Below are 57,206 nucleotides of genomic sequence, written 5' to 3'. Positions count from 1 at the left end.
CGAAAGTCCGCTTACTGCTAATTTTATCACAAAAACTGTACTGAAAGTTGCCAACTTACCCAGTATAGAATTGCCAGTTGCACTGTCTTCGCTCCCAATGCCCGACATCCTTCGCCAGCAATATCTGGTCGATCGGGCTTTCTTCTATGCCAGTTGGCAAAGTGGCTCAATTTAGCCTCTCTAGCGACTTGACTCAAAGCGGTCTCAAGTCATACAGCAGAGGCATTTGAGCGCTTTGGGTGTCAAGGTTTTTGGAGGTGGGAACTGTGGAGGTTAGGATAGTGGCATTCTGCTGTCACTAATGTAGAGGATTTTTTTATAAATTAATAACATAACATTCAGGTACAGCTTATGAAATCCACACTTTGTTTCCCCGAAACTTCTATTGAATATAACACCCTTGCTGTTAACAATAATACTATTGACTCTTGTATCCTTGCAGCTTGGATTGATTTAGTAGGAGGAGATTTTGATAATTTGGGAGGAGATGATTGGCTTCCCTTGTGCGGCGACATTGATGACGGCGAAATTTACCGGGAATGGTTTTTGTGGCAAGACAGCGAAGTGACTCAAGAGTGGGAAGCTTACGATCCCATTACTAATTATCGAGTTGTGGCACCTAGCCGAGAAATGATGATTGCTAAAATCGACCAAATAGAAGATTCCAGAACAATTTAGTTGAACTGGAGAAGGTTAAATCTTGATTTTCAACTTTAATAAAACTTCTGTAAACAAACCCGGTTTCTCACAACCACAAAGAAACCGGGTTTTTCAGACCACAACTCTAGGTTTGGGTTGAGTTCCACTGACCGAACATAATAATTTATGTCGCTACTGCTTTTTGTTTTTCTCGTTCTAATTTGCGCTGCTTCAAGGCGGCCAGATTTTGCTTAATTGTGTCGATCGCAAATCCAGCTTCCTGCTGTTGGTATAATTCGCTGGCACGGATCAAATCTGCAACAGCCTCGTCATCCGATCGCAAATTTGCAAAAGCCAAGGCGCGATTGTGGTAAGCTTCTGCCAAAGTTGAAACTTGTTCTACAGCGCTGGTAAATTTATCTTTGGCTTTGCGGTACTTTCCCGACTGATAAGCCTCAATTCCTTGTTGAAAATAAACGGAAGCTTTACTGCCGCTGTCGGTATCGGGAAATTCTGGGTAAGTTAAAATTGGTTCTTTAAAGAGTACAGAAATGCTGCCCTTGCCGAAGTAAGCCCAAGTCATTGTTCCAAACCCAATCCCCAGCACCAGGGCAATAATGACAGACAGAGCAATAAAATTGGTGAGTTCCATAGAGCAATATTTGTTGTATTATAATATGATAAGTTAATTCCTAACTTCTGCAACAATGGCTGCACGGATTTACCTTAACTGGAAATGGTTTTTCCGGTCGCTAGCTTTAGTATTGTCGATCGGCTTAATTACTGCAACTGCAAGTTCTGACGCAGCAACCAACGCGCAAACTCAAGCAGGGTGGCAATTGTTGCAGCGGGGTGAGACGGGGTTGGTGGTAGCAATGCGACACGCGATCGCCCCAGGTACGGGAGATCCTGCTAACTTTAAGTTGGGTGACTGTTCCACCCTGCGCAATTTATCAGTACAGGGAAGAACTCAAGCCAAGCAAATTGGAGCCGAATTTCGCAGCCGCAACATCAAAGTGGCCAGAGTTTTATCGAGTCAGTGGTGTAGGTGTTTGGAAACAGCAAAACTGATAAATATAGGCAAAGTTGAACCGTTCCCAGCGCTGAACTCGTTCTTTAGCGACAGCAGCACAGAAGCCAGACAAACAGCGACAATCCGCAAATTAATTGTTGACAACCGCAACACTAAAGGCGCGGTTATTATGGTAACTCATCAAGTAAATATTACCGCTATCACTGATATTGTACCGCAAAGCGGCGAAGCTGTGATTCTCAAAAGCGATCGACAAGGTAAAATCCAAATGGTCGGACGAATTGGAGGATTTTAAAGAGATAGAAAGTTATAATATTATCAATTACCCATTCCCAATTTATATGAGTTTCCAATACAGCACCGCCCTAGTGACTTTAGCAGACCTTGATAAGGAAGTTCTTGTTAAATTTTACACAAAATTTCTCGACATAGAACCAAACCCTTACATTCCCAATACTTATGCTGAATTTCAACTCCCCGGCTTAAGACTCGGCATATTCAAACCCAAAGATTCCCACAAATCAGAATTTGCAAATCGAGCAAAAACAGGCATGAGTCTGTGTTTGGAAGTCAGCGATATCGAAAATGCGATCGCCCGAATTTGGGCTTTAGGTTATCCGCCCAGTGGAGAAATTATCAAAGCTTCTCACGGTCTAGAAATCTATGCCTTCGATCCTGCCGGCAACCGCATAATTTTACATCAATCTAATTAGAATGTAGGATGATGGCTAATGATTTGTGAACTCTCGATCTTCCTTCGCGTCTTCGCGGTTCGTTCAAAAAAACATCTAGTTCACAACCCGCTGAGGATTGCTTTAGAAGTTATGCAATTGCTTGACCGCCTTCGCAATCACATTGTCAAACCCGCCTCTACAACTCAAAACGCCTTTAACTACCTAATCAGTTCAGCAAAACTATAAAAACTGATGATTAATAACAGCAACGCTGTCAGATGAGTTAGCTGAAATTGAGGCCGTGGGCCAATGGATTCCCGCACCAAAATAGAAAAAGACGAACCAATTATATAACTCAGAGACAGGGTTAAATACTGCCACTGCAATGTTACACTCCACAGCCCGAGCAAAATCATCGCCAAAGTCAACATTACCAACTCAACAAAGCGAGGCGGATTGTGCTGAGTAGACAGAATCAAAGTGTCCAACCAATATTGCCAAGGTCTCATGTGTTAGCGATCGAGCTTTTAGATTTAGCCTTCTAGCTTAACCTACGATCGCCATTCAGTTTGTTGCTGCAAACACCTTAAAGCCTCCGCCGTCTCAACCTGCTGAAATTGCCCATAAAAGCGACTGACACTGTAAAAAGGGTGAGGAGTCTCCAGAACGATCAACTTATCGCCCATTTGGGCCAAAAATCCCATCAAATCTGCCGGGGCGACAGGCGCGCAAATCCACAAAGCCAGCGGTTGCTGCGACTCCAAAGCCTTAGCCGCCACAGCCATCGTCATCCCCGTAGCAATGCCGTCATCTACCAAAATCGCCAAAGCCCCAGCCGCGCTGATATTTGGGCGTCCAGGAGACAAATCTGCCAGCAGAGATTGAGCATTATTTTGAGCCAGGGGCAGGGCTGATTTTTGCAAGCGTAAATTGTGCTGCTTTTGCTTTTCCCAGAGGACATGACCGTCAGCAGTTGCAGCCCCGATCGCCAATTCTAAATTATCTGGGCGAGTAATTTTCTTGGCAACAACCACATCCAAAGGACAGCCCAAGCGACGCGCAATCGGCACAGCAACGGGCAAACCACCGCGCGGCAAGGCGTAAACAATCGGTTTCACCGCCTTCTGTGTCATTAAACTCAACTTGCCGAACTCGTCCACAACTGCCTCGGCCAGTTTTTCGCCTGCATCGGCGCGATCGTCAAAAAACGGGTTAGAGAACATATTTTTGCCTGTACGAGCTCAACCAAACAATTGGAGATTGTGCCAGTGTTAATTGGAGATTGTAGGCGCGAGCGTAGCTATCCGGTAGGGAATCGACAGCATCACATACAAGCTTCTAGCCAATCTCAAATCACCAAACCCGATCTAAACTATAAACTCTAGACTCGAAAATATCTCCCTAATTGTAAAATTTATGTCCAGCGACTTGCAACTGAGCCTTTTTGACAACAATCAAAGTGCCACTTTCCAAACAGACTCAATACCAGCAAATGCCAACATTCCCATTCCTCCCGGCACTTATCAAAATATGGAACAAATCGGCGATCACTGCAACCGCTGTCACCGCTGCGAATTAGGCAATACGCGCACTCACGCCGTCATCGGGCGCGGCAATCCTCAAGCCTCAATTTTGATTGTGGGAGAAGCGCCCGGACAAAACGAAGATGAAACCGGATTGCCCTTCGTCGGGCGATCGGGCAAACTGTTAGATAAGATTTTAGAATCAGTGGGATTGAGTGCAGAAACCGACGTATTCATTGCCAACGTTATCAAATGTCGCCCTCCCAACAACCGCCCTCCGACAGCCAAAGAAATCGAAGCTTGCAAACCTTACTTGCTCGAACAAATCCGAATCTTAGACCCCAAAATTATTTTATTAACTGGTGCAACCGCCCTCAAAGGTTTGCTAAGCGACAAGCGCCCCATCAGTAAAATCAGAGGTCAATGGATTGAATGGGAAAATCGTTTGTGTATGCCGATTTTTCACCCGTCGTACTTGCTGCGAAATCCCTCCCGCGAACCGGAGACTCCGAAATGGTATATGTGGCAAGATATGCAAGCTATCAAGGCTAAATTGGATGAATTAAAATAGCAATTGTAATATTTTTTTGTTTGTGCTTTGTATGGGCGGTTTTCACGAACAATAATTGCCTAAAACAGATAATCTCGTAAACCCGCCCCCACGGTAAATCCCTCAACCGAAACTTCGTGGATTTTCTGATACCTCTGTCAGGAACAGGCAAGATGCCTGTTCCACAATAATATTATTTTCTGTCAGGAACAGGCAAGATGCCTGTTCCACAATAAACAATATTTCATGTGGGGAGTAGGGGTTGGGCGTCTCGCCCGCCCGCAAGATGGGGATCGTGTCATTTTTGCGATGAGTATAAATCCTGGTGAACCGCACCATGACTTTTTTGCCCAGCATCAGTATAATAGGGAATAATTATCATCTCTTCCCACTTGATATATAATCATGAAAAACTTTATTGAAGCTATTGGTGGACTAATAGGACTCCTAGGTTTTTTGAAAGGCATTCTTGAGTTCATAGAACTCAATAGGATACGTAGATATGAGAAGTTTCATGAGATGAGCAAAAGATTCGATGAGAACGAGTCAATCCAGAAAGTCTGTGAGCTTTTACATGATAGCTCTAGCAGCATATCAGTCACAAAACAGGAAAAAGAGGTATTTATCTGCTTTTTGGAAGAGATTTACTTTATGATTATGTCTGGTATAATGAAAAAGGAAATTGCACTGTACACATTTGGCTATTATGCAAGAGAAGCAATGCAAAACCAAAGATTTTGGCACGGTCTGGATAGTGAGGAAGAGTATTACACAGTATTCCATAAATTCTATCGAATGGTCTCTATCTTTGAGCCAAGCAAACTCGGAGTCAAGGAAACGCTGAAATACTGAGCACCATGAAGATAAATTCTTAGGTCACAATGTACTTTTGACGGGTTATCCTTTGATTTAGAGTTGAGTATTTCCTAATTTAGAAGGTCAAACATCTTCGGAATTTCTAACTTATCTATTTCCACGTCGTGATTTATTAACAGCGGACATTATACTAGATATTATAAAAAAAGGTGTTATTAAAAAAATAGGTACAAGTAATGACACAGGTATAAGTCCTGCAACCATCGGCACTCCAACCCCAGGGTTAGAACTAACAAAAGACATGAAGCCGCTCCAATCCAGACTGTTAATTAGACCCCAACCAACAACCAACCGCAAGATGCCTGTTCCACAATAAAATTATTTTCTGTCAGGAATAGGCAAGATGCCTGTTCCACAATAAAAATTATTTTATGTGGGGAGTAGGGGTTGGGCGTCTCGCCCGCCCAAAAAATACAATTTAGTTGCGAGACAACTTATTTTTTGCCTGACAATCGCGCAACCACAAACGAATAGCCTCAGCAATTTCGCTTTTCTCCCCCTCTGGCCGCAACAACGGACGAACATCCGTCGCAGTACCAAACCGAGAAACAATTTTTGCCAATTCCCACCCGTTCTCCGTTTTAGTGAAAAATAACCAATGATATTGCTCAATTTCGACTGGTTTTCCCCCGCGATACTGCCGTTCCAAAGTAGTAATAAAAACTTGAGTAGCATTTTCAGGAAGTGCATCCCCAGAATTTAAAGGTAACGGTTCAAACTCCGGGCGACCGGCTAAAATTATTTGCGGCAGCGCGTAACCGGGCGGTGTGTTAGTGTTAGGAGAAAAGTGCGATCGCACAATTACCCGATTAGCATAACTCGGCAAATCTTGCAACAGGCGATAGACCAAAGTTTCTAAATCAGCGGGACAGGGCGATCGCGCTAACAAACCATACCGACTTGCATTAATACTGTTAGTATGATTGGTCATAAAATTAACTGCCAAAGTCGGAGTTGCAACCGCAAATATCAGCAGATAAACGCAGATGAACCCAGATAAAATTCCATTGGCGTTCATCGGCTTTTATCTGGGGTAAAAAACAACATTTCTATTGTTACTCCAACTCTTCACAAATACGGCTAAAAGCCGCCGCCGGATCGGGCGCAGCAGTAATCGGGCGCCCAATCACCAGATAATCGGCACCAGCTTTAAAGGCGGCCTTTGGAGTCATCGATCGTTTTTGATCGCCCCCATCGGCCCATTTCGGACGCACACCGGGACAAACTAATAGAAAATCATCCCCGCAACTCATCCGCAACTGTTCCACCTCTTGCGGAGAACAAACAGCACCAGCTAAACCCGTTTCCTTAGCCAACAATGCCATGTGCAAAGCAAATTCTGGCAACTCCAAAGGTATTTTCAACTCAAAAGCCAACTGTCGCGAATTCAAACTCGTCAAGAGAGTAATTGCAATCAACTTAGGACTCGGTTTATCCACAGCCGCCGCCCCTTCAGTCAAAGCCAACTGTGCCGCTTTCAAAGCATCTTTACCACACGTAGAATGGATCGTCAATAAATCCACATTGTACTTAGCAGCCGCACGACAAGCACCAGCCACAGTATTCGGGATATCGTGAAACTTCAAATCGAGAAAAATCCGCTTTTCCCGCTGTTTTAAAATTTCCAAAATCCCCGGCCCGGAACTCACAAACAGTTCCAAACCCACTTTCCAGAAAGATACTTGCGGGAGTTTGTCAAGAAGTGCGATCGCCTCTTCTTGACTCGAAACATCCAAAGCAACAATAATTCGATTATCAGCGTTCATCAGCGTTCATCAGCCTTCATCTGCGGTTAAAAAAGAGATTCAAGACACCAATCGCACAAACTTATTCTTCCCAACCTGCAAAACCTTACCGCATAAATCAGCCGGTGATTCAAAAGTAAGATTAACATCAGAAACTTTATCGCCCTCCAACTTTACCCCGCCGCCCTGCATCAACTTCCTGGCATCACCGCTGCTTTTACAAAGCCCGCTAGCACTCAGAATATAAAACAACTTAGCCGGAAACTGCACACTTGCCAAAGAAAACTCCGGCACTGCATCAGCTTGTCCAGCAGCACCTTTAACCAGCGCCATTGCATCTTGTTGTGCGCGATCCGCCGCTTCCGAACCGCGATACTGGCGCACCACATCCACAGCCAAAAGTTTCTGTTTTTCTCGCGGATTTTCTGGCAATTCATCAAGTGGCAAATCTGTCAATAGTTCAAAATATTGGGCGATCGAACTATCAGCAATTTTCTCCAACTTAGAATACATCGTCAGCGGGTCTTCCGACAAACCTACATAATTTCCCAAAGATTTCGACATCTTTTGTACCCCGTCAGTCCCGATCAAAATCGGCATCAGCAAACCAAACTGCGGTTTCATCCCAAAATGCCGCTGCAAATCTCTCCCCACCGCAATATTAAACTTTTGGTCGGTTCCCCCCAACTCAACATCAGCTTCCAAAGCCACCGAATCGTAACCCTGCATTAGCGGATACAGAAACTCATGCAGATAAATCGCATTTTCCTGCTGCATCCGATTATCAAATCCCTCTTTAGCAAGCATCTGCTGCACCGTCATCGTCCTCAGCAGTTCCAAAATCTTCGCCAAGTCCAATTTCGACAACCACTCGGAGTTATAGCGAATTTCCAAACGTCCGGGTGTGTCAAAATCTAGAATCGGACGCACTTGGTCTAAATAAGTCTTGGCATTTTCCGCCACTTGTTCGGCCGTCAACTGGCTTCGCATCTCCGATTTCCCTGTCGGATCGCCAATTCTTGCGGTAAAATCTCCGATCAGCAGTACGGCTGTGTGACCGGCATCTTGAAAAGCCCGCAGCTTGCGGACGCAAATGCTGTGTCCCAAGTGAATGTCACTCCCTGTCGGGTCAATTCCGAGTTTGACGCGCAAAGGTCGATCGACTTTTGCCAGCAGTTGGGCTAAATTTTCGTCAGGGTTGCTAGAATCAGGTCGATCTGGAAAAATCTCGCTGACGCCGCGGTAAAGCGCTGAAAGGTTAGGAGTTATCATCGGGGAGCGATCGTCCATCATATTTTGCCAAAGTGCAGCAGAATTAGTTACACTCACTGGTTGACGCATAAAAACATAACTATCACGCTACTATAATCCCAAAGCTGACCGGCTTTCATTAGCTGACCCCGCCCAAAAACGGATACCAGCCCCCGACAACAGTCGTGGAGATCCCCAAATTTTAGACTATTGTTCAAACTCCCAGATTCATCTGTGGAATAAATCTAAAATCTAAAATCTAAAATCTAAAATCGACTGACAGTCTCTAGGGTTCGCATCTAAAATTAAAAGTCTTAAAGCCCAAATCGAGTGAGGAAGTGAAATCCACGTGTCAACCAACGCAGTCCGCAATAACACGGAAAACTCAGCCCCCGTATTCGAGTTTGTTCAGTCAGTCAGTAAAGTGACCGCCGGAACCATACTCAGCATGACAATGCTTGCCAGTTCCGTAGTCGCTGGTGGACTGGTTGGCTTAGCGATCAGCTTCCGTAATTTGCCAGATGTTCGGATCTTGCAAACCTACTCTCCCACAGAAACTACCCACATTTACGACATCAACGGCAAGCCGCTAGCCAGCATCCACGACGAAGCCAACCGGGATGTCGTACCCCTTGACCAAATCTCCCCCAACCTAAAACGAGCTGTTCTGGCGATCGAAGATAGCAACTTCTTCACCCACAAAGGCATCAACCCCGGCGGGATAGCCCGAGCTCTGATGGTCAACCTAGAGAAAGGTAGAACCGTTGAAGGTGGCTCGACTATGACTATGCAGCTAGTCAAGAACCTGTTTCTCTCTCCCCAGTCAAAATTTAGTCGCAAGGTAGCTGAAGCGGTAATGTCTATCCGCTTGGAGCAAATTCTCAACAAAGACCAAATTCTGCAACTATACCTGAATCAAATCTACTTAGGTCACAACTTGTACGGCGTAGAGACAGCCTCTCGAAGCTATTTCAACAAGTCAGCAAGTAATTTGACTCTTTCAGAAGCAGCGATGCTGGCCGGCTTAATTTCTGCTCCCGAAGAATACAGTCCTTTCGTCAATTACAAGTTGGCAAAAGAGCGGCAAACCCTCGTTTTAAACCGCATGAAGGAGCTCAAATGGATTACGCCGGCCCAAGAGACTGCTGCCCGCCAGGAAAAAATTAAGCTAGGCAAAATTACCTCTTTTGGTGGCTCTCAAGTTCCTTACGTAACACAAGCCGTAGTCCAGGAACTGACGAGGCGTTTTGGGCGAGATGCCGTGGTTAAGGGAGGAATGCGCGTTCAAACCACCATCGACCTCAAAATGCAGCGCATAGCCGAAGAAACCGTCAAAGCGTGGCACAATCGACTTTACTACCAAGGGCTGTTTTACGATCGCCAGGAAGGTCAAATTGCCCTAGCCGCCGTCGATCCCCGCACCCACTTCGTCAAAGCAATGGTTGGCGGCGTCGATTACGAAAAGAGTCAGTTCAACCGCGCCATTCAAGCACGCCGTCAGCCCGGATCTTCTTTTAAGCCTTTTATCTACTACGCTGCCTTTGCTAGCGGCAAATACAGCCCCGATTCAGTGGTATATGACTCCCCTGTCGGCTACCGCGACGGCGACGGCTACTACTACCCTCAAAACTACGGCGGCGGCTTCTCCGGTGCCGTCAGCATCCGCAGAGCTTTGGAAGTATCTCTCAACATTCCCGCCGTCAAGCTTGGCCAAGAAGTCGGATTGAATAAAGTGATTGAGATTTGTCGCGTGCTCGGCATCAGAAGTCCGATGGAACCGGTGATTTCTTTGCCCTTGGGTGCCGTTGACCTCACTCCTTTAGAAATGGCCGGAGCTTTTGCTACCTTCGCGAACAACGGCTGGCATTCTGACACCACGTTTATCGTGCAAGTCACTGACAGCAGTGGCAACGTCTTGCTCGACAATACGCCCAAACCCAAATTAGTTCTCAATTCCTGGGCGGCGGCATCTGTCAACAGCGCCCTGCAAGGCGTAATTAGCAGCGGAACGGCAAGGGCTGCCCAACTTGGGCGACCGGCTGCTGGGAAAACTGGTACAACTTCCTCAGAACGGGATATCTGGTTTGTGGGTTACGTGCCGCAGTTGTCGGTGGCTGTTTGGATGGGCAACGACAATTACAGACCGATGAGCTACGGTGCTACTGGGGGTACTATTGTCGCCCCTGTTTGGCGCGATTTTATGAGCCAAGCTTTGCAGGGAGTTCCCGCAGAAAGTTTCAAACCTGCTTCATCTTTTGAGCGGCCTTAACTATCAGTCATTTGTCATTAATCATTAGGGATTAGGCATTGGGCATTGGGTATTGGGCATTAGGCATTGGGCATTGGGCATTGGGAATACTTTCTTTTTCTTCCTTCTTCCTTCTTCCTTCTTCCTTCTTCCTTCTTCCTTCTTCCTTCTTCCTTCTTCCTTCTTCCTTCTTCCTGACATCCGTTACATCCGTTACAGAATCCGTTGCCGAACTTCCTTCTTCCTTCTGCTCACTAGGATTGTTTTTCCAGCTCAGATTTCATCCGCTCCAGCGTTGAGTTCATTTGATCAAACATCTGCTGGGGCGTGATGCCAAATTGATTGAGCTGTGTTTTTAACTGCTCTACAGTCATCTGAGCCATGAAGTCCTCCGACAGCTCAAAGCGCTTCATAAAAATACGGTAGCGCTCCATCATTGATTCCATCTGAGCGATGAACATTTTCTTGCCTTCGCGATCAAATTTGCCGTAATTGCCACCTAGTTTGATGAGAGATTGATAGTCTTCAAACAATAGCTTGGCTTCTTGCTGAACAATTTCTGAATCAAAAAATCCCATAGCTTTCCTAATTTTTTAATATTCAACTAATTTTGATCTAGGCGAGAAATCCCGCTGCTTTTTGTACCATTTTATCAGTTGCCGGAGGAAGTCCCTACCCCTCAAGGTACAAGAATTAGTAGAAATTTCCGTACAGGAGAGGCATCGGGCATGGGGCATCGGGCTTGCGATGACAACAGTCAACAGTCAACTGTCAACAGTCAACTGACTTCAAACTTCCCCGATGCGTTCTAGAGGCCAAAACCGCACTACAGCGCGGCCGATGATGTTCTGCTTAGGTAAAAATCCCCACCTGCTAGAGTCGTTGCTGTTGTTGCGGTTGTCTCCCATCACAAAGTATTCATTTTCTGGGACGCGATAAGGCCCCCACTGGTATTTAGGAGGTTCGGCAATATATTTTTCGACCAGGGGTTTGTCGTTGAGATAAACTAAACCTTTTTTAACGGCGACGGTTTGACCCGGTAAGCCAATTACCCGCTTGATGAATGCTTGGTCTTGAGTAAAGCCTTGTTCTTGCAACTTTTCGGGCGGGGCAAATACTACGATGTCCCCAGTTTTGGGAGGTTCGAGGTAGTAGGAGATTTTTTCGACTACGACCCGATCGCCCACGTGCAAAGTGGGTACCATAGAATCTGAGGGTATGTAGCGCGGTTCGGCGACCAAGGCTCGAATCACTATTGCTAAACTCAAAGCAATAATCACTATCTGAAGATTTTCTCGCTGTGACTTCCACGCTTTCTGCCACCAGGTTTCAGGCGGATTTTCTGCTACTTCTGTACCCAATTTATTTTTTTCAGATGTCATGAAAGTCCTCGCTAAATAGTTTCCACTAATTATGTGATTAAGCTCGCTCAGCATTTAAATTGCATCTCAAGAAATAATCAAACCATGAGCGAGCTGGGCAAGCGAACTCGCCCAAAATATACAATTTAAATGCTGTCCAGCTTACCATTGAAGTATGTCGCTGTTAATTACTAGACTTGAAGAGCAGGCCTTTGTAAACTATCTTGAAAGGCATCTGCGTTGCATCTACGGTTTCCCTATCAATCAAAGATTTATGCAATAAGTCTACTCTTGATATTAACTCATAAAAAAGGCAGAGAATTTAAATTCTCTACCTTTTTTATGTGAGGATTTTGAGTTGTTTGCGATTACGAGATTGGTTATTTCCCAACTTAACTCGCGATCGCACTTACTCAAACTTACTCAGCGCCTTGGGGCAGCAATTCCCGCTTTTGACCTTGCAGCACCTTAACAATTCCGTCCTCGCCCACATCCACAACAGCGGTGTCGCCGTCTTTGATGCGGCCAGAAAGGATTTCCTCAGCCAAGCTGTCTTCCAACAAGCGCATGATGGCGCGGCGCAGGGGTCGGGCTCCGTAGCTGGGGTTGTAGCCTTCTTCTACCAGCCGTTCTTTGAATTTTTCGGTCACTTCCAGGGTGATTCCCTGTTCTGTCAAACGACCGAACACTTCTTTGAGCATGATGACCGCGATTTCCTTGACTTCTTCCTTGTTCAACTGGCGGAAGACGATAATTTCGTCGAGTCGGTTGAGGAATTCGGGGCGGAAGTAGTTTTTGAGTTCTTCGTTAACCAAAGAACGAATGCGGTTGTAATTAGCATCGGCTTGGTTGTCGCTGAACTCGAAACCGAGGCCGCCGCCGCCTTTTTCAATCACCTTAGAACCGATGTTGGAGGTCATAATCAGCAGCGTGTTTTTGAAGTCCACGGTGCGACCTTTGGCATCTGTTAAGCGACCGTCTTCCAATATTTGCAGGAGCATATTGAAGACATCGGGGTGGGCTTTTTCGATTTCGTCGAACAGCACGACGGTGTAAGGACGGCGGCGGACTGCTTCTGTGAGTTGGCCGCCTTCGTTGTAGCCGACGTAGCCCGGAGGGGAACCGATGAGTTTGGAGACGGTGTGCCGTTCCATGTACTCCGACATATCCAGCCGAATCATCGCGTCTTCGGAACCGAAGAAGTAGCCGGCTAGGGCTTTGGTAAGTTCGGTTTTGCCGACGCCGGTAGGCCCGGAGAAGATGAAACTGGCGATCGGGCGATTGGGATTTTTCAAGCCAACGCGAGCGCGACGGATGGCGCGGGAAACGGCTTTCACTGCTTCTTCCTGACCGATCAAGCGCTGGTGCAAGGTATCTTCCATGTGCAGCAGCTTTTCGGATTCGGATTCGGTCAGTTTGTTTACCGGTACCCCCGTCCAGCTTGCCACGATTTGAGCAATGTCTTCTTCGGTGACTACTGGCGATGGGTCTGTTTCGCCAGTGCGGGCCGAGTCGGTTTTTTTGGCTTGGGAAATAGCGCGAATTTCGGCTTTGATGGTCATTTCCCGATCGCGCAATTCGCCGGCTTTGTCAAAGTCTTGAGAACGCACCGCTTCGTCTTTATCTTTGAGGACTTGGCGGAGTTCTTTGTCAAGTTCTTTGGCTGCGGGGGGCAGTTGGGAGTTGATCAGGCGAACTCTGGAACCAGCTTCGTCTACCAAGTCAATTGCTTTGTCTGGGAGGAAGCGATCGGATATGTACCGATGTGAGAGTTTGGCTGCGGCTTCGAGGGCCGTGTCCAAGATTTTCAGCTTGTGGTGCTGTTCGTAGCGTTCCCGCAGACCGAAGAGAATCTCGATCGTCTCGTCCACGGTGGGTTCGCCGACCATGACGGGCTGGAAGCGCCGTTCTAGGGCTGCGTCGCGCTCGATGTGCTTGCGGTACTCGTCGAGGGTGGTAGCGCCGATACACTGGAGTTCGCCTCTTGCCAAAGCCGGCTTGAGAATGTTCGCTGCGTCGATCGCGCCTTCAGCCGCACCTGCACCGATCAAAGTGTGTACTTCGTCAATCACCAAAATCACGTTACCCGCCGTGCGGATTTCGTCCATGATTTTTTTGAGGCGTTCTTCAAATTCTCCCCGGTATTTGGTACCGGCAACGAGCAAGCCGATGTCGAGGGTAACGACCCGCTTGTCTTCAAGGATGTCTGGGATGTCGTTGTTAGCGATGCGCTGGGCGAGGCCTTCGGCGATCGCGGTTTTGCCGACTCCGGGTTCCCCGATGAGCACCGGGTTATTTTTGGTGCGGCGACCGAGGATTTGAATTACCCGTTCGATTTCTTTTTGGCGTCCGACTACTGGGTCTAGTTTCCCATCGACTGCCATTTGAGTCAGGTTGGCACCGAATTCATCCAGGGTTGGGGTTTTGGTGCGAGCGCCGCCGCCAGTGGCTGCGACTTCTGCGGTTTCTCCCAGCATCCGAATCACTTGGGTGCGGACTTTCGACAAGTCTACTCCCAGGTTTTCTAAGACTCTGGCCGCTACTCCTTCACCTTCGCGGATCAGACCGAGCAGCAGGTGTTCAGTACCTATATAGTTGTGTCCGAGTTGGCGAGCTTCTTCTAGGGATAGTTCTAGAACCCGCTTGGCGCGGGGGGTGAACGGAATTTCGACTGCTACGAAGCCGGAACCGCGCCCGATAATTTTTTCGACCTCAATCCGAGCGTCTTTCAGGTTGACGCCCATTGATTTGAGGACTTTCGCTGCAACCCCGGTTCCTTCACCGATCAGACCCAGGAGGATCTGTTCTGTCCCTACGAAGTTGTGACCCAGGCGGCGAGCTTCTTCCTGGGCCAACATGATTACTTTTATTGCTTTTTCTGTGAAGCGTTCAAACATGATTTATTCCCATCACCTGCTGCTATGTGCCCGTTTCGAGGTCACGCTCGCACAACGAGCGTTTGTGTTCGAGTGTTAACTCGTACTGCTTATTCTAGCGCGACACTCCCAACCTATCTGCCGCACTCGGCTGCGGTTGCAGATTCCAGGCTCATGTTGCAGGGTGGCTTTCAACTGGGAAGACCCAAATGGTGGCTGACCTACAACCTCCCCTAGACTGCAAGAAGATTGCTCTTCTCGGCCCGTGCCCAACCTACGACTGCGTATTGATGGATTCTAGCATAATCTTTTTGGCTGTCATGTAGGTGCAAAAGTGATAATTCTCGAAGTACAGGCCGGGTTTTGCACAAAACTTATTAGTTAGATGGGCGATCGATCCCCTAAACTCATCCTTAAGCAGCAGCCCATCTCCCCAATATGTTGGTTTGGGATGGCGACAGCGAGCTGGGCTTTCTTCATCTAAAATTTTGCCCCCGATTCGTTGAAGATTTGGGTAGTCTTCATGTTGTCAGTTGTGCGATCGATCCTGCATCAATTAGTGAGGTAATGACTATCTGGCGCGGTGAGTTTTTTGGCTAGATGGCACTGTTTAGTGGAGAACCAAGTCCGGTATCGATCGCCGCCGTTGACGATTTGCAAGTTCTTGTTATCTACTCGGATGCTGTAAATACGATGATTGAACGTCAACCCAGCTTGGGGCGCGAGATAGGTCAAATTATCGAAGCGCGAAGCAAAGCGGTAAATATGGCCGGGCAGGCAGATGTTTAGTCCAATACTGAGGTTGATTCCCTATGAGGATTTTGAACTAACTTGATATGGAGTAACCCATTATTTATCAATGCCAGTTAAATGCACAACAAATTACATTCAAAACTCAAAACTATCGATCGCCAAATGCCAGTTTTTCTGATGCAGCCGATCGCAAATTTGCACTTTCTCAACCGCCAAATATTGCTTAAATTCTGGTTTCTCTAGGCCGCTGCGCCACATTACCAGAGCATCTTCTCCGGTGTCTTCGTAATACCGTTTCCGCCGTCCTGCCTCTTTAAAACCAAATTTTTGGTAAAGAGAAACAGCGGCTAAATTAGAACCCCGCACTTCTAAAGTGGCCCGTTCTAATTGTCTATAGTGAGCCTTTTTTAGTAAATCCCAAAGCAGAGCTTGTCCTAAACCCTGACCTTGAAAGCGAGGATGAATTGCCAAAATTGTAATATGAGCTTCTTCTAAAATTGCCCACAGGCAACCCAAACCGATGAGAGCTGGGGGAATCTGTAGGGGCGGTGCCCCCGTGCCCGCCAGGTTTTGAGCTGATTCACAGTCCCCGGTTTCAGAAGCCCACAAACCCAGTAAATCGCTGTTAGGACTGCCTAACTCGCGCCCATAGCCTTCGATCGTCCACAGTCCGCCAAAACAGAGGCGATCGAGTTCGACTGCACTGTTGAGGTCTTCGGCGGCGAGATGTTTAATTTGTAGAAAACGCACGGCTGTAAATTGTACACTGGAAAACACAGTAGCGATTAGCTGTTTGTTGCTAGTTTTGAGTCATGACTCACAAGTCTCCAGACATTAGTCTACTGCCAACGACCAATGACTGCTGATTAATGACTGCCGACTGCTGACTGCTGATTAATGACTGCTGACTAATAACCTAGGATAGTTATTGCGCGATGGTATCAACTCAATCTTTCGGGGTCGAATCGGGACTTAAGTATCTGTCTGAGTCGAAGCCGGCCCTGCAAAATCGATCGCCCAATCAAGAACTGTTACCGCTGACAGCCAGTGTTAACAGCAGCGATCGGTTGGAAATCGGAGGCTGCGAGGTGACAGCTTTGGTGGAGCAATTTGGCTCGCCGTTGTATATTTTAGACGAAGAAACGCTGCGGGCAGCTTGTACCCAGTACCGGGATGCTTTCGGGCGTTACTATCCGGGCGAATCTCAAGTGCTTTATGCTTCTAAAGCTTGGAGTTGTTTGGCAATTTGCGCGATCGCAGCTTCGGAAGGTTTAGGCATAGATGTCGTATCCGCCGGCGAAATCCACACTGCACTGCAAGCCGGCGTCAGCCGCGACAAAATCTACTTCCACGGTAACAACAAGTCCCGCGAGGAACTGCGGCTAGCTGTCGAAAGCGGCTGCATTACCGTAGCCGACAATTGGCGGGATTTAGAGACTCTAGCAGAGTTGGGAGAATCCGGTGTCAGCAGCCTCACAGGTGAGCCGACACGAGTTATGGTACGGTTTACTCCTGGAATTGAGTGTCACACCCACGAGTACATTCAGACGGGTCAAATCGATAGTAAATTTGGCTTCGATCCCAACTCGCTCGATCGAGTATTTACTTTCATCAGCCAACAGCCGTCGTTATTTTGCGTGGGAGTGCACGCTCACATAGGCTCTCAGATTTTTGAACTGCAACCCCATGACGATTTAGCTGAAGTCATAATTCAGGCCTTGACAAAAGCACAGAGTTATGGTTTGCCAGCAACAGAAATTAATATTGGCGGCGGGTTGGGCATTCGCTATACTGAAGCCGACGATCCTCCCAGCATTGAAGATTGGGCTCGTACAATTTGCTCCGCAGTGGTAGCAGCTTGCGAGCGGCAGCAATTGCCCTTGCCTAAATTGCTTTGCGAACCGGGTCGATCGCTCGTCGGTACAGCCTGCGTCACTGCTTATACCGTTGGCTCTAAAAAAGTCATTCCGTCCATGCGGACTTATTTAGCTGTGGATGGAGGTATGTCCGACAATCCGCGTCCTATTACCTATCAATCAGTTTATCGAGTCCTCGCAGCCGGCAAAATGCGTGATCCCTTAACGGAAACAGTGACAATTGCTGGGAAACACTGCGAGTCAGGCGATGTTCTGATTAAAGATGCCAAATTGCCAGAGTGTCATGCCGGAGATGTCCTCGCGGTTACGGCCACAGGGGCATACAATTACAGTATGGCTTCTAACTACAACCGAGTACCCCGACCGGCAGCGGTTTTAGTGAGAAATGGGGAAGTTAACACGATTATACAGCGGGAAACTTACCAGGATTTGCTGAGGCTTGACCGCCTTCCTGAACGACTCGGAGCTCAAAAGTAAAAACTTAGAAGTTAAAAGTTAAAAGTTAAAAGAAAGACAATCCATGTTTACTTAGTGATGATTGCCTTTTCACTTTTAACTTTTGCCTTGTTCAGTCACACGATTGGATTGACACTTCCCGGTCTAAAAATGCGGGGATTTTCAGCATATTCCTTATAACAACTGTTCATGGTTCATGGGTTCGAGTGCATCACGGTTCGCGGTTCACAGGCGGTAGCGTTCGATGAACCATGAACAATCAACAATCTGGCTTTGACTTGGCCCTGGTTCAGTCCTTATTGATTCAAGGGATCGATATTGGACTGGTTTTTGCCCTTGCGTATTTGGTGCTCGTCATTGTTGGCGAGCGCAGAACGCTGTGGATGGTACGGGGATTTATCATTTTGATGCTGGCGGCGGCGGTGAGCAACTGGGCTGGATTGAGGCTGTTGCACGTTGCCCTCAACAGCTTGGTGACTGGTTCGGCTGTGGCAATGGCGGTAATATTGCAGTCGGAGTTTCGCCGATTTCTGGAACAATTGGGTCGGGGGGAATTTCGCCAATTGTTTGGACGCGATCGCCGACCAAATCCCGAACCGGACAGCGTAATAGATGAAATTGTGGACGCAGTAAAAGAACTTTCGCAAAACCGCACGGGCGCTTTACTAATTATAGAAACAGATTCCCCGATCGACGATCGCGATTTTTCGGTGCCGGGACTAAAGCTAAATGCTGAAGTTTCTAAAGAATTGTTGCAGACAATCTTTCAGCCGCAAACTTTGCTGCACGACGGAGCTGTTTTGATTCGAGGTTCGCGGATCGTGTCGGCGGGGGTAATTTTGCCTTTGTCCGATCGCACTGCGTCGCGGCAGTTGGGAACCCGCCACCGGGCGGCGATGGGGATTACGGAACGGGTGCAAGCTTGCGTGTGCGTGGTAGTCTCGGAGGAAACTGGTTCTATTTCTTTAGCCCAGATGGGAACTTTAAATCGACCTTTGACTAGCAACAAACTTAAGGAATTGCTGGAAGCAAAGCTGTTTCCGTCCGAGGGAGAAAGAGCTGTGGCTCCAATTCCGATCGGCAATCTCGGACGCCAGATAGGATTGAAGGGAGTGACGCTATTAAAACGGATACTGCGCCGTTAGTCGGGTAATCGGGAGAAACCATGAGTCAAGGAATTTGCTTGGAAAAGTTGCCGGAGGATCTGCAACAAGAACTACTGCCTAAGCACATAGCAGTGATTATGGACGGGAACGGGCGCTGGGCTAAGAAGAGGGGGTTGCCGCGGATTGCGGGACACCGCCGAGGAGCTAGCACTCTGAAGGAACTGCTGCGCTGCTGCAAAGATTGGGGGATTCCAGCTTTAACGGCCTATGCTTTTTCGACGGAGAATTGGGGGCGGCCGGCCGGAGAGGTGGATTTTTTAATGAGTTTGTTTGAGGGAAAGTTGCGGCAAGAATTGCGGGAGATGGTGGACGAGGACGTGCAAATTCAATTTATGGGGAATTTGCAGGCTTTGCCGAAGTCTTTGCAGGCGGAAATCGAGCGTTCTGTGACTGCCACTCAGCACAATCAGGGGATTTTGTTTACGGTGGCGACGAATTACGGGGGGCGTCAGGAGATTGTACAAGCTTGTCAGGCGATCGCCACTCAGGTGAAAGAGGGCAAGTTGCAGCCGGAGGAGATTGATGAGGTTTTATTTAAACGCTATTTGTATACTGCTGATGTTTGTGACCCGGATTTGCTGATCCGGACGAGTGGGGAAATGCGGTTGAGCAATTTTCTACTATGGCAAATGGCTTATTCGGAAATTTACATTACTGAGACGCTGTGGCCGGATTTTGATCGATCGGAGTTTCACCGCGCTTTGTCTGATTATCAGAAGCGCAGCCGCCGATTTGGCAAAGTCTAACGATTTTGGATTTGGGATTTTAGATTTTAGATTTTTTGGTTGATTTTTCTGTTTCCAAGTAGGTATCGATTTTGAGGGAGCATCTCCATGAAAGTAAAAAAAGTTTTTACGAGCTGCGAGCGTCCCCGTCGCACTCCCATGTAAATGCTTGCACGCTTGATGCTCCAGATTCTTACCTGGATTCACCATCTAAAATCTAATACCAATTTCACTCATCTCCTGCTCAACATAACGATTTTAGATTGGAGGACAAATCTAAAATCTAAAATCTAAAATCCAATTAGGGGCCGGAGAAAACGGCAGCTTCAATGTCCTGACGTGAGAGCGAGTATTTGAATGCTCGCTGAATGTCTTGGCCGTCGGCTCCGGCATCGATGTAGCGGACGGTGAGTTGGTCAATATCGAGGGAGAGTTCTGCTTTCCATGTAAGTTGCTCGATCTGCCAGCAGTGGAGTTCTCGCCGATCTTGCTGGCAGCCGCGGCTTTTTAGCCACTGCTCGATTTCCGGGAGTGGATGGTTGTACAAAGGAGTGTCAGCGGAAGGAAGAGTCATAGGATTTTAGATTTTAGATTTTAGATTTTAGATTGGGGATTTAGGATTGAGGATTTCCGATTTTAAATTGGAAATTTGGGATTTGAGGCTTTAATTGCCGCGAATTAAGCCGATCGCGATCGCCAGTACCAAACATCCGATTAAGCTAGCTCCCATGATAAACAGAGCGAACATTTCTCCGGGGGAAAGAGGTCGATCCGTGGGATCTAGATAAGCGGAGTTGTAAGTTTTTTTGCCCGATCCCGAAAGCGGAGTATTGAAGCCTGGGGGTGGCCCAATCACGTTCTGGCGAGAATAGCCTATTTTGAGGTCGTAGGCGAGGCGACGTTCTGGGTTGCTGAGGGTGGCGTAGGCGTTGTTGAGCTGCTGAAATTTGGCGGTGGCGACTGCGGGAGGCAGCTTGGTGGTATCGGGATGGTAGAGTTTGCTCAGTTCCCGGTACGATCGCCGAATTTCGATCGCTGAGGCTGAAGGATGCAGCCCTAACAAGCTGTAATGAGTGGAACCCAAGGGGGCTTTTCCTGGCATTTTCTGACTTTGGTTTTGTGCAGTTCCCTCGTTAAGAGTCACCTCAGCGCCTCTGGGCTTGTTGTGAATAGTTTTTGATTATTTTAGCCCAGAGTTGAGGGTAGCGCCACTGTCTGCTCCAGGGGTTGAGGGTGGGCGAGAAAGCGACGGCAAGTAACATGAAACTCAGCACCAAGATATTCATGCCGTCAGCTTCATCGATTTGTGATGCCACTTACCACTATGGCTAGGTCTACTCCCTGTGCCTAATTCCTTTAAACTATGAATCGCCCGATTCCCTAGGGGATAGCTTCGCTTCACGCAAATTTTGCACCTCCTCAACGCTAAGCCCGGTAACTTCGCTGATGGTGGCATTATCTAGCTGTGAAATTAATTGTCGGGCGATCGCCAACTTCTCTTCTCGCTTTCCTTGTTCTATGCCTTGTTCTATGCCTTCCTGAACAGCCTTAATAATCGCCCCCTGTTGGTCATAAATAAACTGTTCTCTTCTGTCCAAATCTTCCACTTCCTCCCGGCTTAACTTGGCTTGATTTGCAATATCAAAAGCTTGATGTATTTCCGGTATCCTATCCATTGTTTCTGGAACCGCTGTCAAACTTCTGGCATTTTTCATGAAATAAATCCATTTATCTGCTAAAGTTTCCAGTTCCTCCTCTCCTTTGGTAAACTTCGGCAACTCTACAAACACTAAATCCAGGTCGTTTTCGGGATACGTAAAGTTTTTCTTTACTTCTTTGTACACAAATCTCGAAATCCATTCTTCGCTGTTAGCAAACATTTCAAAATCCGTAATTGTCAAAGCAATCACTGGCTTCAACAATCGATATCCTTGTGCTGCTTCCAATTGAAAAGCATAAGTCTTTGCTGCATTGTACAAAACTCGCTTGCCAAAAGACTGGACGTTTAGCACTTGCATTTCAATAATTACTAAAGTGCCGTCGCTCAGTTTGGCTTTCACATCCAGATAACTATCTTTTAATCCTTCTAGTTTTGGGGGGAGATTTGGGTTGATAATTTCTAAGTCTTGGATGGTGGAATTGCCTTCATAAATTAAGGCGTTGAGAAAGCTAATTAGAATCTCTTTGCTTTCTGAGGAACCGAAGATTTTTTTGAAGGCATAATCCGTTTTCGGGTTGATAAATATCATGGTTGTCAGATGGGTGCTTTTCGACTATTAGTTTGGTGAGGAAGCAACCGGAATCGAACTCAGTCAGACTGCTGATTTTGTTTCAGGCAAAGGCTTGACATCTTCTGGTAAATGTGCGTGAGCCATAGCCAGCACTGGCTCCTCGATACTGTGTTCGCCGTCGGTGGGGAGCTGGCAAGAAATCAACTCTGTGACGATACGATCGCCCAGAACATCTTCCCAATCTTGCAACTGTTCTCTGGCTTTGATCGGTGTATTGACAGCCACGTCTACGCCCATTTGCTGAAGGTTGAGGCTGTGGGCTGTCGAGCGGCGGTTGACGAACTCCACCAACCAAACGCTCAATCCGACTGCTGCCATCAAAGGCAAGACAATCCGATAATCGCGGGTTAATTCAAACATCAACAGGATGGCTGTCAGCGGTGCTCGGGCGCTGCCGGCGAGCACGGCGGCCATTCCCACCATTGCGTAGGCGGCAGGACCGGCAACTCGATCGCTCATTGCCGGCAGCATTTCCAAAAACAGGCCGTAAGCCGAACCCAGGGAAGCTCCCAAAAACATCGCCGGAGCGAATATACCGCCCACTAAACCGCTGCCGAGGCTGATTGCGGTCATCGCCAGTTTGACAAACAGCAGCAGCAGCAGCAAAGGCAAGGAAAATTTAACATCTTGGAGCATTGCTTGGACTGTTTCGTAGCCGACACCCAAAATTTGAGGAAATTGCAGGGCGACTAAGCCGACGCAGGCCCCGCCGATGATGGGGTGAAGCGGCCGGGGCAGTCGTCCGAGCCAAGCAAATCCGAGGATTTTTCCTTGAAAACAGCGATCGGCCAATTGAATTGCTTCTGTGTAGGCTAGGGAGACTCCGCTCGCCAAAAGTCCCAATCCCATGTACAGAGGTAGTTCTAGGGGGCTGCGGACATCGTAGATGGGCAAAGAAAAGGCCGGCTGAGCTCCCAAGCAGATTTGAGCAATGAGCGCGGAAACTACGGCTGAGAGCAAGACTACGCTGACTGACGAAGTAGCGAAGGTGCTGCCGAGTACGACTTCTAAAGCAAAGAACACTCCGGCGATGGGAGAGTTAAACCCGGCGGATAAGCCTGCAGCAGCTCCGGCGCCCAGGAGCAAGCGCTGCCGTTCTGGGGAGAGCTGCAAGACTTGAGCCAGCAGCATTCCAAAATTAGCGCCGATTTCGACGCTAGGGGCTTCCGGGCCGAGGGATGCGCCGGTGCCGAGAGAAACTGAGGCGGCCACCATTTTGGTGATGGGTTTAAGGGGGGAGAGTTCTTGCAGGCCGCGGGTGGCTGCAATTAAGGAAGACATATTCGGGCCAAAGTCCCGAAACCGCCACCGCATCAGCCCGATGATGACTCCGCCGAGGGTGGGAATGCAGGCTAGCGTCCAAGAGCCTTTCGAGGCGATCGCCCCCATGAAGTCTTCCAGCATCAGGCTGTGGATGAAGTGGATGAGGTAGTGAAAGGTGACGACGCCTGCGCCCGTAACTCCCCCTATGACTAGGGACAGGATGAGCAAGAGGGTTTCTGGGCTTGGGTGCAGGCGGTTGAATAGCGGGCTTAGGCGGGAGGCTTGGGGAGTTGCTGCGGTTGGCCCGGGGGGCGGCAGATCCACAGGAGGGGTGGCTCTCATTTAGCGGTTAATTGTTCGGTGAGAAGTTATATAAATATTACAATTTATTTCTTATTTTCATTTTGAGTGATTTTAGGGGAATTGACAACTTAATTAAGGCCTATTTTAGGGTAAATTTTTTGGGGTGGCCGCTGGGGTGGAATGACTGATTCTGAGGAGCGGCGGATTTGGGGTGATTGTATGCTAAGTTACATTCAAACTTAGATATACTCTGGCGATAATGCTAATTAACTATATTTAGCGTGTTGGCGTTTAGGGCGATCGCATGAGTGAACTTGCAATATCATATAACTCAGTGAAATACAACTTTCCAATTAAAGAATTGGCGATTTGAGATTTTACCTTACAACCACAAATCTCAAATCTCCAATTTTAAATCCCTCGCTAGCGCATACTATCACATCGGTTGTTGAGTGGGCGGGATTCTTGGTCTGGGTTTGGCGATCGACATTAGCGGATCGCCGATGGTGGCGACTTTCCAGGGTGGGGATTCTAGCTGGCGTGCTGCGATTAAAAAGGGGGCCCCTCGCTTGAGGCGATCGACCATTAATTTAGGTGGAATAAATGCCGATAAAAAAGGTTCGTTGACGCTGCCAATATATGCGTAAGCACCATTCTCTAGCCATCTTCCGGCAACGGTGTTTTTGTCATCTGGCGCTGCTGCTGACCAACTGTGGATCATGTGGATTGCTGCGGGAAATTGAAGTTTTGGTAGGTCTTCAACTGAAGCGTCCCCGTTGCCGACTTGGAATGATTTTGGATAGCCTTTGGAATTCATTAATATTAAGTCAAATGTCCACGGTTTTGAGGCTAAACTCCGCCACTTTTCCAGGCTGGATTCTGGTTTCTGCACTACTTCGACATTTAAACCTATGGTTTTTAGTCCGCTAGCTGCTTCCTCCATTTCATATTTTCCCCAATTTCCTTCCTTGGGGTAACTGTCATAAAGCATGGCGGTTTCGGTATCGAGAAATATGGCACACATGGCTTGATAGATCGATCGTACTTCGGAGCCGTAAATCCAGCCGACAGCCGCCCAGCGTTCGCCGTTGGGGTGTCGTCCCAAACCGTCGGTAACAGCTAGTTGTTCGTCGGGTTTTTCAGGAGATTGATATTTGACTGCTAGTTGGCGTACAATAGTGATTGTGTCGATCGGGTCTGCGAGTTGAGAATAAAAAAATCCGGTTGACTCGACAGCTTTTGTAACTGCTAGTTGCAGATTTTTCCACTGTGTGTTATTGAGGGTATCGTTGGGTTTCCCGAAGTTGTCTTCTAGAAATACTAAAGGTTGCCCGTGAGCGGCTGCTAAGGCAACTGCTGCTGAGCGTGCGGGGTCATTTTCTGATGTGATTACTACTCCTGGGGGTTCCCAGCCGAGTTGCGTCCATTTTGCTTTTAAGGTTTGAGTATCGGTGGCATTCCAGGCGGCTGCTGCGCTGTTGAGCATTAACTGTTGGAGTTTTTGATTTTTTGGCCGTTGCGGTTTGATGCTTGGCAAACGGACTATTTCTTCGGGTTGAAAGCGCTGCAAAAACATGGGCGCATATTTTTTGTCTTCGATGAGAATAGGCCAGTTTCCTTTGAGATTCCATTTTTGGATTGCTGCTAAGAATGTGGCTTCGTCGGGTACTAGAACTATGCGGTTGACTGTCGGTATGTTGTCGCGGAGGATGCCTGCTCGGAGGCCTGTTTGAATTGGCCAGGGTTCTTGTTTGGCTGAGGCGGGAAGTTGAAAGGGTTTTGTGAAAATGCGATCGCACCCGATACCGATTGTTGCTAGGATGGAGATAAGGGTGATCGCGAGTAATTTAAATTTTAACTGTTTTTTCATTGGGGCAGGGGAAGGAAGGAACTAGGTTATAAATACGAACAATTATCGAAATATTTTTAGGGGCTGCAAGCGGATGTTGCGAGGCGCGGGACACAGGAAGATTGTAAGTGCGATCGGGCTGGCAACTTTTAGTATTATTGCCTTAGCAACTACAGGTTTAATAATTGTCGCAGCGAACCGTTCGTCAGTCAAGCATCAAGTCCGGCAATTGCTGACAGCGAGGGAATGTCAAGGTTGCAATCTTTCCGGGGCGAATTTGAGCGAAGCTTTTCTGGAAGGCGTCAATTTAGAAAAAGCCAACCTAAAAGATGCCAATTTGTGGAGCGCGCATTTGGTAAACGCTAACTTGAAACAGGCAAATTTGGCTGGGGTTTACCTGATAAGCAGCAATTTGGCAGGGGCCAATTTGGAGGAAAGCAATCTAGAAAATGCGTTTTTAGAGGATGCTTATTTGGGAGGGAGTAATTTAAAAAAGGCTAACTTAAAAGGTGCTTTTATGAAAGGTAGTTTTCTGGTAAATGCTGACTTGGAGGGTGCTAATTTGGAGGGTGCTAATCTGTGGATGGCTAATCTGGAAAGTGCTAATTTGAAGGGTGCTAATCTGAGAAATGCTTGGCTGTTGGATACTAATTTGGCAGGGGCGAATTTAAAGGGTGCGGTGATGCCTGATGGTACGCCGCATGAATGAAAGTCAGTTGATAGTTGACAAGAAAGCTGTCAGGAGTGATCAGTCAGGGGAAAGGGCGATTCCCTACCATTCGGGATAGCTTCGCACGCGCGTAGTTGCAACCTTCTTAATTCAAAGAATCAAGCAACTCGATCGCCCTTTCGGTGAGAAAAGCCACTGCGATCGCTCAAATGTAAAGTTTTACTTGTAAGTATCATTTTTGTTGCGCGTCGGATGTAGATGGCATTTTAATTACTAAATCTCCTATCATCAGTTCTGCTTCTATAAAAGCTTGGGTTAAATCTTTAACAGAACTTTCACCTTCACGAAATCTAATTGTTTCGGCTTTTAAGTGTCTTTGAGCTTGACGAAATCCATTACCTTTTCGTCCAACACCTGTCGTCTCAAGGATAGCCACTGAAGCTGCGCTTAGTCCAGCCAAAATTTTTGTCCTGAAACTTCCTAGTTCGTCGATAAAGGTAGCAACAATTATTGATGAGAGTACCGAAGTTACTCCTAAAATTACAGAAATAGAGTGCAATATTACGGCAGATCGATGCCATCTATTGGTTTGACTCTCCATTTTTTCAAGCATTTCTTGTGTCATACACTTAACTATTTATTCACTTGTTGTTGTCGGATCGAGAGGAAAGAGCGATCGCACCTGCATCCTTCATCTCGCGTTATGTGTTGATTAAAGTTAGGATAGATGAAACTCTACCCTAACCAACAATATCTACAATCCCCAGTCCACAACTAACAGGCGCGGATCGTACTTGCGGAGCAATTCCACAAGTTTTTTCAAATCATCAATTGTAGTAGCACACACGCAGCCTTCACTACCCGGACTTATACCACTTTGAATCCAGTTCCAATCTGCATGAAAGCCGAAGGCATCTCGACAACCAATCTCATTTAGCCGACAACTTTCATAACGCTCTTTCGATTTAACAAGAGGTACCCATACAGGTCCGAGTCCATTTCCATTTATCGGGTGTGCAGCGTGGTAATTGTCTTTGCCACCTGCCCAATCGATATCCGAAATGTAGTAATTGTCTTGTGGAATAGGTGCCAGATTGCCCGGTTGACTTTCCGGATCGTCCCACATTAAAAAGTTCTGAGCCCTCGCTAAACCAGAAATAACTTTTAATGAATCAACAACTACATTCCCTTGAGGATTTACGAAGTCGAGTTTGCACAATTTAAGTCCTTCGTAGGCTTCTCCTCGCGTGCGTGTGAGACGGCAGTATACACCCCCATCTATTCCAGATGAATTGACAGATATCTCTTCGCGCGCGCGTCTGAGAGCATTCTCGATAGCCCTCCTCGTTTCTGGACCTACCTTTCCATCAACTCGGCTGAGAACTTCGCGGGTTTGAAAAAGCTTGACTGCACTATCAGTAATGTCAGTAAATTCGTTAGGTTGAGAACCCAAACGCAGAAATTTGAGTCCCGCTAGAGCGCAGTTGAGAATGTAACAATCTTCTCCAACAAGTCCTTTCTCCAGGGTACGATCGAACAGTAACGGTAGGGGAGCAGGTTTATAAGGCAATATTCGCTTCGGCGATTGAGCCAAATCTGCTGGCTTTATCACAAAGCCTATTGCTAGATCTAAACCTAAAAAACCATCGCGCCGAAATAAAGTTTCTTCGTCGTTTCGACGATTGACCAATCCCTGCAGAGGTCTTTTTGTGCCATTATCTTCACCATGTACCCAACGATCGAACTCCTTAGCTGCTCCTTCATAATTGCCTTTGTTGAGCTCTCGCAATAGAGTTGACTGGCCGAATGCGCCAATGCCAATGTTGTAAGCGAAGGAAACCAAGGCATCAAACATAGACTGTTTGAGTTTAAATTTGCACAAGCGATCAACATCTTCTGCTTTTTCTGCAATCTCAGTTTGCAACCATCGCTCTGCTTTTTCTCGGGTAATAATATCACCATCTAAAATCGGTCTATTGAGTTCCAAATGTTCGCTCGAACCATAACCAATTGTCCAAATCCCAACAGGGTCTAGGTATGCTTGAATCCGTCCGTCAGGAAGCTCTTTATGGAGTCCTTCCCACTTTTTAATAATTGCAAAGCATTCGTTAGAAGGTTTCATGTTTTTACTTTAGTTTCACAATTTTGAATTAGGTTTAACTTTGAAGTGAATTTATGGTAACTATCTCCAAAGTTGAGGGAATTAAACAAACACAATTTCAGGAATTTGCATCAATGTGTTTTCACCCCGTATGAGTTCTAGGGCTATCAGTCGGATAAGGGCGTGGTGTATGGTCGCCTATGCGATAAGCCAATGCCTTTTGACTGTTGATTACGATCGATCCTGCTATAAGCGTGGTAGAAGTACCCAAAACGAGAGCTGCAAACATGAGCGCAAGAAACCGTTTCATAAAATTTGTTCTCCTGGATGGGAAGTTTTTGAAGCTTTACAGGGAGTTAGAAATCTATTTTCAACCCCTTGTAATTCGCCTAGGTGATTGGTATCAGTGGCGATAATCTAATGAAACAGGAGTGCTGACTGAGTTCAAGACTGAGAATGACTGAGTTAGGCTGACTTTTGAGCAATTTCATCTAAAATGTGACTAGATTAAAAATTTGATATGCCACGATCGCTCAAAGTTCGCCCGGATTGCATAGGATTGGTCAAGTCATCGGTTAGGCGCAACGGCTTTCTCAGCCAGCAAGCGCTAGCCGAGGAGCTTGGTTTAGCTCGTTCTACCGTTGTCAATTTTTTGACGGGAAAACCAGTCGATCGCGCAGTTTTTGAAGAAATCTGTCTGAGGCTATCCGTAGACAGTCAAGCGATCGCCGAGATGGATTTTGATGCTTCAGCAACCGTTAGCCCGCAGCCAAGTAGAGATGCTGTTAAAAGATCTAGAGACTTAAGAGGTGCGCCCGATATCTCCGTTTTCTTCGGCAGAGAACGGGAGTTAGAAACGCTAACACAGTGGGTACTTCAGGAAGAGTGCAAGCTAGTTGCGGTGTTTGGGGTGGGAGGAATTGGCAAGACAACTTTGTCCGTCAAATTAACCAGCCAGATCGAAGAAAGCTTCGATCGCGTAATCTGGCGATCGCTGCGAAATGCCCCGCCCTTAGACGATCTCCTGGTCGATTTGATTCAGTTTCTCAGTCCCACCCCTATTGCTAAATTACCTGAAACATTGGACGGGCAAATTTTAAACCTACTGGACTGCTTGCAGCAGCGGTGTTTATTAGTTCTAGACAACTGCGAGACAATCCTTCTTGAAGGAACTCAAGCAGGAGAGTATAGAAGTGGGTATGAAAGCTACGGATCGCTACTGAAATGTATTGGAGAAACACAGCATCAAAGTTGTGCGATCCTGACTAGCCGAGAAAAGCCTGCTGAGTTAGTTCAGCTAGAAGGACCCAAATCTCCCGTGCGATCGCTGCGGCTTAACGGTTTAAGTCAAGTAGAAGGATATAGAGTTTTTGAAGTCAAAGGCTACTCTGGTTCAGCAGCCGAATTAAGTCCCCTGATTGGACGGTACGGAGGCAATCCATTGGCACTGAACGTTATTGCCACAACCCTTCAGGAATTTTTTGATGGCAATGTTGCTGAATTACTCAGACAAGAAATCCTTCTCTTTGGAGATATCTGGAAACTGTTGAGCGAGCAGTTCGATCGCTTGACCGATTTAGAAAAACAGATCGTGTATTGGTTGGCGGTTGAACGCGATTGGACACCGCTAGGCGATCTGCGCGAAAACCTTTTCCCGACAGCGATCGCCCGAGAGCTACTGGAAGCACTAGATTCACTGCAACGTCGTTCTCTAATTGAAAAACGATCGGGCTATTTCACCCTGCAACCCGTAGTGATGGAATATGTCACGAATCAACTGCTAGAACGAGTGTTTCAAGAAATTAAAACAGGTCGGTTCTCTCTGCTTAATACAGTTGCTTTAATCAAAGCTCAGGCGAAGGATTTTATCAGAGAATCGCAAACACGATTGATTCTTGACCCCCTCATTAAAGAACTACAAAAATATTTCAGAACCGAAGCATCTCTGCGCCAGCGATTGGATACTTTGTTACAAGTGGTACGGCGCGAAGACGAACTGAAACTCGGCTACGCAGCAGGAAACTTGCTCAATCTCTATCGTTCTCTCAACTTGAACCTTTCGGGATATGACTTTTCTAACTTAGTGATTCGCCAAGCTTTTTTGCAAGAAATTGAGTTGCACGATGTCAACTTTTCGCACTCTGAGTTCATCGATTCGCCATTTAATCAAACCTTCGGTGGCATCCTTTCCATCCAGTTCAGCCCTGACGGGCAAACATTAGCTACAAGCAGCACGAATTGCGAAATTCAAATATGGCAAGTCACAGATAGGCAGCATCTTCTGACATTGCAAGGTCACACAAACTGGGTGCGAAATATTGCGTTCGATCGAACAGGTGAACTACTCGCTAGCGCCAGCGATGATGGCACAGTGAAAATTTGGGATTTACAAAAAGGAATCTGTCAGCGTACTCTTCGCGGACATGGCGATGGCGCCTACGGCGTTACGTTTAGTGCTGACGGACAAGTTATTGCTAGCAGCAGCGCAGATTGCTCCATTCGATTGTGGAATGTTACTGATGGAACCTATCTGGGCATTTTGGAAGGACATGGCGCCCCTGTCATCGCTGCTAATTTCAGTCCCTGCGGCAGTCTTCTGGCGAGTGGAAGTTTTGACAAAACGATTCGCATTTGGGATTTTAAAACACGGCAACGTTTGCATATTCTAACCGAACATAGCAACTGCGTAACGGGCTTAAACTTTAGCCCTGACGGACAGTGGTTAGCCAGCCCGAGTTTCGATCGCACCATCCGCATCTGGCGCGTTTCCGATTGGCAATGCGTCAGAGTTCTAGAGGGGCATACGAATTGGGTTTGGGGGATGAATTGGAGTCCTGACGGACAATTACTTGTAAGCTTTAGTGCAGACTGTACTGCAAAAATTTGGGATGTTACTGCAGGTGAGTGCTTGCGTTCTTTAGGCGGGCATCAGATCCAGGTTTGGAGGGCAGTCTTTAGTCCCGATGGAGAAATCATAGTTACGGGCAGCGAGGATCAAACGATCGCATTTTGGGAGATTAAAACTGGGCATCGATTAACAACAATAACAGGGTACTCCAATTGGGTACGGCCTTTGTCCCTCAGTTCAGATGGTCAGTTTTTTGCTACTGGACATAAAGACAAAACATTGCGGATTTGGAATTGTGTCGATCGCCAATGCTTTCAGGAATTGAAAGCCCATGCAACCGGCATTGCATCGCTAGCTTTTCATGCCAATAACGAGTTACTCGCCAGTGGCGGACAGGATGCGATTGTTAAAGTTTGGAACTGGCGGCAGCAGAAATGTGTAGCTGTCTTGAAAGGGCATCGAGATGAAGTCTGGGGACTGGCGTTCAGTCCGGGTGGAGAAATTCTCGCTAGCAGCAGTTTCGATCGCACCATTAAACTGTGGCGGTGGCACGATCGAACTTGTTTTGCTACTTTAACCGGGCATCGCGATCGCATCCCCGCACTTGCTTTTCATCCCAGCGGCAGCACGCTTGCCAGCGGCAGCGATGACTCCACAATTAAGTTTTGGAATGTTTCCACAGGAGAATGCTGCGCCACCCTAACGGGACATAACGGACGAGTGGGATCGCTTTCCTTTAACCCAAAAGGCGATCGACTTGTTAGCGCTAGCCTCGATCGAACGCTGAAAATTTGGGATGTTCAAACCGGAAGATGCCTGCAAACGCTGCAAGGACATCAAGGATGGGTGTTGAGTGCCGTGTTTTTCTCCGACAATCAAACCGTTGCCAGCGCTAGTTCCGATCAATTTATTAAAGTTTGGAACAGTCAAACAGGAGAATGCTTAAAAACTTTGGAAGGGCATACCAATTGGATCTGGACGGTTGCAGTTAGTCCTGACACTCGCCAATTAATTAGTACCAGTGAAGATGAATCCATCCGGATTTGGGATTTGCCAACTGAAAATTGTTTGGCAGTGCTAAAACCCAAACGTCCCTATGAAGGAATGCAAATCACTGGCATCAAGGGTTTGACTTTAGCACAAGAAGCAACCTTGAGAGAACTCGGAGCATTATGAAGCCACAACAAGCACGATTCATTGGCGAACCTTGCAGGAAAAACTTTATACCTCGATCTGCAATTAAAGCAAATCGAGATGAAATTACAGATTTGGCGTTGTTCGTTCGAGAGTATGTCAGGAACGATCGAGAAGAATGGGAACTGGCTGCTGAGGGAGATGCAGTTAAAATGCCTGCGGGATTGCACGGTTATGTTTTCGTTGTAGGTGCTTTGTTTCAAGCTGAAGATCGACCTCAAGAAAATGGCACAGCAGTATTCACGGGCGATGGCATGATGTATCGTTTGGGCTTTGAGCGCGATCGAGCAATTCTCAAAACCCGAATTGCCAAAACGCCCTGCTACTACGCCGATCTTGCCCTTACTCCAGCCAGCGATCGCGCCCTCTGGCAGCCTGAAACTGCATTTTCCAAAAAGTATGGTCTCTGGTCTTACTTTGCAGCTTTTCGGAATGGAGGACCCAGCCGGTTTAGCTTCCTTTTGGGAGGTAGGAATCAACTCAATACCGCATTTCTGCGAGTTAACGATCGCTTAATTGTCACGATCGATGCAGGTCGTCCCTATGAAATCGATCCTGATTCGTTAGAACTGATTGCCCCCATTGGATCGACCGATCGGTGGATAGGCATCTTGCCAATTGTTTCTCAACTTATTTCTTCAGTATTTGGCAGCTATCCGTTTGACGTATACATTAATTCCGCCCATCCTGTTGTTGACTTCACCCAAACAGATAGAACCGCAGAACCTGAAGTTGGTATCTTTATGACTAACTACTCAACAGGATACAACGGGCTATATCGAAAACCCATTAATTGGATATTTGACCAACTCAATCGATTTCTTAAAAGTGGAGCGAATGCTAACGAACAGTTCGGACGATTCACTGATTTAATTTACTACCGCTTTCCGAGTGAAGGCTCGAAGTCAGATGATGAAGTAGATTTATATAACGATCGATCTGGAAAATCTAAAGAACCCAGCTTCAAGCGCTGGCGTTTAGTTCTTGCAGATGGTCCGCAAAAAGGTCAACCTGCGATCGTCGAACAGTCTCTGCATCAAATTGCCATTACAGAACGTTTCATTATTCTTGCTGATATTGCATTCAAGATGGAGTTTTCTCAAATCTTTTCACCTTTCTTTTTGGGATTCCTAAAAAGAAAATTTTTCCAACAATTATGGGCGCTAGGCGCAGGTCTTCGCGCAAAAATTCTCCGAGATATTCTGCCTTTACCTCAAGGAATTTTGTATGTTGTCAAGCGGGAAGATTTAGAAAATTCTCCCTATTTTGTTTGTGGGGATAAAAGCGCAGATAAACAAGAGGGAAATCAGCCACCTTCACCTCTACCCGCAAAGCAAATCATTTTGCCCTACGAGATTTCCCATTTTGCTGCTGATTACAGCAATCCCGATGGAAAAATTACCCTTCATGTCGGGCATCCCAACGGTTGGGATGTAACTCAGTGGATTACAAAGTACGATCGTTCCGTTCCAGGAAAACCCTGTCTTCGCTCCGATTTAGAAGGAATACAGGTTGGTACGACCGACCTGGGAGCCTTAGCGAAGTATGTCATTGATGGCAACAACGGTGAAATTGAAACAATGCAAGTTCTTCGGGATACTGAAGCAACGTGGTCTCCTTCAATTTATACCCATAGCGAACTTTGCCGGGATGATATTAATAACTCAGAAACGCAAGTTAAAAACATCTACTGGATTACTTGGGGATTCAGTTGGGAGTTAGTTCCACAGCAGATTTATGATGCTTATAAATCAAGAGAATATAGAGCGATTCCGATCGAGAATCTTCCCAATCGAGATAAGCCCCTGACTTTACTGCGAATCGATACTAAAACAATGAGTATTGCAGATGCCTTCCAGTTTCCATCAGGATATTTTGCCTCCTCACCTCAATTCGTTCCTAGTTCTGAACCATTAAACGGGAACGATCCATCCACACACGGCTTCATCGTTTGTACTGTTCTATCCGACGATCCAAATAACGAGACCCAAGCTTGTGATGAATTTTGGGTATTTCATGCCGACAGCTTTCAAAAACCCATTTATCGTTTAAGTGCTCCCCCCGATCCAAAGCCACTCAACTTGGCACTAACGCTACATACAACCTGGATGAAGGAGATTCGTAGCGTTCGCCAACGAGAACGGTATGCCGATCGCAGCGTTCGCCAACATCTACGCAGAAAATCCGTTCGCAAAGACTACACATCTCGTTTGGAGAAAGCTAACAGCATTGTTTGTGAGTTATTCAACGACATTGTTTATGGTTATTTTGTTGAGCAAATTGAAGAACTAGAAGCAACAGAGCTTTTGCAACAAAAAGACTATAAGATTAACGCTTTATCGAGCGTCCAGGATATTATATCAAATCCGGTGTCACCGGAATGATTAAACCCCAGAGTGTACCGAGTCTCCAGAAGAGAGAGATGAATCATTCCGATACTAACGGATTTGATATGATATAATTGCTAATTGCGATGACCGCGTTAAGTAATTACCATGCAACCGGATTAGATGAGCTTGCCCTGAACTTTTAATAAACTCCCGGAATTAATTTTTTGACTCGTTGGCGGTATTCAGAATACTCGGAATATTTTTCACTCAGCCAAGCTTCTTCGCGACGGGCTTTGATGTCGAAAAATATCAGTAAAATTGCAGTAGCGATTAAGTGCGACAAGCTAATTTTAAAGATTGTCCAGGCGAGGGCTGCTAAAATTAAGCCGCTGTATAATGGATGCCGTACTATTCCATAAATGCCTGTTTTAACTAATGAGCCGTCTTCTCTGGGATAGGGTAAAGGCGTGAGGCTTTTCCCCAAATCTATCAGTGCTTTGATGATTAAAATTAATGCACCTAAACCGAGACTACTTGCTATAATCCAGGTCAGATAAATTAATTGAGTTGATTCGATTTTCACTCCCGGCGGTTGATAAACTGGCAAGATTGTAAATGCTGTGAGCAATCCTCCTTGCAGCAAAACTAAATATTCGCCGCGGCTGTTTTTGCGCCAGCCTTCGCGCGTGAAACCCCAGTCAGTTAAAATTTTCATAATTCCAGGAAGAAGGAAGAAGGAATAGGGAAGGAGGAAGAAGGAAGAAGGAAGAAGGAAAAGGGAAGGAGGGAGAAGGAAGAGGGAAGAGGGGAGAGGGCAGAAGGAAGAGGGGATAAGAAAGTGAACTGTAGGTTGGGTAGAGTGAAGTAAAACCCAACCTACGGCGAACAGCGAACAGTCAACAGTCAACAATTAACAAATTTATTCTCGCCAAGGACGTGTCATTAATTCTAGTTGGTTGACTTCATCTTGGCTCAAATTCCAGCCTAATGCGCCTGCATTTTCTTGGGCTTGTTTGGCGGTTTTGGCGCCGGGAATGGGGATGACTCCGTTTTGGCATATCAACCAGTTTAGGGCAACTTGGGCGGGCGTTCGATCGCGCTTTCTGCCCATTTTCCGCAGGGTAGACATGACTAATTCAATTTTTTCGAGGCCGCTTTTGCTGAAGCGGGAGTCCATTTTGCGGGCTCCCGTAGGTGGTTCTTGGGCTGTGTATTTGCCGGTAAGCAATCCTTGGGCTAAGGGGCTGTAAGCTAAAATTGTGACGCCCAATTCGCGGGCTGCACTCACAATTCCTTGTTTTTCTACTTGCCGCGACAGCAAGGAGTAACGCACTTGATTTGTTGCTAGGGGAACGCCTTTTGCTGCTAGTATTTTGTGGGCTTGGCGCATCTGTTCTACTGAATAGTTGCTGACTCCTACTGCTTGAATTCTGCCTTGTTTTACTTCATCAGCTAAGGCGTTCATCAGGGTTTCTTGACTCAGTAAAAAAGTGAAGGGCCAGTGCACTTGGTAGAGGGCTATTTGTTCTACTTGCAAGCGTTTTAAGCTGGCACTCAAAGCGTCGGAAACTGATTTTCCTGTAATCCGCCAAGGTACGGGGCCGAATTTGGTGGCTATTTGCACGGGTTGGGTGGTTTTTTTGAGAAACTGCCCCAGTAATTCTTCTGACAAGCCGTTACCGTAGACTTCGGCTGTGTCGAAAAAGTTGACTCCGCTGTCTAGGGATGTTTTGAATGCTGCTTCGACTTCGGCGGCGCCGTAGTTGCTGCCGTAGTTCCAAAATAGTTTGTCGCCCCAAGCCCAAGTTCCGACGCACAGGGGAATGACGGCTGGGCCATTTTGTCCTAGGGTAATGGTTGTCACGGTTGGTAAATCCACAATTCTTTATTGTCTATTATTTTTCTATAAATAGTCGCGATCGAGCTTCTAGCCTGGGGAGGAATGGCGGCTGGTAGCGAGTATCTCAGTTACTATAAATGCTGATGCTGTGTTTATTTGAATAGCTATGTCGATCGACCGTTTGCCAGATTCAAGATTAACAGATTCCGCGACTCCTGCCATCAAGAGAGTTACCCTCGTGACTATGTTCCGGTTGGGTTTGTTTCAGATGGGATTGGGCATGATGTCGATTTTGACGCTGGGGGTGCTCAATCGCGTCATGATTAAGGAGTTGGCGATTCCGGCTACTGTGGTGGCGGGTACGCTGGCGATGCACCAGTTTGTCGCGCCGGCTAGGGTGTGGTTCGGGCAAATGTCTGATGCTAGGCCTTTGTTTGGCCATCACCGCACAGGTTATGTGTGGGTAGGAAGCGTTTTGTTTGTGATTTCTGCTTTTTTGGCGGTACAGGTGATGTGGGGCTTGGGTGGCAGTTTGGAGACTGTGGGGTGGACGACTGCTACTTACGGTTGGGTGGGTTTGTTGGGTTTGATTTTTGCGCTTTACGGTATTGCTATTTGTTCGAGTTCGACTCCTTTTGCTGCTTTGTTGGTGGATGTTTCGGATGAGGAGGATCGATCGAAGTTGGTGGGTGTGGTGTGGTCGATGCTGATGGTTGGTATTATTATCGGGGCGATTGTTAGCAGCGGTTTGCTGAAGCAAATTGATGGGGATGTGCCGCGGGAAGTGTTGCAGGCTTCGATTAATGGTTTGTTTGTGAAGGTGCCGGCGCTTGTTTTATTTTTGGTGGGGATTGCGACTTTTGGCGTTGAGAAAAAGTATTCGCGGTACAAAGTGCGATCGTCGGCAGTGAATCGAGAAGATAAAATTACTTTGAGAAGTGCGCTGCGGATTTTGACTGCTAGCCGCCAAACCGGTTTGTTTTTTACTTTCCTGCTGATTATGACAATTTGCTTGTTTATGCAGGATGCGGTTTTAGAACCTTACGGCGGGGAAATTTTTAAGATGCCGATTTCGGAAACTACTCGGTTGAATGCTATTTACGGTACTGGTACTCTGATCGGTTTGGCCACAACTGGTTTTTTAATTGTGCCGCGAATTGGCAAGCAAAATACGATTAGGTTGGGCTGTTTGTCGGTGGCTGCTTGTTTTGGTTTAATTATTTTATCTGGATTTACAGGAAATCCAATTGTGTTTAAGTCGGCTTTAATGTTGTTTGGGCTAGCTTCAGGAATTACGACGACGGGGGCGCTGAGTTTGATGTTGGATTTGACTGCGGCAGAAACTGCTGGCACTTTTATTGGCGCTTGGGGTTTGTCGCAGGCGATGGCGCGGGGTGTGGCTACGATTAGCGGGGGTGCTATTTTGGATTTGGGCAGGAGTTTGTTTGGGGTGCCGATGTTGGCTTACGGGTTGGTGTTTGGTGTGCCGGCGGTGGGTATGATTCTGGCTGTTTGGCTTTTGGGTAGGGTGGATGTTGGGGAGTTTCAGGATAATGCTAAAAGTGCGATCGCCACTATTCTTGAAAATGAATTAGACTAAGGTTTTGTCAGTTAGCCTGTGGCAGTTGACAGGAAAGCAGGTGTCAGTCGTCAGTTGGGCTGTGGCAGTTGTTAGTTCCCATAATCAATAACCAATAACTAATAACGAATAACTAATGACTAATTTTTGGGATTCTATTTTAAGTTTTGCACGGGTTACTGTCGAGAGAGTCGGACAGCAGTTGTTGCAAGATTTCGGTTCCGCGCAAGCGGATGAAAAGGATGACGGGAGTTTGGTGACGAAATCCGATAATTGGGCGGATGCAGAAATTAGAAGTGCGATCGCATCTGCTTTTCCTAGTCACGGGATTTTAAGTGAGGAGGGCGAACACGTTTTCCCAGATACTGAATGGTGTTGGGTTGTCGATCCTTTGGATGCTACCACTAATTTTGCTAGGGGAGTTCCGATTTGGGGTATTTCTTTGGGTTTGTTGTATCGCGGAACTCCGGTTTTTGGCTGCGTGCATTTGCCGCCAATTATTCAGTCTTTTCACGGTTTTTATGCACCTGATTTTGCAGGCGGCGTGTTTGACAATATGCCTCAAGGTGCTTTTTTAAACGGGCAGAAAATTCGGCCGACTGCTGATAAAATGAGCGGCAATCATTTTTTTAATTTGTGTTCGCGGAGTGTGGGAATCGGGCCTCATCTTCCGAGTAAAGTTCGGATGTTGGGCATGGCTAGTTACAATTTTTTGACTGTGGCTTCGGGTGTGGCTATGGGAGGGGTGGAAGCGACTCCCAAAATTTGGGATATTGCGGGGAGTTGGGTAATTGTGAAGGCTGCTGGTGCGGTTTGGTTGCCGCTGGAATCCCCGGCTATTTTTCCGCTGGAAGTGGGGAAGAATTACGGCAGGATTTCTTATCCGACTTTGGTAATGAATCGGCAGGAGTTGGTGTCCGTGTTTTTGCCGTTTGTGGAGGCTTGGAAGAAGAAAAAAATGGGGTAATTTACGCGCGAGCGAAGCTATCCTGTAGGAAATCGAACAATTATTAAATAAAACTGCAGGGCAGGCGTGACGGAGGAGTCTCCCACGCCTGCCGTGCTGTTTGGAAGAAATATACCGACCGATGACCGATGGTTCAAGTATGCCTACCCTTGTCTGTTTCTGCCAATCTGCGATCGGGTGGTTTTATTTTACGTCGATCGGGTGATGCGGTTTCGTACAATTTGTGGTAAGTTTTAAACTCGCTATTATATCTGAGAAATAAAATTATACCCGTTTTCAAGTAGAGGCACAAGAATAAATAGATTTACTGCGGTGTGGGAAAAAGTAGATGAGTGGTATATTGGCTATGTCGAAGAGTTAGCCTGTGGGAAGATACAAGAATAAACTTTGGAAGAAACTCGGAAAAGTCTGCGGTTTGCGATCGCACTAATCTCGATAGCACAATTCTCGCATCCGATTTGCTGACAGCGGCAGTCCCAATTCTACCAGCGTTTGTAAATAGTCGTCAGGCGTTTTTGGCGGATTCTTGAGCCTGATTCTTTGTTTCTCGGCGGCTTTGCATACTGTTTGCCAGTTGAGGTCAAGCAAGTCTAAAATAAAATCATCTCGATGCTGCGCTAAAATGTCGTAAGGTGCAAGAGTTTCTTCAGGAAAATCCCTGAGATTGAAAGTAATAATAAACTTAGAACGAGAGTGAATTGCAGCAGCGAGGACATGGCGATCTCCCGGATCGGGTAGTTCTAACTCTTTTATAATTGTCTCATAGCCTTGCACCAAAGAATTTTCAACACTTGCATTCATTAATTTTTTGGTTCTGGCAAGCTGTTCAAATCTTATATCAGGACGGTTTATAAGTACATTTCTTATCCACTCGTCGTGAATTTCTTCAGTCCAACGTGCCTCAACTATGTCGGTAGTTGCCAACTGTACAAACAAGTCACGAAGAGATGCCGAATACAAAACATTAGCATCGTAAATAACAGTTAAAATTGCCATGCTTTAATGGTAGAAACCCAGTGCTTCTGATTCAGCTACAAGCATATCCATAATTTTACTGCTTTCTTCGTAACTTTGTTTCTTATAGGCTATTAAATCTTCGTAACGTATCCGGCGACTGTTCCTGACTGTCTTGTAAGGGATTTTTCCCGCCTCCAGCAACTCCCGCATATATTTATCTGAAACTCCCAGGATGTCGGCTGCTTGATAAATATGAAGTTCTTTAGTAATGGGAGTTAACTTGACAGTATTGCCACTGCTTGTCTGTTGCAAAATTGCTAACAGCAGGGGTAACGCTGCGGCCGGTATGTCAATTGTTTCTCCCTCTTTTTCGTTTAATATCAATTTGAGGGATTCGCCAGACGGATGATTTTGCAAGTGCGATTCTAAAGCGCGGCTACTGGTTTTGGCAACCGCTGCTTCTGCTGCTGTCGGCAAAGCAGGTGCTGAGTCGAGATCTCCGGTGAATGTCATGTTAATTTGGGGTTGAGTATAACAGGCAATCAACTACGATCGTAGCAATTTTGTGAGGCGATCGCACTTGATGCAGCCAGCGAAATAACAAATGCTGGGATGGGGACACAACATTGCTGTGTCCCAACTCCAAAATGAATTTATTGCCTCATGCGATTAATTTCGACAGCACATTAGACAACTTAGCACCGAGATTCTCAACAGCGTCCTGCTGTTTGGGATCTTTCATCGTACCGTCAGCATTAAATGCTTCAAAAGCTTGGGGAATTGCTTTCTGATCGGGGAGTACCAATACGTTAATATTCCCCAGGATCGATCGCAAATGCACTAATCCCCGCAAACCGCCCATTCCCCCTGGGGAAGCACTCATAATTACCGCTACTTTGCCAGTAAATGCCACCAATCCCGCTTCACCCGGTGCTGGGCGCGATACCCAATCGATCGCATTTTTCAACACAGGCGTAATTGAACTGTTATATTCAGGGGAAGCTATCAAAAACCCGTCATGCCCTACCATCAATTCCTTCAATTTGCGGGCATTTTCTGGCATTCCCTCTTTTGCTTCCAAATCTTCATCAAATAGCGGCATCGGCAAATCGCGCAAATCTACATAAGTAACTTCTGCACCCGCCGCCGTAGCCCCAGCAGCCGCAACTTTTACCAGCAGTTTGTTATATGATCCTTCGCGGGTGCTTCCGGCAAATGCAAGTATTTTTGGTCTGTTTGTCATTGATTTTTTCCTGATTATTGCTTCCGCGTATAATTGTACTATTGCGAGTGATTCCAAACAAAGTCAGCAATGGGTTTATCTGCCGATAAAGCAGGATTGTCACTGGAATTTAATAAAACCGATCGCGCTTTTACATTCCCGACTCCCAAACGCCTCTCGACGCGACTGGGAATGCCGTAACCGTAAATAATGTGTCCTTTCCCCGCCAACACCACAACTTGATAGTCGGGGTTTGCTTTTACAAATTGGGCGATTTTTTCCGCCATAGTTTCGTCCCACAAAACTTGGGCTTGCAAGAATCTTTCAAAACCCGTACTATTTCCCTGTTCAGCCTTTTGGTGTTGCTGGTAAACTTCTAGCAGCAGTTGCCGGTATTCGGCGTTGTCGGTGCGAATTTCGGATATTGGCGGAATGTGCTTTTTTTCCTCTGCTGTGAGGCTTTCTAAACCTTGACTGGCAACTTTTCTCGTTACTTCGGATGGTGTATTTAAGGCGAGGACGGGTAGTTGATTTTCTTTGGCAAACCGCAAAATGGGGGCGTAAGATTCCCAGGGAAAGCGCCATCTGCGATCGTACTCTGTTTGCTCGACTAATTGCTGTTCAGTCAGTTTACCTGCTAAGTAGTTGTCGATCGCACTTTGAAAGGGACGCTGAAACATTTCCATCGCGATCGCAATTTTTCGATTTTGCCGCTGCATTTCTCGGATAATCTTTAGTTGAGCTTGGTGGTCTTCCGCGCTATCATGGGTTTCTCCCAGATACACGACTTTCGCCTTTACCAACTGTTGTAGAATCTCTTGGTTAGTGTAAGTTTGCCCAGGTTGAGGGTTCGCCGTCGTTTGCGCTGTCACTACACTGCTGCACAGCAGGAAGATGCCGATCGATAAGGCGCACAGTTTGATGACTTTGGTTGTTTTCATACAAATATTATGCCGTTTCTCGCAGCAGCAAGCACAGCCGAACTCTACTATTTTAGCTGAGCAGCTAGAAAGCTCAATGCTTAATTTAACTTCATAATTATCCGCAGTTACTTCTAAAAATGTAAAGTTTAGTTGCAGGTACTTGCGCTTCTAGAAGAAGGTGATAAATTAATAATATGAAGCGAACAAAAAGCTTCTCTGACAGATACAACCTCTAGATACCACAGCGAAGTTCACAATAGAATCTAAGGAGTAAAAACGCTGTTTAATCTCACATCTGTCTCATTAAAAACCAATAGCAGCACCCACCAACAAAGCTGACACTTCCTCAACTAATTAGAGGGGAGCAATGCAACTGAATCCGAGGATTATTGCAACTCCACATCGAAGTTGAAAAAAGAGGAAATCACTCGGTACATATGGCTGGGTGCTGTTGTTGTTAAAACAGATTTTCGGTTTGTGATGTTTTTTTCACTAGAGGCAGAGCCTCTAGATAGGCGTTACCGCGCAGAGCCGGGTAACGAGACTAAAATGAGAAAAACTAGAAAATTACTGGAAAATTGTCTCGTCTTCCTTTCGCCACGCGGGATCGACGATACAAATAAATATTAGCGGCTCGGTGCCACAGTTGTAAATAAACTGCTTGGCGTTTGGCGGAATGTAAACTGCATCTCCGGCTTCCACGAATTGATTTTCGTCGTCAATGTGCATTTCTCCAACGCCGCTGAGGATGTAATAAACTTCAGAAGTTGTCAGGGAGTGCAGCGCAGAAGTTTGTCCCGGTGGCAAAGCGGCGTGGGCTAAACTGTAACGCAAATCCACAGCTTGTTTGTCGGGATGCAGCAATTCTCGCAGTTGAGTACCGTCGCCAGCAATAAACTCATCGCAGGCATTTAGCTTTTGAATTAGCATTCTTTCCCCTCTCCTGAAAATCTCTTTACCACAACTTAAGTTTAATTGAAAGAGCCAGAGATGTTAAGAAATATGTAAAGCGGCGGTCGGATTTTTTAACCGTAAATTCCCGAATGCCCTCGATAATCAGGACAGTCGATCGCATCTTCAGATAAAGCTATAGTAGGCTGAACGGGACACTTGAGGTGGTAGTCGCCGGTGAAAAATACGCAGTTAGCACAAGGGATTTGGTGCATCCGCTGAGCTCGACGCAGGGAGTCGGTGACAGCACGCCCGACACTCAAAAAAAGCAAAAAAACTAAACCCCAGGCGGACACAAAACACAGCGGGACTAAAATAGGCTGTATTGCCTTCAGCAGAAAGTAAAGCATAGCAAGAAAATTTAGCGTTAGAAGCCACACATACATTACAGTAGTGGAATTGCCGATCGATCGACCAAAAAGTTTAGAATCCTTTACAGCTCGATCGAGAAACCGGGCAATTATGGCATGATAAGGAACAGTCCTTAAATAAAATTAGAGGAAATCCGTTATGACTCTGCGATTAGGCGATACAGTTCCCAACTTTACCCAAGCTTCGTCCGAAGGGGAAATCAATTTCTACGACTGGGCTGGCGATAGCTGGGTCGTGTTGTTTTCCCACCCGAAAGACTATACTCCAGTGTGCACCACCGAACTCGGTGCAGTGGCCCGTCTAAAGTCGGAATTTGAAAAGCGGGGTGTCAAAACCATTGCCCTCAGCGTCGATGATGTGGATTCTCACATGGGCTGGATTAAAGATATTGAGGAAACGCAAAATGTCACCCTCAATTATCCGATTTTAGCAGATGGCGATCGTAAAGTCTCAGACATTTACGACATGATCCATCCCAACTCGCTGAACAACTTAACAATCCGCACAGTTTTTGTGATTGACCCGGAAAAGAAATTGCGTTTGAGCATTACTTATCCGGCGAGCACGGGTCGCAATTTTAATGAAATTTTGCGAGTAATTGATTCCTTGCAACTTACGGACAAATACAGCGTTGCGACTCCGGTAGATTGGAAAGATGGCGACGATTGCGTAATTGTACCTTCGATTACCGACCCGAAAGAGTTGGAAGAGAAATTTCCTAAAGGTTATACGCCGATTAAGCCTTATTTGCGGATGACTCCTCAGCCGAATAAATAGGTTTAACATTCCTGGGCGCAGAACCTAAATATGTAAGGTGTGTACTGCACACCTTACCTCTATAATCCGCGCGTCAAACCAGTTTGTAGTCAGGACTTTAGTTCTTAATCATGATTTTTGAGGGCTAAAGTCATGACTACAAACAAAGAGATTGTGCAATCTTGTGTAAACACTTTAGATTTGAGGAAAGGCAAAATGCTGTCATCAACAATTGTGTTGCGAATACCGCCCAAATTGCAAATGACAGACGACGAGTTTTTCGAGTTCTGTCAAATCAATAGTGAGTTACGCATTGAACGCAACAAATCGGGAGAATTGCTAATTATGCCCCCTACTGGTGGAACAACAGGAAATCGCAGCGGTAGCGTCTTTGGAGAGTTGTATATTTGGGCTCGCCAAGATGGAACCGGTATTTGTTTTGACTCCAGTACGGGATTTAAGCTTGCAATGGGTGACAAGTCTCCAGATGCCTCGTGGATTAAACTGGAACGGTGGAATGCTTTATCTCAAGAACAGCAAGATAAATTCGCACCTATTTGCCCGGATTTTGTAGTAGAACTGAGGTCTGCTTCTGACAATCTCAAGCCATTGCAAGAAAAAATGCAAGAATATATGAGAGAACCAGGAGTGCAGTTAGGCTGGTTAATTGACCGCAAAAATCGCCGCGTTTATATTTACCGTCCTGGTTTGCCAGAGGAATGTTTAGAGAATCCGGCTACAGTTAGCGGCGACCCCGTTTTGGCGGGATTCATACTCAATATGAGCAAGATTTGGTAAAAGTGGTAGCAATAAATATCAAGTTATTGTAAAAATTAATAATAGGATGCAAACACGCAAAAAATATGGATATTAAAAACGGCTTTGTAGGCACAATCGGCAACACACCACTAATTCGCTTAAACAGCTTCAGCGATGAAACTGGCTGCGAAATTCTCGGTAAAGCAGAGTTTCTCAATCCCGGTGGTTCCGTTAAAGATAGGGCTGCTTTATACATCATCAAAGATGCAGAAGAAAAAGGCTTGCTGAAGCCGGGCGGCACCGTTGTTGAAGGCACTGCCGGCAATACTGGCATCGGTTTGGCACACATTTGCAACGCTAAAGGTTACAAATGTTTGATTGTGATTCCCGATAACCAATCTCAAGAAAAAATCGATGCTTTGAAAACCTTGGGCGCTGAAGTTCGCACTGTTCCCGCTGTCCCTTACAAAGACCCGAATAATTATGTCAAATTGTCGGGAAGATTGGCTTCGGAAATGGAGAATGCAGTCTGGGCAAATCAGTTTGACAATTTAGCCAATCGCCGAGCTCATTACGAGACAACTGGCCCGGAAATTTGGGAACAAACAAACGGGAAAATTGATGCTTGGGTAACAGCTACTGGTACTGGCGGCACTTTTGCGGGCGTAGGAATGTTTTTGAAAGAAAAAAATCCTGCTGTTAGAATTGTCTTGGCAGACCCGATGGGCAGCGGGCTTTACAGTTATTTCAAAACTGGGGAAATTAAGACTGAAGGTAGTTCGATTACTGAGGGAATTGGCACCACCCGCGTGACTGCAAATATGGAGAATGCCCCGGTAGATGACGCCATCCAAATTGATGATACTGAAGCTGTCCGCGTGATTTACCAACTGCTGAGGAAAGAAGGGCTGTTTATGGGCGGTTCTGTGGGGATTAATGTGGCGGCGGCCGTGGCTTTGGCAAAGCAAATGGGGCCTGGACATACGATTGTTACGGTACTCTGCGACGGCGGGGCTCGGTATCAGTCGCGTTTGTTCGATCGACAATGGTTGGCTTCCAAAGGTTTATCACCAGATTAACCGTAGGGTGCGCTGCGGCGCACCTTAAAATCTGGGTCTATATAAAATCTTGGCGTATATGCGCGCACCTATTCCCATGATAAAAAAATAGCATATATGCAGCAGAATGTCAAGTAAAAAATATGAAAATCACCCAATCTTCTAGGCAAGTTCTTGTTTGCCAAAACCGCACTTGTCGCAAGCAAAATTCAGCAAAGGTACTGGCAGCTTTTCAGAAATTGTCGCCCTCAGAAGTTGAAGTTGTTGCTAGCAGTTGTTTGGGACAGTGCGGCAACGGGCCGATGGTGTTGGTGCTGCCAGAAGAGGTTTGGTACAATGGCGTTTTCCCTGAAGAAGTTGCGGCAATAACTGAGCAACATTTGCGGGGAGGAAAGCCGGTGGAGAGGATGCTTTACCGCAAGTTTCACCGACTTTCTAATTAGTCGATCGCCCGCCTTTAAAATTCTTCGGCAAACAACCGGCGGAGAATTTCCGTGACTTCGGCGCAAAATCTGGCGTCGAGTTCGATCGCCAAGCGATCGACACTGCTGGAACCGCCTACAGGTTTTTCTGCCCGCAAACTCATGGCTAAAGTTCTGAGTTTTGCCGGCTTTCCCGCCGCCTTCGGCCGCTCGTCAACAAACCGCACTAAAGCCACATAAACTGTTTCTAGGGTTCCCCTGATCGAGCTCAGTCCGTAACCCAATTTTGAGATAATTACTGGAGAAGTGATAAGGCTATCCATCCCCAAAGTTTTAATTGCTACGTCCACATATCGAGCGGTGTCATATCCCATTGCTCTGACAATGCTTTCTAAGCTGTTCCACTGAGATGCTTTCATGCGCGATCGCTGTTCGATGTGGAAGTGCCATCCTAACATGGAAATTAGCCTGGTCAAGTCATAAGCAGATACGGAATTTTTTTGTTTGGTGCTGTTTACTGCGGCATTTAAAAGCACTTGTTTTTTGGTGTAATCGAATATTTTTGGGTTGTTGAGATAAGGATTTTCGCCGTAATCGCCGCGAAAAATGAGGTCATTATTGCCAGTAGCGCTCTTCAGCCATTGCTCTAGTCCTATACGAGTATCGAAGCGTTTGAACATCGCGGCTAAGGAGTTTGAACTTCCTATATGGGAGGCATAGTTAATCATGTCTTTTGCTACGTCGTAAAAGAAAAAATCGTGTTTTTGCCCATTGCCATCTCTAACAACGCAGTTGTCAATATCGCAGTCGGGATATTTGCTATTTATTTGACTGACGATATTAAGGAGTGCGATAATTTTAGTGGCACTCCACTGCTCAGCATTGGTAAGTGCGTTTTTTCCCAGCCACTGCGCCTGAATTTTGCCGTCTACAAAAGTACCAATGCAAACGCAGGCTTCCTTAATTTCTGCGTGCAAAAAATTTAAAGCTTGAGAGTTAATTTGAGGTAGTTCTCCCACGCTGGGAAAGGGGGTAAGTTTGAGGGGATTATTGGGGCCTGGAATAGAGCTAATTACTTTTAAGCCGTCGGGTTTCTGTTTGAGATAATCGGGATAGTTTTTAATGTGTTGTTGGTAAGGAGATTTTTCAATGCCCCGGTCTAAAAAAGCTAGTTTGTTTATGTTAGCTTTGGCATCTATTTCCATTTGGAGGTAGTTTTTGTAGATGCGGGCTCGGTCTTTTGCGAGTTCGAGGGAGGTGAGGTTCATGATAATTGTTGGCAGCTTGTTACGAATAACTAAATCACTATACTAGGATTTACGCAAACAAACCGGGTTTCTCTGTAAAATTTTGGGTTAGGGAACGAAAAATTTATGAAGAAACCGGGCCTCAGACAGTAATTGCCTCCAGGAGTATATACCTAATTTCTGGCCCTACGAGCGAGCTTTTTTGCCGCGTACTTGAATGCGTTTGTCGGTTTTTTGTTTCTTAATCCAAGAGACAAATTTCTGGAGTTCCGGGTCATTTTTGAGCTTTTCCAGGGTGTTGAGCTCTTGGGCGAGGTGTTTGTTGTCAAATAGAGAGTGAATCTGGCGGTGACAGGCTGAGCAAATGTCGATTGTCGGGCTTGGATCTTCGTTTTTCCGCTTGGTGTTTTGTTTGGGGATGAGGTGATGGGCGGTTAATGCTTCCATTTGTCGATCGCACAATTCGCACTGCATAATTTTCTCAATGCTGGTGGATAGGAGAATTGCTACTTTTAGTTTAGCGCGATCGGCTTGGAGAGGGTGAATGAAAGTCGATCGCACTCTCCAAACAATAAAAAAACCCCCACTTGGGGGTCATATAAATCTGTTGTGGCAGAGGCCAAAAAGCCTCTGGCATCACAAAATATACAGTAACAGAAACAAAACAATCCAAATCACATCCACAAAGTGCCAGTAAATCTCCGTCGCTTCGATTCCGAAGTGGTGCTCGCTAGAATAATGGCCTTGCGCGCGCGATCGCCACACCACCGCCACCATCAGCAGCACTCCCAACGTAACGTGCAAGCCGTGAAAAGCAGTCAAAACGTAAAAGCAACTGGCATACAAATTCGTCGTCAAGCCAAACTCTAAATGAGCGTATTCGTAAACCTGACCGAACAAGAAAACTGCGCCCATAGCAATAGTTACGAGCAGCCAATTCCGCATTCCTGCAGCATCATTTTTTTTGATTGCAGTATCCGCATTGTGAATCACAAAACTGCTAGCAATCAGAATTACCGTATTGATTCCCGGCAGCAATAACTCGCGATCGGGCGTACCTTCAGGGGGCCACGCGGGGGCCATCGCCCGATAAATCAAATACGCCGCAAACATACCGAAAAATATCATGCCTTCAGCGCACAGGAAGACAATTACACCTAACATTCGGTGGTCGGGATGCTCGACACCGTGTGCTTCTACTTCGCCCTCGTGGTGGTAATTTAGGGCTGTTTTTGTCGGATCTATCGCTGGAATTTGCATAATAAATTGGTAATGAAGAAGTCAGTTGTCAGTTGTCAGTTGGCAGTGGGCAGTTGGCATTAGTCATCAGTCATTAGTTAAGAGTTAACAGTTAACAGTCAACAGTCAACAATGCCCAATGACTGATGACTAATAACTAATAACTATTCGCCATCTTGACTTTCATCAGCAGGAGAATCAGCATTTACCTCTGATTCAGGAGCGACCAAAGTTGCAGTACCGCCAAAGAAAGTTGAAGCTTGAGCCTCCGCAATAGGAATACCTGTTTTCTGGGTGTTGCGGGTGGCATTTTCCCTCAGCTTGAGCCTGAGACGTTCCCCTGTATTCTGAATTTTTTCCATGCCGTAATCGTAAGGCCCCGTTGCCAATACCGGCACTCCTTCAAAATTTTCGATGGGGGGCGGCGAAGTCGTCATCCATTCCAAACTCAAAGCTTGCCAAGGATTGTCACCTGCTTTCGGGCCGTACCTCCAGCTCCAAATCACATTAATGATAAACGGGATTGTAGACACTGCCAGCATATAAGCACCGACAGTACAAATGACATTAATTGTGGTAAATTTCGGGTCGTACATTGCCACCCGCCGAGGCATTCCTTGCATCCCCAAAGCGTGCATAGGCAGGAAAGTTACAGTAAAGCCAACATAGGTTAAAACAAAGTGAACTCTACCCCAAAATTCATTAATCATCCGCCCCGTCATTTTGGGGAACCAGTGGTAAAAAGCAGCGTAAATGCCAAACACTGAGCCGCCAAACAGCACGTAGTGTAGGTGAGCGACGACAAAATAAGTGTCGTGAACGTGAATGTCGAAAGGTACGGAAGCCACCATGATCCCGGTGATGCCGCCGAGGACAAATGTTGAGATAAAACCCATCCCAAATAGCATGGCGCTGACAAGGCGGAGTTTGCCTCCCCAAATAGTTGCCAACCAGCTAAATATTTTAATCCCAGTTGGTACGGCGATGATCATAGTAGTGATCATAAAAAACATCCGCAGCCAGCCGGGAGTACCGCTGGTAAACATATGGTGCGCCCACACGATTAAGCCCAAAAAGCTGATCGCGAGACTGGAATATGCGATCGCCAAATAACCAAAAATTGGCTTGCGGGAATGCACCGGCAAAACTTCTGAAATCACCCCAAAAAAGGGCATAATCATAATGTAAACTGCCGGGTGCGAATAAAACCAGAATAAATGCTGGTAGACGATGGGATCGCCGTTGCCGGTCGGGTTAAAAAATGCCGTGCCCGCTAACAAGTCAAACGACAGCAAAATCAAAGCTGCGGCTAACACTGGAGTAGCAATCAAAGTCAGCGCTGAAGTCGCAATCATCGCCCAGCAAAACAAAGGCATATCATTGAGACCCATGCTCGGAACCCGCATCGTAAAGATGGTAACGGCAAAATTCACCGCCCCCAAAATCGAAGAAGTTCCCAGAATCAAAACGCTGAGAATCCAAATTTCTTCCCCCGCTTGAGCAGTAACTAAGCTCAAAGGCGGATAAGAAGTCCAACCCGCTTGTGGAGCTCCTACCAAAAAACTGCTCAACAGCAACACGCCGCCTACGGGAATGAGCCAAAAGGCAACGGCATTCAGCCTGGGAAATGCCATGTCTTTTGCCCCAATCATTAAGGGGATCAAAAAGTTAGCAAATCCGGCTCCGGCGGGTACGATCCACAGGAAGATCATCACCGTGGCGTGAACAGTAAATAAACTGTTGTAGAGTTCGGGGGTGACAAAATCGGCGTCGGGGGTGGCGAGCTCGGTTCGCACCAAAGTTGCCATCACGCCGCCGATGAGATAGAAAATAAATGTTGTTACCAGGTATTGAATACCGATGACTTTGTGGTCGGTATTAAAAGTGAAGTAGTCACGCCAATGTCTATCGGCGGGCGCTGTTCCGCGAGCCTCAGTGTTTGCACTTTCTTGGAACTGTGCTTGTGTCATAGTTATTAGTCATTAGTTATTAGTCATTAGTTATTAGCTAAAAATCAAAGATCCAGTGCCAGGAACTAATGACTATTTTTAGTGATGAGTTGGGTGAAGTTGTTCTAGGGTTTCGGAATTAATTTTTATTTCCCTGACGTAGGGAGCCAAAAATTCACCGTCTGACAATTCCCCTGGATTGACTGCAACTGCTTGCTCTAAGTTTTGACTGCTAGCAACTTGCTGGCTTTGCAGCCAACCGTCGAATTCTTCGGGCGTGTGAACGACTGCTAAAGCTTTCATCGCTCCGTGATAAGCGCCGCACAATTCAGCACAAACAACCCGGTATTCGCCGGTTTTAGTTGGTGTAAATCTCAGTTCGCTCGGCCGTCCGGGAATTGCATCTTGTTTGAGGCGAAATTCCGGCAGCCAAAATGCGTGCAGCACGTCTTGCGCGGAGATATTTAGCTGTACGTCGCGGTTGACTGGCATATGCAGTTCGCCAGAACTAACGCCGCTTTCTGGATAGCTAAAAATCCAGGCGTACTGCAAACCTGTGACATTTACAACTAAGTCTGCTGGTTTGTCTTCATTTTCTGGGGAAGCGCCTACGCCTAAAGCAACGAGTTTTTGAGACGGAATTTGAGGGGCGTTTTGGGGTGTATCTGAGAGTGTTGCTGCGATCGCACTTCCCCGCATTTTAGAGTGCGCTTGCATGGTGCCGTGGTCGTGATTGCCCATCGGATCGAGGCCTCCCATTGAGTTGTAAATCTCAAAACTGTAGACTCCGATTCCTAAAATAATCACCGCCGGCACGGCTGTCCAAAGAATTTCTAAGGGAAAGTTGTCATGCCAAGGCGGCCCGTCTGTGTTGTCTCCTTGACGGCGGCGATATTTAATTGCAGCAACGATGAGAATTCCTTGGACCATGATAAATAGTCCAGTGGAAATGGTCATCATTGTATTGAAAAGTGCGTCTATGTCGGATGCTTCATCAGAGGCGGCGATCGGTAGTAAACCGTGATTCTGCCCGTACCAGAGACTGATCAGAGTCACTACGATGCCGGCGAGCATGGTGAGGATGGAACTTGGAATGTTCACGCTGGTACTTCTTAATAGCGACACTTCTTCGCTTGAAAAATGAAGGAAGCGCCTCTGGGTTATCAATTTTTAATTGTAAATGGTATTTTTAGTAAAATGTCTATCTTAAGGGTTACTTAAGGCTTAGTATGTGTGACCGAGCGCCCGCGCACCTCAAAAATAAGTCTTTTGTACCTTGACAAAAATGAGTAAAAATGGTACACAATCGCTCTGTTTGGCTGCTAAATTTGAGATGGTTTCTCAAACACCATCAAATGCTGCTGGGGTAACATATCTTTTGTCTCTTTCCATACTAAACCGACGGCGGCCATTTCTTTTTTCACCTGCTTCTGCGTCATTTTGTGCAAACCTTTAATGGGAATCAGCGGGTTTTCGCCCCGATACTCGATCGATACTGTGCGGCCTCCCGGTTTGAGTGCTTTCACAATTCCTTGCATCATTTCTCTGGGATATGCAAATTCGTGATAAGCATCGACCATCAAAACTAAATCTACGCTGTTTTCCGGTAAATTCGGATTGTCGATACTTCCCAAAACTGGTTCAACGTTAGCGATATTTTTTTCTTGTTTATTCAATTTAATAAAATTAATCATTTCCGGCTGCACGTCAACTGCCAAAACCTTTCCTTCTGGAACTAAGGGAGCGATGCGAAAGCTAATATATCCCGTTCCCGCTCCAATGTCTGCTACAATATCGGTGGGTTTTAAATCGAGATTGTTGACTAATCGAGCTGATTTTTCCTCCATGCCGCGAGACGGTCTTTCTAGCCAACTAGCGCCTTGATATCCCATGACTTGGGCAATTTCTCGACCCATGTAAAATTTGCCGATGCCGTCTGGATTGTGGACTGTTCGCTGTTGGTAAATGGTGTCGCTGTTGGCGGTTTGACTTGCTGCTGCACAGGCATTGAGCGGCAACAGGCAAAGAATTGTCAAAATTATTACTGTTAAGGGTTTAATTAATTGTGCCGTTTTTTTCACGATATTTCTGATTTTGTGTTTAAATTTATTTCTCGTTCCCCTCTGCCGGGGAACGCAGATCCGGAGGCTCTGCCTCGGTAATATCCAGAAGAGTTTAAGATTTAGCTGACAGCGGATTCTAACAATTTAATTGTACCAGAGTCAGCGTCGATTTCGACTTCTTGACCGATCGGCAAAGTGAACTGTTCCCGGATGTGTCCCACCATTGAACCGTACCACGCGGGAATCTTCAAAGGGCGAATGTGGTCGGACAAGACTTGAGGCAAGGTTAGGGACTCTTGCGGTTTTTCAGCTTCGCACTTTGTACACTGTCCGAAAATAAAACCTGATATTTTATCAAGAATGCCGGCTAATTTGAGCTGCGTCAACATTCTATCGATGCGGTAAACTTCTTCGCCAACTTCCTCGACAAACAAAATACTGTTTTCCCACTGCGGTAAATATGCAGAACCCACCATTGCTGCTATTACTGATAAATTGCCGCCGATTAGTTTTCCCTTAGCTGTGCCGCGCCCGATTGTTTGAACTTGCACGCTTTTGGAGTTTTGCATCGTCACCGAACCTCCGTCAAACAAAACTTTTTTGACGTAATCCACTGTAAAGGGACTCCAAGTTGACGCACCTAAAGGGCCGTGAAAAGTAACTCTATTAGTTTTAGCATAAATCGCCAATAACAGCGCAGTAATATCGCTGAATCCCATAATAATTTTGGGATTGTTGCCGATAATATTGTAATCCAGGAGCGGCAATATCCGAGCACAGCCCCAGCCGCCCATCCCGGTAAAAATAGCTCGCACTGAGTCATCGGCAAAGGCTGTGTTGACATCGGCGGCGCGATCGGCATCCTTGCCCGCTAAATAGCCGTAGCGGTCGTAAAAATGCTCTCCCAATTTAACTTTTAATCCCAGCTTTTCCATAACTTTAAAAAAATCCTCGATTTCTTTTTTGTAGTTGAAAGCGGCAGGATTGATTAAAGCTACTGTGTCGCCGATTTGCAGGCGGCGCGGCTTATCGATCGCACTTTGGGGAGATAGGTTGGTTTGGGCGATCCTCTTCGAGGGCTTCGCTAACGGCAAAAGCTGAGTACCAATAGCAGTCAGGCCAAAAGTTGTGAGCAGAGCACGGCGGTGGAGAGTCATAGGTGTTATACCCTGGTTCGATTAAGTGAGGTACAGGTTGAAATTTTAGATTTTAGATTTTAGATTTTAGATTGGGGGATTGAGGAATTGTTAATTCATTGATGAATGGCTCACGCGAGAACTGTTATAGATAATTTTTGCTATAATTGTAAAGGAAAATTTCTGCAATATCAGTTGAAAATTGCCAGTTTCAAATGAAAACAGACACTAATATCTCAGCTAAAAAATCCTGGGCTCAAGCTTTAGCTCGTCCGGCTTCGGAATTTCCCCTGACTCAGTTATCCGTTAAAAGCGGTAAAATTCCCGCTGGATTGCGCGGCACTCTCTACCGTAACGGGCCCGCACGTTTGCAACGCGGTGGCATGAATGCGGGACACTGGTTTGATGGCGATGGTGCAATTTTGGCTGTACATTTTACCGATGTCGGTGCTGCTGCTGTTTATCGCTACGTGAAGACAGCGGGATATCAAGCTGAGGAAAAAGCTGATAAATTTCTCTACAGTAATTATGGCATGACAGCACCGGGGCTTGCGTGGTTGCGGTGGACTAAATCTGTTAAAAATGCTGCCAATACTTCAGTTTTAGCTTTGCCCGATCGCCTTTTAGCTTTGTGGGAAGGCGGGTGGCCTCACAGCCTCGATTTGCAAACTCTGGAAACTCAGGGGACGGACGATTTAGGAAGTTTAGAAAAAGGATCTTCTTATTCAGCTCACTGCAAGCGCGACCCGATTACTGGCAATATTTTTAACTTTGGAATTACACATGGTGCCAGTACAAAGTTGAATCTATATAAAAGCGATCCTACAGGCAAAATTGTGCAAAAAGCAACTGTTGCTTTAGATGGCGCTCCTATGCTCCACGATTTTGTTCTGGCTGGAAAGTATCTAATATTTTTTGTGCCCCCAGTACGAGTAAAATTTTTGCCAGTATTAGCGGGAATTAGCAGTTACAGCGAGTCTTTTGAATGGAAACCCGAGTTAGGAACTCAGATATTAGTTATTGACTCGGAAACTCTATCTTTAGTTAGTCGCGGCGAAACCGATTCTTGGTTTCAGTGGCATTTCGCTAACGGTTTTGTCAAGGAAGATGGTTCGGTAGCGATTGATTTTGTGCGCTTCCCTGACTTTCAAACTAATCAGCGGCTGAAAGAAGTAGCGACGGGTGAAACTCGCACTGATGCGGAGGGGACTCTGTGGCGGGTGCATCTCAATCCTCAGACGGGAAAAGTGACAGCAGCCGAAGAATTGCTGGATCAACCTTGCGAATTTCCGACGGTACCTGCTTCAGAAATAGGGCAAGACTCACGATATATTTATCTGGCCATGTATCGCCCTGACGTTGATATTGTACCGGAACGTTATGGCGCGATCGCCCGTTTTGACACGCAAAGCCGCAATCTCACAATTGCCGACATGGGCGAAAATCGCTATCCCGCAGAGCCCATCTACGTTCCAGATATTTCGTCGGACAAAGGTTGGATAGTAACAGTTGTTTACGACGGCAATTCTGACAGCAGCGAAGTCTGGATATTTGACAGCGACGGACTTTCCCGCGAACCTGTTTGCAAGCTAGAACTGCCCGGTGTCATACCTTTGGGCTTTCACGGCACTTGGAAATCGGCAGTATGAGAAAATTGTAAAGAAGTGTTGCGGAAGATTTATTAAAAATTGTTGCCGCTTCTCTGTCAAGTTGTTAAGGTGTGTGTAGATAGGAAATTCTCATATCTAGGAGGTGTGGAATTGATAATCTGCATTGCTCAATTATCCTGTGCCAATTCGCACGAATCCCCGGCGATTTTAAGTCGCGGTTGCACAGGATATCGTCTGCCTCTGCGGACTAAAAAAAGAGGGGTAATTAAGCCCTGGCGAATAACCCATCCCGGCGAATATTCCCGGCCAATTTATTCGCAGCTACACAGGCAAAATCCGCCTCCACGGAGTGAAGAAAGAGGGGTTCTCCAACCCCGGTAAATGACAAATTCGCGGTGAATATCCCCGGTGAATAAATTCGCGGCTACGCAGGCAAAGTCCGCCTCCGCCGACTGAAGAAAGCCCCGGCTGATAACCAATCTCCGGCCAGTTTATTCGCGGCTACACAGGCAAAGTCCGCCTCCGCGAACTGAATAAAAGCGGTAATAAAGCCCGCTTGGCCAGGATTTATGACTAGGTTTGCCCATCTCAGCTTTGTCTGCTGGCATGAGGTTACAAGACCAGATAATTAACTGATTTCTGGCAAACCAAAAGTTTAGTTCAGCTCACGCGCACGTTAGCGATTCAAAAGTTTTTAGTTTTGAGTTAACCCCACAAGTAAATGAGGTCTATCGAAACAAGATAGCCTTTCCCAAAATTATGAATTATGAGTTGTTACCGCCAAAACATTCAACTCATAACTAATAATTCACAACTCACAACTCATAACTCCGTGTCGCGGTGAGCATCTACCAAAAGGTTTAATCTATGCAACTTCAAGGAAAAACAGCTCTTGTTACAGGAGCTTCGCGCGGAATTGGGCGATCGATCGCCCTGGAATTAGCGAGACAAGGAGTCAAACGCTTGTTGATTGTGGCGCGCAACCGCAAGCAATTAATTGAACTGGCAGAGGAAATCGATGTTTTGGGCACAGAAGTAGTGCCGTTAGCTTTGGATTTAACTCAGTCAGTAGCGGTGAATATTGCGATCGCCCAAGCTTGGCGAGATTGCGGCCCGATTCACCTGCTAGTCAACTGTGCAGGCGTCGCGCACCAAGCATCTTTCTTGCGTTCCCCGCTGCCGTTAATCGAGGAAGAAATCGCCTTAAATTTGCTCGGAACCTACACAATTACCCGCTTGATAGCTCGGCGAATGGCGACTCAAAAAGAGGGAACAATCGTCAATGTTTCCAGCTTAATGGGCAAAATTGCCGCTCCGACAATGGCGACTTATTCTGCTACCAAATTTGCCATTTTGGGATTCACCCAAGCTTTGCGTAGCGAGTTAACTCAGTACAATGTTCGAGTCACAGCTTTGCTGCCATCTCTAACAGATACCGACATGGTGCGAGACTTGGAGCAATTCCGGTGGGTAGTGCCCACAACTCCCGAAAAAGTTGCCCTAGCACTTGTCGCGGGATTGCACAAAGATGCGCCGGAAATCTTGGTAGGATGG

Annotated in this window: 56 protein-coding genes (2 of these 56 cut by a window edge); 22 read left to right on the top strand and 34 right to left on the bottom strand. The window is 46.4% G+C overall.

Annotation, left to right across the window (positions count from 1 at the left end):
- Positions 1-175 carry the 3' portion of a hypothetical protein gene (locus tag NDI35_RS20180; protein ID WP_445314284.1) on the top strand. 23 nt of this gene lie to the left of the window's left edge, so only the last 175 of its 198 coding nucleotides appear in the window; its start codon lies beyond the left edge, outside the window; its stop codon occupies positions 173-175.
- Between the two features lie 176 nt (positions 176-351).
- The gene (locus tag NDI35_RS20175) at positions 352-678 is read left to right on the top strand and encodes a hypothetical protein (RefSeq protein WP_445314283.1); all 327 of its coding nucleotides are present in this window, start codon (positions 352-354) and stop codon (positions 676-678) included.
- Between the two features lie 145 nt (positions 679-823).
- Here the strand turns inward: NDI35_RS20175 and NDI35_RS20170 are convergent, their stop codons facing one another.
- Complete coding sequence (locus NDI35_RS20170; protein ID WP_445314282.1) at positions 824-1,291, bottom strand: tetratricopeptide repeat protein; 468 nt, start codon at positions 1,289-1,291, stop codon at positions 824-826.
- A gap of 55 nt (positions 1,292-1,346) precedes the next feature.
- On the opposite strand from NDI35_RS20170, the gene NDI35_RS20165 reads away from it, so the two are divergent.
- The gene (locus NDI35_RS20165; protein WP_445314281.1) at positions 1,347-1,967 is read left to right on the top strand and encodes a histidine phosphatase family protein; all 621 of its coding nucleotides are present in this window, start codon (positions 1,347-1,349) and stop codon (positions 1,965-1,967) included.
- Positions 1,968-2,013: 46 nt separating this feature from the next.
- Positions 2,014-2,385 carry a VOC family protein gene (locus tag NDI35_RS20160; protein ID WP_445314280.1) on the top strand — a complete coding sequence of 124 codons (372 nt, stop codon included), beginning with the start codon at positions 2,014-2,016 and terminating at the stop codon, positions 2,383-2,385.
- A 179-nt stretch (positions 2,386-2,564) separates the two neighbouring features.
- Here NDI35_RS20160 and NDI35_RS20155 read toward each other — a convergent pair whose 3' ends face one another.
- A complete protein-coding gene (locus NDI35_RS20155) occupies positions 2,565-2,855 on the bottom strand; it encodes a hypothetical protein (protein WP_190661269.1) in 291 nt (96 codons plus the stop codon).
- 42 nt (positions 2,856-2,897) lie between these two features.
- Positions 2,898-3,569, bottom strand: a complete 672-nt coding sequence (locus tag NDI35_RS20150; protein WP_445314279.1) for a phosphoribosyltransferase — start codon at positions 3,567-3,569, stop codon at positions 2,898-2,900.
- Between the two features lie 193 nt (positions 3,570-3,762).
- Between NDI35_RS20150 and NDI35_RS20145 the strand changes: the two genes are divergently transcribed.
- The gene (locus NDI35_RS20145; protein WP_445314278.1) at positions 3,763-4,440 is read left to right on the top strand and encodes a uracil-DNA glycosylase; all 678 of its coding nucleotides are present in this window, start codon (positions 3,763-3,765) and stop codon (positions 4,438-4,440) included.
- Positions 4,441-4,824: 384 nt separating this feature from the next.
- Positions 4,825-5,271 carry a hypothetical protein gene (locus tag NDI35_RS20140; RefSeq protein WP_445314277.1) on the top strand — a complete coding sequence of 149 codons (447 nt, stop codon included), beginning with the start codon at positions 4,825-4,827 and terminating at the stop codon, positions 5,269-5,271.
- A gap of 442 nt (positions 5,272-5,713) precedes the next feature.
- Here NDI35_RS20140 and NDI35_RS20135 read toward each other — a convergent pair whose 3' ends face one another.
- From NDI35_RS20135 to tyrS, 3 genes are read right to left on the bottom strand one after another with little or no spacing between them, the layout of a single operon-like run.
- Entirely contained in the window at positions 5,714-6,313 is a 600-nt protein-coding gene (locus tag NDI35_RS20135; RefSeq protein WP_445314276.1) for a hypothetical protein, read from the bottom strand.
- A 37-nt stretch (positions 6,314-6,350) separates the two neighbouring features.
- Complete coding sequence (gene pyrF / locus NDI35_RS20130; protein WP_445314275.1) at positions 6,351-7,061, bottom strand: orotidine-5'-phosphate decarboxylase; 711 nt, start codon at positions 7,059-7,061, stop codon at positions 6,351-6,353.
- A 39-nt stretch (positions 7,062-7,100) separates the two neighbouring features.
- Positions 7,101-8,333 (bottom strand): tyrosine--tRNA ligase, encoded by a 1,233-nt coding sequence (gene tyrS, locus NDI35_RS20125; protein WP_445314291.1) that lies wholly within the window; start codon positions 8,331-8,333, stop codon positions 7,101-7,103.
- Between the two features lie 307 nt (positions 8,334-8,640).
- Between tyrS and NDI35_RS20120 the strand changes: the two genes are divergently transcribed.
- Positions 8,641-10,560 (top strand): transglycosylase domain-containing protein, encoded by a 1,920-nt coding sequence (locus NDI35_RS20120; protein ID WP_445314274.1) that lies wholly within the window; start codon positions 8,641-8,643, stop codon positions 10,558-10,560.
- Positions 10,561-10,584: 24 nt separating this feature from the next.
- Here NDI35_RS20120 and NDI35_RS20115 read toward each other — a convergent pair whose 3' ends face one another.
- The 4 genes from NDI35_RS20115 to NDI35_RS20100 all read right to left on the bottom strand — a co-directional run bounded on the left by NDI35_RS20115 (position 10,585) and on the right by NDI35_RS20100 (position 14,797).
- Complete coding sequence (locus NDI35_RS20115) at positions 10,585-10,740, bottom strand: hypothetical protein (RefSeq protein WP_445314273.1); 156 nt, start codon at positions 10,738-10,740, stop codon at positions 10,585-10,587.
- A gap of 53 nt (positions 10,741-10,793) precedes the next feature.
- Positions 10,794-11,117 carry a DUF1825 family protein gene (locus NDI35_RS20110; RefSeq protein WP_190661255.1) on the bottom strand — a complete coding sequence of 108 codons (324 nt, stop codon included), beginning with the start codon at positions 11,115-11,117 and terminating at the stop codon, positions 10,794-10,796.
- Between the two features lie 210 nt (positions 11,118-11,327).
- Complete coding sequence (lepB, locus tag NDI35_RS20105) at positions 11,328-11,921, bottom strand: signal peptidase I (protein ID WP_445314272.1); 594 nt, start codon at positions 11,919-11,921, stop codon at positions 11,328-11,330.
- Between the two features lie 398 nt (positions 11,922-12,319).
- Positions 12,320-14,797: an ATP-dependent Clp protease ATP-binding subunit gene (locus NDI35_RS20100; protein ID WP_190733781.1), complete on the bottom strand. Its 2,478-nt coding sequence runs from the start codon at positions 14,795-14,797 to the stop codon at positions 12,320-12,322.
- Between the two features lie 579 nt (positions 14,798-15,376).
- Between NDI35_RS20100 and NDI35_RS20095 the strand changes: the two genes are divergently transcribed.
- Positions 15,377-15,565, top strand: coding sequence for a cyclic nucleotide-binding domain-containing protein (locus NDI35_RS20095; protein ID WP_333249642.1), 189 nt, complete (start codon positions 15,377-15,379; stop codon positions 15,563-15,565).
- A 99-nt stretch (positions 15,566-15,664) separates the two neighbouring features.
- On the opposite strand, the gene rimI is transcribed toward NDI35_RS20095, so the two are convergent.
- Entirely contained in the window at positions 15,665-16,279 is a 615-nt protein-coding gene (rimI, locus tag NDI35_RS20090; RefSeq protein WP_445314271.1) for a ribosomal protein S18-alanine N-acetyltransferase, read from the bottom strand.
- A gap of 185 nt (positions 16,280-16,464) precedes the next feature.
- Between rimI and lysA the strand changes: the two genes are divergently transcribed.
- From lysA to uppS, 3 genes are all read left to right on the top strand, one after another.
- A complete protein-coding gene (lysA, locus tag NDI35_RS20085; protein ID WP_445314270.1) occupies positions 16,465-17,883 on the top strand; it encodes a diaminopimelate decarboxylase in 1,419 nt (472 codons plus the stop codon).
- A 230-nt stretch (positions 17,884-18,113) separates the two neighbouring features.
- Entirely contained in the window at positions 18,114-19,007 is an 894-nt protein-coding gene (cdaA, locus tag NDI35_RS20080) for a diadenylate cyclase CdaA (protein ID WP_445314269.1), read from the top strand.
- Positions 19,008-19,027: 20 nt separating this feature from the next.
- Positions 19,028-19,774, top strand: a complete 747-nt coding sequence (gene uppS, locus NDI35_RS20075) for an undecaprenyl pyrophosphate synthase (protein ID WP_445314268.1) — start codon at positions 19,028-19,030, stop codon at positions 19,772-19,774.
- Between the two features lie 280 nt (positions 19,775-20,054).
- On the opposite strand, the gene NDI35_RS20070 is transcribed toward uppS, so the two are convergent.
- The 6 genes from NDI35_RS20070 to NDI35_RS20045 all read right to left on the bottom strand — a co-directional run bounded on the left by NDI35_RS20070 (position 20,055) and on the right by NDI35_RS20045 (position 25,480).
- Complete coding sequence (locus tag NDI35_RS20070) at positions 20,055-20,327, bottom strand: DUF3143 domain-containing protein (protein ID WP_333039717.1); 273 nt, start codon at positions 20,325-20,327, stop codon at positions 20,055-20,057.
- 90 nt (positions 20,328-20,417) lie between these two features.
- Positions 20,418-20,855, bottom strand: a complete 438-nt coding sequence (locus NDI35_RS20065) for a J domain-containing protein (RefSeq protein WP_445314267.1) — start codon at positions 20,853-20,855, stop codon at positions 20,418-20,420.
- Between the two features lie 43 nt (positions 20,856-20,898).
- Positions 20,899-21,069, bottom strand: a complete 171-nt coding sequence (locus NDI35_RS20060; RefSeq protein ID WP_445314266.1) for a hypothetical protein — start codon at positions 21,067-21,069, stop codon at positions 20,899-20,901.
- Positions 21,070-21,114: 45 nt separating this feature from the next.
- Positions 21,115-22,002: an Rpn family recombination-promoting nuclease/putative transposase gene (locus NDI35_RS20055; protein ID WP_445314265.1), complete on the bottom strand. Its 888-nt coding sequence runs from the start codon at positions 22,000-22,002 to the stop codon at positions 21,115-21,117.
- 63 nt (positions 22,003-22,065) lie between these two features.
- A complete protein-coding gene (locus NDI35_RS20050) occupies positions 22,066-23,649 on the bottom strand; it encodes a chloride channel protein (RefSeq protein ID WP_445314264.1) in 1,584 nt (527 codons plus the stop codon).
- A 397-nt stretch (positions 23,650-24,046) separates the two neighbouring features.
- Entirely contained in the window at positions 24,047-25,480 is a 1,434-nt protein-coding gene (locus tag NDI35_RS20045) for a hypothetical protein (RefSeq protein WP_445314263.1), read from the bottom strand.
- Positions 25,481-25,553: 73 nt separating this feature from the next.
- Between NDI35_RS20045 and NDI35_RS20040 the strand changes: the two genes are divergently transcribed.
- Complete coding sequence (locus NDI35_RS20040; protein WP_445314262.1) at positions 25,554-26,168, top strand: pentapeptide repeat-containing protein; 615 nt, start codon at positions 25,554-25,556, stop codon at positions 26,166-26,168.
- A gap of 193 nt (positions 26,169-26,361) precedes the next feature.
- Here the strand turns inward: NDI35_RS20040 and NDI35_RS20035 are convergent, their stop codons facing one another.
- Together NDI35_RS20035 and NDI35_RS20030 are read right to left on the bottom strand one after the other, a co-directional pair.
- Positions 26,362-26,754: a hypothetical protein gene (locus NDI35_RS20035; RefSeq protein WP_445314261.1), complete on the bottom strand. Its 393-nt coding sequence runs from the start codon at positions 26,752-26,754 to the stop codon at positions 26,362-26,364.
- A gap of 129 nt (positions 26,755-26,883) precedes the next feature.
- Positions 26,884-28,251: a glycoside hydrolase family protein gene (locus tag NDI35_RS20030; RefSeq protein ID WP_445314260.1), complete on the bottom strand. Its 1,368-nt coding sequence runs from the start codon at positions 28,249-28,251 to the stop codon at positions 26,884-26,886.
- A 499-nt stretch (positions 28,252-28,750) separates the two neighbouring features.
- On the opposite strand from NDI35_RS20030, the gene NDI35_RS20025 reads away from it, so the two are divergent.
- Together NDI35_RS20025 and NDI35_RS20020 are read left to right on the top strand one after the other, a co-directional pair.
- Positions 28,751-32,254, top strand: a complete 3,504-nt coding sequence (locus tag NDI35_RS20025) for a WD40 domain-containing protein (protein WP_445314259.1) — start codon at positions 28,751-28,753, stop codon at positions 32,252-32,254.
- The gene (locus NDI35_RS20020; protein ID WP_445314258.1) at positions 32,251-34,656 is read left to right on the top strand and encodes a carotenoid oxygenase family protein; all 2,406 of its coding nucleotides are present in this window, start codon (positions 32,251-32,253) and stop codon (positions 34,654-34,656) included. The genes NDI35_RS20025 and NDI35_RS20020 overlap by 4 nt, the downstream gene beginning before the upstream one ends.
- Positions 34,657-34,801: 145 nt before the next feature.
- Here NDI35_RS20020 and NDI35_RS20015 read toward each other — a convergent pair whose 3' ends face one another.
- A complete protein-coding gene (locus NDI35_RS20015; RefSeq protein WP_445314257.1) occupies positions 34,802-35,317 on the bottom strand; it encodes a methyltransferase family protein in 516 nt (171 codons plus the stop codon).
- Between the two features lie 204 nt (positions 35,318-35,521).
- Positions 35,522-36,466, bottom strand: coding sequence for an aldo/keto reductase (locus NDI35_RS20010; protein ID WP_445314256.1), 945 nt, complete (start codon positions 36,464-36,466; stop codon positions 35,522-35,524).
- Positions 36,467-36,608: 142 nt separating this feature from the next.
- Here NDI35_RS20010 and NDI35_RS20005 point away from each other — a divergent pair, with 142 nt between their 5' ends.
- Complete coding sequence (locus tag NDI35_RS20005; protein ID WP_445314255.1) at positions 36,609-38,042, top strand: BCD family MFS transporter; 1,434 nt, start codon at positions 36,609-36,611, stop codon at positions 38,040-38,042.
- A 115-nt stretch (positions 38,043-38,157) separates the two neighbouring features.
- Positions 38,158-38,988: an inositol monophosphatase family protein gene (locus NDI35_RS20000; RefSeq protein WP_445314254.1), complete on the top strand. Its 831-nt coding sequence runs from the start codon at positions 38,158-38,160 to the stop codon at positions 38,986-38,988.
- A gap of 426 nt (positions 38,989-39,414) precedes the next feature.
- Here NDI35_RS20000 and NDI35_RS19995 read toward each other — a convergent pair whose 3' ends face one another.
- The 6 genes from NDI35_RS19995 to NDI35_RS19970 form a co-directional block, all read right to left on the bottom strand.
- Positions 39,415-39,984, bottom strand: coding sequence for a VapC50 family PIN domain-containing toxin (locus NDI35_RS19995; RefSeq protein ID WP_445314253.1), 570 nt, complete (start codon positions 39,982-39,984; stop codon positions 39,415-39,417).
- Between the two features lie 3 nt (positions 39,985-39,987).
- Positions 39,988-40,458, bottom strand: a complete 471-nt coding sequence (locus NDI35_RS19990) for a helix-turn-helix domain-containing protein (RefSeq protein WP_445314252.1) — start codon at positions 40,456-40,458, stop codon at positions 39,988-39,990.
- 148 nt (positions 40,459-40,606) lie between these two features.
- A complete protein-coding gene (locus NDI35_RS19985; RefSeq protein WP_445314251.1) occupies positions 40,607-41,188 on the bottom strand; it encodes an NADPH-dependent FMN reductase in 582 nt (193 codons plus the stop codon).
- Positions 41,189-41,226: 38 nt separating this feature from the next.
- Positions 41,227-42,108 (bottom strand): ChaN family lipoprotein, encoded by an 882-nt coding sequence (locus NDI35_RS19980; protein WP_445314250.1) that lies wholly within the window; start codon positions 42,106-42,108, stop codon positions 41,227-41,229.
- 549 nt (positions 42,109-42,657) lie between these two features.
- Positions 42,658-43,020, bottom strand: coding sequence for a cupin domain-containing protein (locus NDI35_RS19975; protein ID WP_333163759.1), 363 nt, complete (start codon positions 43,018-43,020; stop codon positions 42,658-42,660).
- 95 nt (positions 43,021-43,115) lie between these two features.
- Entirely contained in the window at positions 43,116-43,391 is a 276-nt protein-coding gene (locus tag NDI35_RS19970) for a hypothetical protein (protein ID WP_333173128.1), read from the bottom strand.
- 160 nt (positions 43,392-43,551) lie between these two features.
- On the opposite strand from NDI35_RS19970, the gene NDI35_RS19965 reads away from it, so the two are divergent.
- The 4 genes from NDI35_RS19965 (at position 43,552) to NDI35_RS19950 (ending at position 46,429) form a co-directional block, all read left to right on the top strand.
- A complete protein-coding gene (locus NDI35_RS19965; RefSeq protein ID WP_006632618.1) occupies positions 43,552-44,190 on the top strand; it encodes a peroxiredoxin in 639 nt (212 codons plus the stop codon).
- Positions 44,191-44,385: 195 nt separating this feature from the next.
- Positions 44,386-44,967 (top strand): Uma2 family endonuclease, encoded by a 582-nt coding sequence (locus tag NDI35_RS19960; RefSeq protein ID WP_445314290.1) that lies wholly within the window; start codon positions 44,386-44,388, stop codon positions 44,965-44,967.
- A 65-nt stretch (positions 44,968-45,032) separates the two neighbouring features.
- The gene (locus NDI35_RS19955; RefSeq protein ID WP_333430142.1) at positions 45,033-46,007 is read left to right on the top strand and encodes a cysteine synthase A; all 975 of its coding nucleotides are present in this window, start codon (positions 45,033-45,035) and stop codon (positions 46,005-46,007) included.
- A 122-nt stretch (positions 46,008-46,129) separates the two neighbouring features.
- Complete coding sequence (locus tag NDI35_RS19950; protein ID WP_445314249.1) at positions 46,130-46,429, top strand: (2Fe-2S) ferredoxin domain-containing protein; 300 nt, start codon at positions 46,130-46,132, stop codon at positions 46,427-46,429.
- A 14-nt stretch (positions 46,430-46,443) separates the two neighbouring features.
- On the opposite strand, the gene NDI35_RS19945 is transcribed toward NDI35_RS19950, so the two are convergent.
- From NDI35_RS19945 to NDI35_RS19915, 7 genes are all read right to left on the bottom strand, one after another.
- Positions 46,444-47,676: a hypothetical protein gene (locus NDI35_RS19945; RefSeq protein WP_445314248.1), complete on the bottom strand. Its 1,233-nt coding sequence runs from the start codon at positions 47,674-47,676 to the stop codon at positions 46,444-46,446.
- Positions 47,677-47,841: 165 nt separating this feature from the next.
- Positions 47,842-48,216: an HNH endonuclease gene (locus tag NDI35_RS19940; RefSeq protein ID WP_445314247.1), complete on the bottom strand. Its 375-nt coding sequence runs from the start codon at positions 48,214-48,216 to the stop codon at positions 47,842-47,844.
- Between the two features lie 75 nt (positions 48,217-48,291).
- Positions 48,292-48,915: a cytochrome c oxidase subunit 3 gene (locus tag NDI35_RS19935; RefSeq protein WP_445314246.1), complete on the bottom strand. Its 624-nt coding sequence runs from the start codon at positions 48,913-48,915 to the stop codon at positions 48,292-48,294.
- Between the two features lie 143 nt (positions 48,916-49,058).
- A complete protein-coding gene (gene ctaD, locus NDI35_RS19930; RefSeq protein ID WP_445314245.1) occupies positions 49,059-50,864 on the bottom strand; it encodes a cytochrome c oxidase subunit I in 1,806 nt (601 codons plus the stop codon).
- 78 nt (positions 50,865-50,942) lie between these two features.
- On the bottom strand, positions 50,943-51,944 hold the full coding sequence (locus tag NDI35_RS19925) for a cytochrome c oxidase subunit II (RefSeq protein ID WP_445314244.1): 1,002 nt from the start codon (positions 51,942-51,944) through the stop codon (positions 50,943-50,945).
- 221 nt (positions 51,945-52,165) lie between these two features.
- Entirely contained in the window at positions 52,166-52,924 is a 759-nt protein-coding gene (locus NDI35_RS19920) for a class I SAM-dependent methyltransferase (RefSeq protein ID WP_445314243.1), read from the bottom strand.
- A 101-nt stretch (positions 52,925-53,025) separates the two neighbouring features.
- Positions 53,026-54,063, bottom strand: a complete 1,038-nt coding sequence (locus tag NDI35_RS19915) for a S66 peptidase family protein (protein ID WP_445314242.1) — start codon at positions 54,061-54,063, stop codon at positions 53,026-53,028.
- Positions 54,064-54,257: 194 nt separating this feature from the next.
- Between NDI35_RS19915 and NDI35_RS19910 the strand changes: the two genes are divergently transcribed.
- Complete coding sequence (locus NDI35_RS19910; RefSeq protein ID WP_445314241.1) at positions 54,258-55,691, top strand: carotenoid oxygenase family protein; 1,434 nt, start codon at positions 54,258-54,260, stop codon at positions 55,689-55,691.
- An 828-nt stretch (positions 55,692-56,519) separates the two neighbouring features.
- Positions 56,520-57,206, top strand: partial view of an SDR family NAD(P)-dependent oxidoreductase gene (locus tag NDI35_RS19905; protein WP_333098608.1) — the 5' portion only. It continues 135 nt past the right edge of the window; 687 of the gene's 822 nt are visible here — the first part of the coding sequence; its start codon is at positions 56,520-56,522; the stop codon falls past the right edge of the window.

It is taken from the genome of Microcoleus vaginatus FACHB-2002 (assembly GCF_040004035.1).
Lineage (GTDB): Bacteria > Cyanobacteriota > Cyanobacteriia > Cyanobacteriales > Microcoleaceae > Microcoleus > Microcoleus vaginatus_C.
Note: the sequence above shows the minus strand (reverse complement) of the source record. Positions and strands in the feature narration are given on the sequence as shown.

Excerpts from the sequence above, each read along its gene's own strand:
- lysA (WP_445314270.1), top strand. The coding sequence starts at position 16,465 with ATGGTATCAACTCAATCTTTCGGGGTCGAATCGGGACTTAAGTATCTG.
- NDI35_RS19985 (WP_445314251.1), bottom strand. The coding sequence starts at position 41,188 with ATGACAAACAGACCAAAAATACTTGCATTTGCCGGAAGCACCCGCGAA.
- NDI35_RS20045 (WP_445314263.1), bottom strand. The coding sequence starts at position 25,480 with ATGAAAAAACAGTTAAAATTTAAATTACTCGCGATCACCCTTATCTCC.
- NDI35_RS20040 (WP_445314262.1), top strand. The coding sequence starts at position 25,554 with ATGTTGCGAGGCGCGGGACACAGGAAGATTGTAAGTGCGATCGGGCTG.
- NDI35_RS20055 (WP_445314265.1), bottom strand. The coding sequence starts at position 22,002 with ATGATATTTATCAACCCGAAAACGGATTATGCCTTCAAAAAAATCTTC.
- pyrF (WP_445314275.1), bottom strand. The coding sequence starts at position 7,061 with ATGAACGCTGATAATCGAATTATTGTTGCTTTGGATGTTTCGAGTCAA.
- NDI35_RS20035 (WP_445314261.1), bottom strand. The coding sequence starts at position 26,754 with ATGACACAAGAAATGCTTGAAAAAATGGAGAGTCAAACCAATAGATGG.
- cdaA (WP_445314269.1), top strand. The coding sequence starts at position 18,114 with ATGAACAATCAACAATCTGGCTTTGACTTGGCCCTGGTTCAGTCCTTA.
- NDI35_RS20155 (WP_190661269.1), bottom strand. The coding sequence starts at position 2,855 with ATGAGACCTTGGCAATATTGGTTGGACACTTTGATTCTGTCTACTCAG.
- NDI35_RS20100 (WP_190733781.1), bottom strand. The coding sequence starts at position 14,797 with ATGTTTGAACGCTTCACAGAAAAAGCAATAAAAGTAATCATGTTGGCC.
- NDI35_RS20050 (WP_445314264.1), bottom strand. The coding sequence starts at position 23,649 with ATGAGAGCCACCCCTCCTGTGGATCTGCCGCCCCCCGGGCCAACCGCA.
- NDI35_RS20025 (WP_445314259.1), top strand. The coding sequence starts at position 28,751 with ATGCCACGATCGCTCAAAGTTCGCCCGGATTGCATAGGATTGGTCAAG.
- NDI35_RS20160 (WP_445314280.1), top strand. The coding sequence starts at position 2,014 with ATGAGTTTCCAATACAGCACCGCCCTAGTGACTTTAGCAGACCTTGAT.
- NDI35_RS20065 (WP_445314267.1), bottom strand. The coding sequence starts at position 20,855 with ATGCCAGGAAAAGCCCCCTTGGGTTCCACTCATTACAGCTTGTTAGGG.
- NDI35_RS20110 (WP_190661255.1), bottom strand. The coding sequence starts at position 11,117 with ATGGGATTTTTTGATTCAGAAATTGTTCAGCAAGAAGCCAAGCTATTG.
- NDI35_RS20070 (WP_333039717.1), bottom strand. The coding sequence starts at position 20,327 with ATGACTCTTCCTTCCGCTGACACTCCTTTGTACAACCATCCACTCCCG.
- NDI35_RS20140 (WP_445314277.1), top strand. The coding sequence starts at position 4,825 with ATGAAAAACTTTATTGAAGCTATTGGTGGACTAATAGGACTCCTAGGT.
- NDI35_RS19915 (WP_445314242.1), bottom strand. The coding sequence starts at position 54,063 with ATGACTCTCCACCGCCGTGCTCTGCTCACAACTTTTGGCCTGACTGCT.
- NDI35_RS19975 (WP_333163759.1), bottom strand. The coding sequence starts at position 43,020 with ATGCTAATTCAAAAGCTAAATGCCTGCGATGAGTTTATTGCTGGCGAC.
- NDI35_RS20165 (WP_445314281.1), top strand. The coding sequence starts at position 1,347 with ATGGCTGCACGGATTTACCTTAACTGGAAATGGTTTTTCCGGTCGCTA.
- NDI35_RS19935 (WP_445314246.1), bottom strand. The coding sequence starts at position 48,915 with ATGCAAATTCCAGCGATAGATCCGACAAAAACAGCCCTAAATTACCAC.
- ctaD (WP_445314245.1), bottom strand. The coding sequence starts at position 50,864 with ATGACACAAGCACAGTTCCAAGAAAGTGCAAACACTGAGGCTCGCGGA.
- NDI35_RS20145 (WP_445314278.1), top strand. The coding sequence starts at position 3,763 with ATGTCCAGCGACTTGCAACTGAGCCTTTTTGACAACAATCAAAGTGCC.
- NDI35_RS20135 (WP_445314276.1), bottom strand. The coding sequence starts at position 6,313 with ATGAACGCCAATGGAATTTTATCTGGGTTCATCTGCGTTTATCTGCTG.
- lepB (WP_445314272.1), bottom strand. The coding sequence starts at position 11,921 with ATGACATCTGAAAAAAATAAATTGGGTACAGAAGTAGCAGAAAATCCG.
- NDI35_RS19995 (WP_445314253.1), bottom strand. The coding sequence starts at position 39,984 with ATGGCAATTTTAACTGTTATTTACGATGCTAATGTTTTGTATTCGGCA.
- NDI35_RS19910 (WP_445314241.1), top strand. The coding sequence starts at position 54,258 with ATGAAAACAGACACTAATATCTCAGCTAAAAAATCCTGGGCTCAAGCT.
- NDI35_RS20175 (WP_445314283.1), top strand. The coding sequence starts at position 352 with ATGAAATCCACACTTTGTTTCCCCGAAACTTCTATTGAATATAACACC.
- NDI35_RS19970 (WP_333173128.1), bottom strand. The coding sequence starts at position 43,391 with ATGCTTTACTTTCTGCTGAAGGCAATACAGCCTATTTTAGTCCCGCTG.
- NDI35_RS20150 (WP_445314279.1), bottom strand. The coding sequence starts at position 3,569 with ATGTTCTCTAACCCGTTTTTTGACGATCGCGCCGATGCAGGCGAAAAA.
- NDI35_RS20000 (WP_445314254.1), top strand. The coding sequence starts at position 38,158 with ATGACTAATTTTTGGGATTCTATTTTAAGTTTTGCACGGGTTACTGTC.
- uppS (WP_445314268.1), top strand. The coding sequence starts at position 19,028 with ATGAGTCAAGGAATTTGCTTGGAAAAGTTGCCGGAGGATCTGCAACAA.
- NDI35_RS19965 (WP_006632618.1), top strand. The coding sequence starts at position 43,552 with ATGACTCTGCGATTAGGCGATACAGTTCCCAACTTTACCCAAGCTTCG.
- NDI35_RS20005 (WP_445314255.1), top strand. The coding sequence starts at position 36,609 with ATGTCGATCGACCGTTTGCCAGATTCAAGATTAACAGATTCCGCGACT.
- NDI35_RS20095 (WP_333249642.1), top strand. The coding sequence starts at position 15,377 with ATGGCACTGTTTAGTGGAGAACCAAGTCCGGTATCGATCGCCGCCGTT.
- NDI35_RS19990 (WP_445314252.1), bottom strand. The coding sequence starts at position 40,458 with ATGACATTCACCGGAGATCTCGACTCAGCACCTGCTTTGCCGACAGCA.
- NDI35_RS20170 (WP_445314282.1), bottom strand. The coding sequence starts at position 1,291 with ATGGAACTCACCAATTTTATTGCTCTGTCTGTCATTATTGCCCTGGTG.
- NDI35_RS19980 (WP_445314250.1), bottom strand. The coding sequence starts at position 42,108 with ATGAAAACAACCAAAGTCATCAAACTGTGCGCCTTATCGATCGGCATC.
- NDI35_RS20020 (WP_445314258.1), top strand. The coding sequence starts at position 32,251 with ATGAAGCCACAACAAGCACGATTCATTGGCGAACCTTGCAGGAAAAAC.
- NDI35_RS20030 (WP_445314260.1), bottom strand. The coding sequence starts at position 28,251 with ATGAAACCTTCTAACGAATGCTTTGCAATTATTAAAAAGTGGGAAGGA.
- NDI35_RS20115 (WP_445314273.1), bottom strand. The coding sequence starts at position 10,740 with ATGTCAGGAAGAAGGAAGAAGGAAGAAGGAAGAAGGAAGAAGGAAGAA.
- NDI35_RS19950 (WP_445314249.1), top strand. The coding sequence starts at position 46,130 with ATGAAAATCACCCAATCTTCTAGGCAAGTTCTTGTTTGCCAAAACCGC.
- NDI35_RS19955 (WP_333430142.1), top strand. The coding sequence starts at position 45,033 with ATGGATATTAAAAACGGCTTTGTAGGCACAATCGGCAACACACCACTA.
- NDI35_RS20015 (WP_445314257.1), bottom strand. The coding sequence starts at position 35,317 with ATGAAAATTTTAACTGACTGGGGTTTCACGCGCGAAGGCTGGCGCAAA.
- tyrS (WP_445314291.1), bottom strand. The coding sequence starts at position 8,333 with ATGATGGACGATCGCTCCCCGATGATAACTCCTAACCTTTCAGCGCTT.
- NDI35_RS19960 (WP_445314290.1), top strand. The coding sequence starts at position 44,386 with ATGCTGTCATCAACAATTGTGTTGCGAATACCGCCCAAATTGCAAATG.
- NDI35_RS19945 (WP_445314248.1), bottom strand. The coding sequence starts at position 47,676 with ATGAACCTCACCTCCCTCGAACTCGCAAAAGACCGAGCCCGCATCTAC.